Source organism: Salinivibrio sp. SS2, from assembly GCF_001722075.1.
GTDB classification, from domain to species: Bacteria; Pseudomonadota; Gammaproteobacteria; order Enterobacterales; family Vibrionaceae; genus Salinivibrio; species Salinivibrio proteolyticus.
Window position 1 is genome coordinate 1 of the sequence record NZ_MEBP01000082.1, and the last position, 57,671, is coordinate 57,671.

At 50.4% G+C, this 57,671-nt stretch carries 53 protein-coding genes and 1 riboswitch (1 of these 54 running past the window's edge); of the genes, 32 read left to right on the forward strand and 21 right to left on the reverse strand.

Translation table 11 applies throughout. The features are described from left to right. Positions 1-54 precede the first annotated feature (54 nt). Both znuB and znuC read right to left on the reverse strand, forming a co-directional pair. A complete protein-coding gene (znuB, locus tag BGK46_RS09305) occupies positions 55-843 on the reverse strand; it encodes a zinc ABC transporter permease subunit ZnuB (protein ID WP_069588753.1) in 789 nt (262 codons plus the stop codon). Then, entirely contained in the window at positions 836-1,603 is a 768-nt protein-coding gene (gene znuC / locus BGK46_RS09310) for a zinc ABC transporter ATP-binding protein ZnuC (RefSeq protein WP_069588755.1), read from the reverse strand. Before znuC ends, znuB begins: the two co-directional genes overlap by 8 nt. A gap of 81 nt (positions 1,604-1,684) precedes the next feature. Between znuC and znuA the strand changes: the two genes are divergently transcribed. The 3 genes from znuA to BGK46_RS09325 all read left to right on the forward strand — a co-directional run bounded on the left by znuA (position 1,685) and on the right by BGK46_RS09325 (position 6,730). Beyond that, entirely contained in the window at positions 1,685-2,584 is a 900-nt protein-coding gene (gene znuA / locus BGK46_RS09315; protein WP_217492732.1) for a zinc ABC transporter substrate-binding protein ZnuA, read from the forward strand. After that, complete coding sequence (gene mepM / locus BGK46_RS09320; RefSeq protein WP_069588758.1) at positions 2,568-3,905, forward strand: murein DD-endopeptidase MepM; 1,338 nt, start codon at positions 2,568-2,570, stop codon at positions 3,903-3,905. Before znuA ends, mepM begins: the two co-directional genes overlap by 17 nt. A gap of 116 nt (positions 3,906-4,021) precedes the next feature. Beyond that, a complete protein-coding gene (locus BGK46_RS09325) occupies positions 4,022-6,730 on the forward strand; it encodes an AraC family transcriptional regulator (RefSeq protein ID WP_069588759.1) in 2,709 nt (902 codons plus the stop codon). A 329-nt stretch (positions 6,731-7,059) separates the two neighbouring features. Here BGK46_RS09325 and BGK46_RS09330 read toward each other — a convergent pair whose 3' ends face one another. Continuing rightward, entirely contained in the window at positions 7,060-7,491 is a 432-nt protein-coding gene (locus BGK46_RS09330) for an HIT domain-containing protein (RefSeq protein ID WP_069588761.1), read from the reverse strand. Between the two features lie 180 nt (positions 7,492-7,671). Between BGK46_RS09330 and BGK46_RS09335 the strand changes: the two genes are divergently transcribed. Beyond that, positions 7,672-8,274, forward strand: a complete 603-nt coding sequence (locus BGK46_RS09335) for a DUF924 family protein (RefSeq protein ID WP_069588763.1) — start codon at positions 7,672-7,674, stop codon at positions 8,272-8,274. 63 nt (positions 8,275-8,337) lie between these two features. On the opposite strand, the gene argS is transcribed toward BGK46_RS09335, so the two are convergent. Continuing rightward, complete coding sequence (gene argS, locus BGK46_RS09340) at positions 8,338-10,068, reverse strand: arginine--tRNA ligase (RefSeq protein WP_069588765.1); 1,731 nt, start codon at positions 10,066-10,068, stop codon at positions 8,338-8,340. 281 nt (positions 10,069-10,349) lie between these two features. Here argS and BGK46_RS09345 point away from each other — a divergent pair, with 281 nt between their 5' ends. Continuing rightward, positions 10,350-10,925 carry a VOC family protein gene (locus BGK46_RS09345; RefSeq protein ID WP_069588767.1) on the forward strand — a complete coding sequence of 192 codons (576 nt, stop codon included), beginning with the start codon at positions 10,350-10,352 and terminating at the stop codon, positions 10,923-10,925. Positions 10,926-10,964: 39 nt separating this feature from the next. On the opposite strand, the gene purU is transcribed toward BGK46_RS09345, so the two are convergent. Beyond that, complete coding sequence (gene purU / locus BGK46_RS09350; protein WP_069588769.1) at positions 10,965-11,798, reverse strand: formyltetrahydrofolate deformylase; 834 nt, start codon at positions 11,796-11,798, stop codon at positions 10,965-10,967. Between the two features lie 156 nt (positions 11,799-11,954). Between purU and BGK46_RS09355 the strand changes: the two genes are divergently transcribed. The 7 genes from BGK46_RS09355 to rnd all read left to right on the forward strand — a co-directional run bounded on the left by BGK46_RS09355 (position 11,955) and on the right by rnd (position 19,510). Next, positions 11,955-13,919, forward strand: coding sequence for an ATP-dependent DNA helicase (locus tag BGK46_RS09355; protein WP_069588771.1), 1,965 nt, complete (start codon positions 11,955-11,957; stop codon positions 13,917-13,919). Continuing rightward, positions 13,920-14,615, forward strand: a complete 696-nt coding sequence (gene tsaB / locus BGK46_RS09360) for a tRNA (adenosine(37)-N6)-threonylcarbamoyltransferase complex dimerization subunit type 1 TsaB (RefSeq protein WP_069588773.1) — start codon at positions 13,920-13,922, stop codon at positions 14,613-14,615. 40 nt (positions 14,616-14,655) lie between these two features. Beyond that, positions 14,656-14,955, forward strand: coding sequence for a hypothetical protein (locus BGK46_RS17435; protein ID WP_069588775.1), 300 nt, complete (start codon positions 14,656-14,658; stop codon positions 14,953-14,955). Between the two features lie 22 nt (positions 14,956-14,977). Further along, positions 14,978-15,526, forward strand: coding sequence for a Slp family lipoprotein (locus BGK46_RS09370; RefSeq protein WP_069588779.1), 549 nt, complete (start codon positions 14,978-14,980; stop codon positions 15,524-15,526). 3 nt (positions 15,527-15,529) lie between these two features. Continuing rightward, complete coding sequence (locus tag BGK46_RS09375) at positions 15,530-16,474, forward strand: alpha/beta fold hydrolase (protein ID WP_254659679.1); 945 nt, start codon at positions 15,530-15,532, stop codon at positions 16,472-16,474. A gap of 121 nt (positions 16,475-16,595) precedes the next feature. Beyond that, a complete protein-coding gene (gene fadD, locus BGK46_RS09380; protein WP_069588781.1) occupies positions 16,596-18,287 on the forward strand; it encodes a long-chain-fatty-acid--CoA ligase FadD in 1,692 nt (563 codons plus the stop codon). A gap of 86 nt (positions 18,288-18,373) precedes the next feature. Beyond that, positions 18,374-19,510 carry a ribonuclease D gene (gene rnd / locus BGK46_RS09385; RefSeq protein ID WP_069588782.1) on the forward strand — a complete coding sequence of 379 codons (1,137 nt, stop codon included), beginning with the start codon at positions 18,374-18,376 and terminating at the stop codon, positions 19,508-19,510. 52 nt (positions 19,511-19,562) lie between these two features. Here the strand turns inward: rnd and minE are convergent, their stop codons facing one another. Genes minE through minC form a run of 3 tightly spaced genes read right to left on the reverse strand, consistent with a single transcriptional unit; the run spans position 19,563 to position 21,326 of the window. Beyond that, positions 19,563-19,832, reverse strand: a complete 270-nt coding sequence (gene minE, locus BGK46_RS09390) for a cell division topological specificity factor MinE (protein WP_069588784.1) — start codon at positions 19,830-19,832, stop codon at positions 19,563-19,565. Between the two features lies 1 nt (position 19,833). Continuing rightward, positions 19,834-20,646, reverse strand: a complete 813-nt coding sequence (gene minD / locus BGK46_RS09395) for a septum site-determining protein MinD (protein WP_069588785.1) — start codon at positions 20,644-20,646, stop codon at positions 19,834-19,836. 17 nt (positions 20,647-20,663) lie between these two features. Continuing rightward, positions 20,664-21,326 carry a septum site-determining protein MinC gene (minC, locus tag BGK46_RS09400; RefSeq protein WP_069588789.1) on the reverse strand — a complete coding sequence of 221 codons (663 nt, stop codon included), beginning with the start codon at positions 21,324-21,326 and terminating at the stop codon, positions 20,664-20,666. A 274-nt stretch (positions 21,327-21,600) separates the two neighbouring features. On the opposite strand from minC, the gene BGK46_RS09405 reads away from it, so the two are divergent. Both BGK46_RS09405 and BGK46_RS09410 read left to right on the forward strand, forming a co-directional pair. Next, positions 21,601-21,876, forward strand: coding sequence for a YcgL domain-containing protein (locus tag BGK46_RS09405; RefSeq protein WP_069588792.1), 276 nt, complete (start codon positions 21,601-21,603; stop codon positions 21,874-21,876). Positions 21,877-21,888: 12 nt separating this feature from the next. Further along, on the forward strand, positions 21,889-22,863 hold the full coding sequence (locus tag BGK46_RS09410; protein ID WP_069588794.1) for a lytic murein transglycosylase: 975 nt from the start codon (positions 21,889-21,891) through the stop codon (positions 22,861-22,863). Between the two features lie 78 nt (positions 22,864-22,941). Here BGK46_RS09410 and BGK46_RS09415 read toward each other — a convergent pair whose 3' ends face one another. Continuing rightward, positions 22,942-23,367 (reverse strand): H-NS family nucleoid-associated regulatory protein, encoded by a 426-nt coding sequence (locus BGK46_RS09415; RefSeq protein WP_069588796.1) that lies wholly within the window; start codon positions 23,365-23,367, stop codon positions 22,942-22,944. Between the two features lie 276 nt (positions 23,368-23,643). Continuing rightward, positions 23,644-23,824: riboswitch (Lysine riboswitch) on the forward strand. A gap of 85 nt (positions 23,825-23,909) precedes the next feature. On the opposite strand from BGK46_RS09415, the gene BGK46_RS09420 reads away from it, so the two are divergent. Together BGK46_RS09420 and BGK46_RS09425 are read left to right on the forward strand one after the other, a co-directional pair. Next, positions 23,910-25,493, forward strand: a complete 1,584-nt coding sequence (locus BGK46_RS09420) for a Na+/H+ antiporter NhaC family protein (RefSeq protein WP_069588798.1) — start codon at positions 23,910-23,912, stop codon at positions 25,491-25,493. Positions 25,494-25,622: 129 nt separating this feature from the next. Continuing rightward, complete coding sequence (locus BGK46_RS09425; protein WP_069588799.1) at positions 25,623-26,204, forward strand: thymidine kinase; 582 nt, start codon at positions 25,623-25,625, stop codon at positions 26,202-26,204. Between the two features lie 112 nt (positions 26,205-26,316). On the opposite strand, the gene cspD is transcribed toward BGK46_RS09425, so the two are convergent. Further along, on the reverse strand, positions 26,317-26,538 hold the full coding sequence (gene cspD / locus BGK46_RS09430; RefSeq protein ID WP_069588926.1) for a cold shock domain-containing protein CspD: 222 nt from the start codon (positions 26,536-26,538) through the stop codon (positions 26,317-26,319). An 822-nt stretch (positions 26,539-27,360) separates the two neighbouring features. Here cspD and clpS point away from each other — a divergent pair. Together clpS and clpA are read left to right on the forward strand one after the other, a co-directional pair. Next, positions 27,361-27,681, forward strand: coding sequence for an ATP-dependent Clp protease adapter ClpS (gene clpS, locus BGK46_RS09435; RefSeq protein ID WP_069588801.1), 321 nt, complete (start codon positions 27,361-27,363; stop codon positions 27,679-27,681). 43 nt (positions 27,682-27,724) lie between these two features. Continuing rightward, positions 27,725-29,980 (forward strand): ATP-dependent Clp protease ATP-binding subunit ClpA, encoded by a 2,256-nt coding sequence (clpA, locus tag BGK46_RS09440; RefSeq protein ID WP_069588802.1) that lies wholly within the window; start codon positions 27,725-27,727, stop codon positions 29,978-29,980. A 67-nt stretch (positions 29,981-30,047) separates the two neighbouring features. Here clpA and infA read toward each other — a convergent pair whose 3' ends face one another. From infA to ald, 7 genes are all read right to left on the reverse strand, one after another. Continuing rightward, positions 30,048-30,266, reverse strand: a complete 219-nt coding sequence (gene infA / locus BGK46_RS09445; protein ID WP_069588804.1) for a translation initiation factor IF-1 — start codon at positions 30,264-30,266, stop codon at positions 30,048-30,050. A gap of 129 nt (positions 30,267-30,395) precedes the next feature. Next, positions 30,396-31,121 (reverse strand): arginyltransferase, encoded by a 726-nt coding sequence (locus BGK46_RS09450; protein WP_069588806.1) that lies wholly within the window; start codon positions 31,119-31,121, stop codon positions 30,396-30,398. Then, entirely contained in the window at positions 31,118-31,837 is a 720-nt protein-coding gene (aat, locus tag BGK46_RS09455) for a leucyl/phenylalanyl-tRNA--protein transferase (protein ID WP_069588808.1), read from the reverse strand. Before aat ends, BGK46_RS09450 begins: the two co-directional genes overlap by 4 nt. Positions 31,838-31,857: 20 nt before the next feature. Beyond that, positions 31,858-33,576 (reverse strand): heme ABC transporter ATP-binding protein/permease CydC, encoded by a 1,719-nt coding sequence (gene cydC / locus BGK46_RS09460; RefSeq protein WP_069588810.1) that lies wholly within the window; start codon positions 33,574-33,576, stop codon positions 31,858-31,860. Continuing rightward, positions 33,569-35,338 (reverse strand): heme ABC transporter permease/ATP-binding protein CydD, encoded by a 1,770-nt coding sequence (cydD, locus tag BGK46_RS09465; protein WP_069588814.1) that lies wholly within the window; start codon positions 35,336-35,338, stop codon positions 33,569-33,571. The genes cydC and cydD overlap by 8 nt, the downstream gene beginning before the upstream one ends. Before the next feature lie 82 nt (positions 35,339-35,420). Further along, positions 35,421-36,380 (reverse strand): thioredoxin-disulfide reductase, encoded by a 960-nt coding sequence (trxB, locus tag BGK46_RS09470; protein ID WP_069588816.1) that lies wholly within the window; start codon positions 36,378-36,380, stop codon positions 35,421-35,423. Positions 36,381-36,496: 116 nt separating this feature from the next. Next, positions 36,497-37,621 (reverse strand): alanine dehydrogenase, encoded by a 1,125-nt coding sequence (ald, locus tag BGK46_RS09475; protein ID WP_069588818.1) that lies wholly within the window; start codon positions 37,619-37,621, stop codon positions 36,497-36,499. A gap of 166 nt (positions 37,622-37,787) precedes the next feature. Between ald and lrp the strand changes: the two genes are divergently transcribed. From lrp to serS, 5 genes are all read left to right on the forward strand, one after another. Further along, entirely contained in the window at positions 37,788-38,282 is a 495-nt protein-coding gene (gene lrp, locus BGK46_RS09480; protein ID WP_069588819.1) for a leucine-responsive transcriptional regulator Lrp, read from the forward strand. 240 nt (positions 38,283-38,522) lie between these two features. Then, entirely contained in the window at positions 38,523-41,261 is a 2,739-nt protein-coding gene (locus BGK46_RS09485; RefSeq protein ID WP_069588928.1) for a DNA translocase FtsK, read from the forward strand. Between the two features lie 15 nt (positions 41,262-41,276). After that, on the forward strand, positions 41,277-41,906 hold the full coding sequence (gene lolA, locus BGK46_RS09490; protein WP_096627795.1) for an outer membrane lipoprotein chaperone LolA: 630 nt from the start codon (positions 41,277-41,279) through the stop codon (positions 41,904-41,906). 69 nt (positions 41,907-41,975) lie between these two features. Next, positions 41,976-43,238, forward strand: a complete 1,263-nt coding sequence (locus BGK46_RS09495) for a replication-associated recombination protein A (RefSeq protein ID WP_305793907.1) — start codon at positions 41,976-41,978, stop codon at positions 43,236-43,238. Between the two features lie 188 nt (positions 43,239-43,426). After that, positions 43,427-44,713: a serine--tRNA ligase gene (gene serS / locus BGK46_RS09500; RefSeq protein ID WP_069588821.1), complete on the forward strand. Its 1,287-nt coding sequence runs from the start codon at positions 43,427-43,429 to the stop codon at positions 44,711-44,713. A gap of 85 nt (positions 44,714-44,798) precedes the next feature. On the opposite strand, the gene BGK46_RS09505 is transcribed toward serS, so the two are convergent. Further along, positions 44,799-45,581 carry a hypothetical protein gene (locus BGK46_RS09505; RefSeq protein ID WP_069588823.1) on the reverse strand — a complete coding sequence of 261 codons (783 nt, stop codon included), beginning with the start codon at positions 45,579-45,581 and terminating at the stop codon, positions 44,799-44,801. Between the two features lie 281 nt (positions 45,582-45,862). Next, the gene (metG, locus tag BGK46_RS09515; RefSeq protein ID WP_069588826.1) at positions 45,863-47,899 is read right to left on the reverse strand and encodes a methionine--tRNA ligase; all 2,037 of its coding nucleotides are present in this window, start codon (positions 47,897-47,899) and stop codon (positions 45,863-45,865) included. A gap of 157 nt (positions 47,900-48,056) precedes the next feature. Between metG and apbC the strand changes: the two genes are divergently transcribed. The 5 genes from apbC to BGK46_RS09540 all read left to right on the forward strand — a co-directional run bounded on the left by apbC (position 48,057) and on the right by BGK46_RS09540 (position 54,004). Next, positions 48,057-49,160, forward strand: a complete 1,104-nt coding sequence (gene apbC, locus BGK46_RS09520; protein ID WP_084781377.1) for an iron-sulfur cluster carrier protein ApbC — start codon at positions 48,057-48,059, stop codon at positions 49,158-49,160. 144 nt (positions 49,161-49,304) lie between these two features. After that, positions 49,305-49,949 (forward strand): uridine kinase, encoded by a 645-nt coding sequence (gene udk / locus BGK46_RS09525; RefSeq protein ID WP_069588827.1) that lies wholly within the window; start codon positions 49,305-49,307, stop codon positions 49,947-49,949. A gap of 83 nt (positions 49,950-50,032) precedes the next feature. After that, entirely contained in the window at positions 50,033-50,620 is a 588-nt protein-coding gene (gene dcd, locus BGK46_RS09530; RefSeq protein WP_069588830.1) for a dCTP deaminase, read from the forward strand. Between the two features lie 122 nt (positions 50,621-50,742). Then, positions 50,743-52,887, forward strand: a complete 2,145-nt coding sequence (locus BGK46_RS09535) for an AsmA family protein (protein ID WP_069588833.1) — start codon at positions 50,743-50,745, stop codon at positions 52,885-52,887. A gap of 58 nt (positions 52,888-52,945) precedes the next feature. Further along, the gene (locus BGK46_RS09540; RefSeq protein ID WP_069588835.1) at positions 52,946-54,004 is read left to right on the forward strand and encodes a metal-dependent hydrolase; all 1,059 of its coding nucleotides are present in this window, start codon (positions 52,946-52,948) and stop codon (positions 54,002-54,004) included. A 63-nt stretch (positions 54,005-54,067) separates the two neighbouring features. On the opposite strand, the gene cobO is transcribed toward BGK46_RS09540, so the two are convergent. Further along, positions 54,068-54,658 (reverse strand): cob(I)yrinic acid a,c-diamide adenosyltransferase, encoded by a 591-nt coding sequence (cobO, locus tag BGK46_RS09545; RefSeq protein ID WP_069588836.1) that lies wholly within the window; start codon positions 54,656-54,658, stop codon positions 54,068-54,070. Positions 54,659-54,745: 87 nt separating this feature from the next. On the opposite strand from cobO, the gene BGK46_RS09550 reads away from it, so the two are divergent. From BGK46_RS09550 to BGK46_RS09560, 3 genes are all read left to right on the forward strand, one after another. Further along, on the forward strand, positions 54,746-55,510 hold the full coding sequence (locus tag BGK46_RS09550) for a dienelactone hydrolase family protein (protein ID WP_240531869.1): 765 nt from the start codon (positions 54,746-54,748) through the stop codon (positions 55,508-55,510). A 10-nt stretch (positions 55,511-55,520) separates the two neighbouring features. Then, a complete protein-coding gene (locus BGK46_RS09555) occupies positions 55,521-55,826 on the forward strand; it encodes a Dabb family protein (RefSeq protein WP_069588837.1) in 306 nt (101 codons plus the stop codon). A 76-nt stretch (positions 55,827-55,902) separates the two neighbouring features. After that, positions 55,903-56,364, forward strand: coding sequence for a low molecular weight protein-tyrosine-phosphatase (locus tag BGK46_RS09560; RefSeq protein WP_139130763.1), 462 nt, complete (start codon positions 55,903-55,905; stop codon positions 56,362-56,364). Positions 56,365-56,442: 78 nt separating this feature from the next. Here BGK46_RS09560 and BGK46_RS09565 read toward each other — a convergent pair whose 3' ends face one another. Next, positions 56,443-57,201 (reverse strand): DNA repair protein, encoded by a 759-nt coding sequence (locus BGK46_RS09565; RefSeq protein ID WP_069588840.1) that lies wholly within the window; start codon positions 57,199-57,201, stop codon positions 56,443-56,445. Between the two features lie 387 nt (positions 57,202-57,588). On the opposite strand from BGK46_RS09565, the gene cysB reads away from it, so the two are divergent. Continuing rightward, on the forward strand, positions 57,589-57,671 hold the start of the coding sequence (gene cysB / locus BGK46_RS09570; RefSeq protein ID WP_069588842.1) for an HTH-type transcriptional regulator CysB. It continues 892 nt past the right edge of the window; only the first 83 of its 975 coding nucleotides appear in the window; it begins with the start codon at positions 57,589-57,591; the stop codon falls past the right edge of the window.

The window sequence follows — 57,671 nt, forward strand, 5'->3', positions numbered from 1 at the left end:
CTCACCCTACTCGATGTATTGTCTGAGCACAAGGCTAACAGAATGGATGAGTCGCTAGCGGCGCCGAGTCGGGATAAGTTGGCTAAGCATAAATACGCCTGCGGCCGCAACCACGACCGATGGACCAGCCGGCGTATCGTAAAACCAAGAGCCCGCCATACCGAGAAAAACGGCGCCCATACCAATTAAACTCGCCAATGATGCCATTTGCTCGGGCGTGGCGGAGAGACGTCGCGCTGTCGCTGCGGGAATGATTAGCATCGACGTAATGATCAAGGCGCCAACAAATTTCATCGCCAGTGCAATCACAAGCCCGATAAGCAGCATGAGCAGCAGCCGTAAGCGTTCTACATCAATACCCTCAACTTGAGCCAGCTCTTCGCTGACGGTCATCGAGAGTAAAGGTTCCCAGTAATAGGCCAACACCGCAAATGTGAAGCAAGCACCAATCGCTAACCAGGTTAAATCGGTATAGGTTACGGCCAATAAGTCCCCAAACAGATACGCCATTAAATCCACGCGCACCGTATCAAGAAAGCTGACTGCAACGAGCCCTAACGATAAAGCACTGTGCGCCAAAATACCGAGCAGAGTATCAGTGGCGACCAAATGCTGGCGCTGTAAACCAACCAACACAATGGCGAGTAACAGACAGGTTGCGATGAGCGCAAGATTAAGGTCAATTTGCAACAAAAAACCGACGGCGAGCCCAAGCAACGACGCATGGGCAAGTGTGTCACCAAAATAGGCCATTCGACGCCATACCACAAAAGAGCCCAGTGGACCTGCAATGGCGGCAATCAGCACCCCTCCTAGAATAGGAGCCATTAAAAACTCAATCATGTTGGTGTTCCTGATGTTGGCAGCCATTAACAGGCTGTCCAGATAAATCGTGATCGTGATTATGATGGTGGTGATACAAAGCAAGCTGTTCGCCGGTTTGGCGACCGAACATCGCGACATAAGAGGGATGTTGAGAAATCGCATCTGGCGCCCCTGAGCAACACACATGGTGCTGCAAACAGATCACCTCATCGGTTTTCGCCATCACTAAATGCAGGTCGTGTGAGACCATCAAAACGGCGCAGCTGAGTGTGTCACGCAGCGTCGCGATAAGGCTATACATTTCAAGCTGGCCACTGACATCCACACCTTGCACCGGTTCGTCCAGTACCAAAAGATCGGGGGATTTAAGTATCGCACGGGCAAGCAATACCCGCTGGGTTTCCCCGCCGGACAAGGTATGCATGTTAGAAAATTGCAGTGCGGCCGCATTGACGGTGCTTAGCGCTTGCGTAATTTGCGCGTTGGTGTAGCGCGTCCCCAAGCGGATAAATCGGTCTACCGTCAAGGGCAGTGTTTGGTTAAGCTGAAGCTTTTGTGGCACATAACCGATCTTTAATCCTTTTTTAAGCCTCACAGCGCCTTGGCTGGGTTTAACTAAGCCAATCAGTGTTTTTACAAGGGTGGATTTTCCCGCGCCATTAGGGCCAATCAATGTGGTGATATTGCCGCGTTTTAAGTCTAGCGACACATTATCCAGAACCTGGCGGCCGTTATAGGTCACCGTCACCGCATCGAGGGTGACTAGCGAGTCAGTCATAGTGAAAAAAGCATTGTGAATTGGAATTGTTATATTATAACATTTCGCATCGCTGATGAAACTGATTAATTGGGGTAAACCATGAGTGTGCGTGTTATTGGACTATTTTTTGCGCTGTTACTGGCCTTGCCAGTGCAGGCTGTCACTGTGATGACCACGATTAAGCCGGTGCAGCTGATTGCTAAAGGGTTAGTCGCAGACGACGATACGGTAGAGGTGTTACTCCCGCCCGGCGCATCACCACACGGTTATGCGCTAAAACCCTCTGATATTCGCAATTTGAAAGCGGCTGATTTGACAGTTTGGGTGGGACCGGAGCTTGAATTATTCTTGAGTAAACTCTTGCAAGAGCAGCCCAATGTATTAACCCTCACTCAAGTAGAGGGGATCCCGCTTCGTCATTATGACGGTGAAGCAGAAACCCACCATCATGGTCACGACCATGACCACCATGGTATCGACCCTCATATTTGGCTGGGCCCCGAGTCGGCACGTGTCGCAGCACAGGCGATTACCCAAGCTTTGATAAAAGCCGCGCCTGAAAAGGCTGACCAATATCGCGCTAAATTAGCCATTTTTAACGCCCAGCTGGATGAGACAGTAACCGATATTCATGCGGCATTGGCACAACGCCAGCAAAGTGGATATTTCGTATTTCATGATGCGTACGGTTACTTTGAACAAGCATTTGGTTTGAAGAAAACGGGCCACTTTACCGTCGATCCCAGCCAAAAACCGGGCGCAAAGACCTTAGTAACTATCCGGAGAGGATTGCTAAATCATGACGCGACCTGTATCTTCACCGAGCCGCAGTTTAATCCCTCACTGGTCGATGCTGTGACCCGAAACGATGACGTTACTGTGATTGCTTTGGATCCGTTGGCAACTGCTATTCGAGTTGCGCCTGATGGTTATCAGGTTTTTTTGAAAGATATGGGAAACCGCTTCGCACGTTGTTTAAAGCATGAAACTACTCACTAACTGGTTAGCCGCGACCGCTCGGCTACCTCGCCAGCACAAGCTGGCGCTCGCCTCATTATCGTTACTCGTTGCTGCCGCACTCATGTGGCAGCCACATCCTTTTACACATCACGATGAACGTCGCTCATTGCCGCTAATCGATGAGCAACAGGCATCGATGCCGCTAGAAAACAGTGAGCCGATTGAAGTTGGTTTAGACGCTGATGATCCAGCACTGACAGTGCCTGAAGATGCTCTCGAGCAAGATATCACTTCAGAAGCGGCCCGCATTCACACCCACACGGTTGCCTCTGGTGATACCTTGGGCGCGATTTTTTCACAGTACGGCCTACCGCTCCGTCAGATGTACCAGATCCTCGATGTGAATCAGAAGGCGGGCGATCTTCGGCTTGGACAAAAAATTGATTGGCAAATTGATGATGAGGGACAGCTTTCGTCACTCACTGTTTATCAATCGATTAAATATCGGGATCAGTATGTCTTTGGTGCGAATGGGGTGAGCTACGAGCAACTTGAAACGACCGGAGTCTACGAGCAAGTCACTCTGTCGGGCCGCGTCACAAGTAGTTTTTACCAGCAAGCGCGACAAGCAGGGTTGACGCCTAACCAAATTCAGAACTTGGTCTCAGCTCTACAATGGCGCTTTGATTTTGGTGCTGAGTCTCATCGTGGGGATCGCTTTTCAGTATTGGTCAACAAAGAGTTTATCGATAATAAAGCGGTATCGTCTGGCGAAGTGATGGCGATGCTTTATCAAGCGGGCGATCGAGATATCTTTGTCTATCGCCACACCGATGGTCGCTTCTATGATGAGCAGGGTCATAGTTTGGATCGTGCTTTACGTCGCTTCCCAACCGCCAAGCGTTACCGTATCAGCTCGTCATTTGACCCCCATCGTAAGCATCCGATCACCGGACGTATTTCACCGCATAACGGCACCGATTTCGCCACCCCGGTGGGGACGCCCGTCTTGGCAGCAGGCGATGGTGTAGTGGTCAAAGCGCGCAAGCATCCATTGGCAGGCAACTATGTCGTGATCAAACATGGTCGCGAATACTCGACCCGCTATTTGCACCTTCATCGTATTTTAGTGAAGCCGGGTGATCACGTTTCTATGGGGCAAAAAATCGCATTGAGTGGTAACACTGGACGCTCGACCGGCCCTCATTTGCATTTTGAGCTGATTAAATATGGCCATCCAGTGAATGCCATGAAGGTGCCTTTACCTGAAGCGCATCCGGTGCCGCGTAGCGAACAAGACGACTTCAAGCGTCAAGCAAGACGCGCTCATCAGCAGCTGTCTCAAGTTCTTAACAGCTAATAAATCTCAAGAATGTGAGGCCTAGCTCACATTGAGGGTCGCAGGGTTCCATTTTGTATGGTTACACAGGATGATACCCGTCTTAATTTTGCGACCCTTATTCCTCTCTTAGTTGCATGAAACGCCTATTGCTCTGCCTGATTTGGGTAATTAGCACCTTTTTCTGTCTGCCTTTGCAGGCACATCATGGGTTGGAAACCTCGTTCCAAGCCTATCCGGGCTTGCAGGCGGTCGCGAACGTGCGTGACATCGCCTACCAGCCGGGCGGTGGCGTCTGGTTGCTTAATCATCAAGGAGAGGTCGTTTTTTTTGACGGCCACCAAACCCATCCACTCAGTGATGTGCTCAGTCTGCCCGAAGAAAAAGTAACGGCGATTGCCTTTGCGCATGATGCCCTTTGGATGGCAGGGCAGAACTTTATTTATCGCTACCAATCGGGACAGCATATTGTCACACGTTATCGCCTGCCACAGACCGTGTTGGCGCGCCAAGCGGATGCACAATCCCGTCTTGCGACGATAGACGGTGAGCTTTGGCATATTAGTGATGGTCAACTCAGCCGCTATGTGGTGGAAGATAACAGCTTTTCAATTTGGCGCGCAGGACAATGGCGAGCAGAGCTGACTTGGATGACGAACGAGCATCGCTTGATTGCCATCGGCCAAGCGCTCTACCAAGTCAGTGAGCAAGGCATTCACCAGATACGCCGCTTCAACTCTCCGATAACTGCGATCACAGGGCAAGACTCGCGGGCTTGGGTGAGCACCCACAATGCGGTGTATTTACTTGCTCTCGATGAAGACTCAGTGACGGGACAGCACATACTGACGCAGCAGGGTGGGTTTCATTATCTTGCCTCAGGGGCGGGAGGCGTTTGGGCTGCTAATGAGCAAGGGCTTTTTCTCCTGTCACTCGATGGGAGTGCTTCGCCGGTATGGACGCCGGGTCAGAATGCAATAGATGGCACACGGGTGACCTTTTTACGCGCCGATGCCGAAGGGGGAATTTGGTTTTCCACCGACCAGTCATTACGTTATCGCGCAGCCGGACAGCGCTGGATTGCGCATCAGCATGGTCCCTTTCCACAAGCGATCACCCAAGGCTTTTCAAAGGCCAGTGACCCTTGGCTGCTAAGAGGTCGTCATTGGCGTGATTTGAATGGTCGTTGGTTGGCGCGTATGCCAGATCAAAACGGCGATAAGATCAAGAGTGCTGCACGACAAGCGACACAGTTGTGGTGGTCGACAGAAAATGGTGTGGCTGGCTTAGACACCCGAACAGGTTCGCGTTTAACGCTCCCAGAACCTGTTGCCAACTTCGCTGCTGAGCACTTGTATACCGATGCGGCAGGGACGCTTTGGTTGGCTAAAGGGCCTCAGCTAATCCGTTACTGGCCGGCTTCAGAAACGGTTGTTGACTACGGAACCGGATGGCAAGTGGACGAGGGTGACGTTGAAGGGTTTTATGATGATGGCCGCGGTAGCGTTTGGATCCGTCAGCAGCAAGGTTTGACACGTTATCGAGATGGGCAGTTTCAAGCGATTCGGTTACCTGTCTCTCTCTTGCCGTTGTCTGATTTGTATACCGATGAGCGGGGCCGCCTTTGGCTCGCCAGTGCGCAAGGCATTTATCAGTATGACCATACCACACCGGATACGGTGTCGGCGGCCTATCTGTCGTTAAACAATGAGCAGTTTCATTGTATTACCGGTAATAAGGACGGTGTTTGGGCGTACAGCAACCAAGCTATCGTCCATATAGCACCAAGAGGCGTTGTGCGTACGTTCCGACTACCTACGCCAATGGGACAGGTGGTATGTCGCGTATCCAATCCGCATCAGTTGACCATTTTTTCCGGCGCTGAGCGTTTTGTGATTAATACCGATCAACTTGCGTTCTCACTACGAAAACCGCCGAAGGTTGTGATTGGCGCTGTGTGGCAACAGGACAGACGTTGGCGTATTGCACCGCGCCAGCAAACGGCAATGACATTGCTAGAAAACAATCCGACTCAGCTTGAATGGGGAAGTTGGCCACCCGAGCGGCAGGTCAGTCGTGTCCACTATCAGCTGATCGCGAAGCGCCATCCGGGAAACCCAATGGCTGGCCAGCTTGCCGCATGGCAACAAACCAGCAGCGATACCATTACGCTGGCGAATATGGCAGGGGGAGAGTATCAGCTGCGCATTGCCATTCCTCGCGATGGTGCGTCGCACACGGTGTTGAATCTTGATATTTCTCTCCCCATGTTGCCACATATGCTGAGTGGGGCCATCCTTGCTGTCTTTGTGAGTATTGTGTTGTTAGCGGTTGGATTGGCGTTTAAACAGCGCTATCAGGCCCGACAACAAAGCAAGCGTCTTCAACAACATCGCACAACACAGCCAGTATTTGATCCCATCGCGGCTCAACCTGACGCTGTTGTCGTCGAGATGAAGGGGCATCACGCTAAACGCCGCGCTCAGTGTCAACAGCTGCGTTCCGCATGGATATCGCGTTTTATGCAAGCGGTGGAAAACGGCTTTACCAATCCTGACTTTTCTACCCATGAGCTGGCCGCCGCGTTAGCGATGTCGGAGCGGAACTTACAACGCAAATGTCGCCAATATTTTCATATCACGGTCACCAGCTATATCACCCAAAAGCGATTGACCTATGCGAGCGGGTTGTTAAAACAAGGAATGAGTATTACTGAGACCGCCGAAGCGTGCGGGTATCGTGATCCGGCGTATTTCAGTCAGCGATTTAAAGGATACTTTGGTGTGAGCCCCTCACAGTATCGTGATCGCATCCTCCCTCAAGTACTCACTAGCCCAACCGATTAAATCTGCTACGCCAACAAGGCATATGCATGCCTGTGCCTATCTGGCAGTGACCTGTATTGGAATTTATACCTAAAGGAAAAAGGAACGTGGTATGACCGGGGAGACCATACCACGGGTGTCAACGACACCTTCGCTTGCTGCCGGGGGCGGAGCGGACACTCCACCCGGTTGAAAAGGTTATGAAAGAGTCACTAATGTAGCCTGTGTGGATCAGGAAGGGTTAGGAGAATTCCGCCATCTTTCGTTAAAAGTGCAATACTTCTTAACCGGCTGAAATTATTGGTTTTTATCGCTATGATTTTCCATTTTGACGAAAATAACGAAGCGTTTTATGCCGGATTAACATGCAATCCATCTGGCATCAGCGTGGTTCGTAGGGTTTGAATCAAGGCAGTTTGTTTATCGTCAGCGCGAGGGCCCACATTAAGATGTCCCCAGATAGGGTTCGGCCACACACTATCGGTTTGGTAGCGTGCGACATGATGGACATGAAGTTGTGGAACGAGGTTGCCGATCGCCGCGATGTTGAGCTTATCGGGGTGGAAACCGTGTTCCAAACATTGCGAGACGGCAGCAGACTCTCGCCATAGCTGTTGCTGATCCTGATCACTGAGGTGATGTACTTCGTGGATATTGTTTTTACGTGGGATCAGGATTAGCCAAGGGCCAAAATCTGCATGGGCAAGACGTAATTGGCATAAATCAAAGTCGCCCACGTAGGCACTATCTGCGGCGAGGCGATCATGAAGAGAAAAAGACATGGTGGCTCCTTAATGAAATGTATTGCTCTAGCTTACATCACAACTTACTGATGGGTCACAAAGTACCGATGAGATTGTTTGATTTGAACCGGGGACAACCAAAACCAAGTACGCTTGAATAGAGAAGAATATTGAATGGCTTGATCGTGATAACGATTAAGGCTGCGGGTAGGAGGCAAGATGCACTATCAAGAAGTCCTTTCGTTTTGGTTTGGTCAAAGCGCTGAGCAAGCGCCAGCGCCAGAGTGCAATGCGTTGTGGTTTGGTGGCAATCCAGAAACTGATGAACAGATTCGAGCAATGTTTCAAACGTGGGTTAGCGCGGCGGGAGCGGGAGAATTAAATGCGTGGGCGCAGACCCCACAAGGCCGCCTTGCATTGATTATCTTGCTGGACCAATTCCCACGCAATTTATACCGAGGGCTAGCGGCGGCGTATCGTTATGATGCATTAGCATTAGCCATTTGTAAGGCGGGGTTAGCGAAAGGGGATGATCAGGCACTGACGCCTTTACAGCGTGTTTTCTTTTATATGCCGCTCGAGCACGCAGAGGGTGAAGACGATCAGCAAGAGGCTCTTTTTCGCTTTAATCAACTTCGACAAGCGGTTGAACCAGAGAATCAAGCTTGGTTTGAACAATGCTACGATTACGCGCGTCAGCATTATGACATCATCGAGGCCTTTGGCCGTTTTCCACATCGCAATGCCGTCATGGGGCGCTTATCCACCCCAGAGGAGCGGCTTTGGCTAAGCGAAACCGAACAGCGTTTCGGGCAAGGCTAACCATTAAAAAGCCCACCGGTTAAGGTGGGCTTTCATATCAGCTATCGGTTGAACAAGGTAAGGTTACATGCGCTCAAGGGTATTGATACCCAGTAGCGCAAGACCTTGTTTGATCGTTTTTGCTGTCAGTGCCGCCATACGCAGGCGACTTTGACGGGTTTGACCTTCAGCCAATAGAATTGGGCACGCTTCATAGAAGCTAGAGAAAAGTCCCGCCAAATCGAACAAGTAGCTACACATCAGGTGTGGTTGGCCTTCGCGAGCAACAGACTTAACCGCTTCTTCGAATTGCAATAGCTTGGCAACCAATGCTTTTTCTTTCTCATGCTCAATGACCATTTCACCCTCAAGTGCATCACGGTCAACGCCTGATTTTGCAAACACAGAAGCAACACGGGTGTAGGCGTACTGCATATAAGGCGCTGTATTGCCCTCAAATGCCAGCATATGATCCCAGTCGAAGATGTAGTCCGTGGTGCGGTGCTTAGACAGGTCCGCATATTTCACCGCCGCCATTGCTACGGTGGTGGCGATTTCACGCTGCTCAGCTTCATCCATGTCTGGATTTTTCTTGGCGATCAGTGCCTTGGCGCGGGTTTCAGCTTCGTCGAGTAAGTCAGCAAGACGAACGGTGCCACCTGCACGTGTTTTAAATGGCTTGCCATCTTTGCCAAGCATCATACCAAACGCATGGTGCTCTAGGCTGACAGAATCAGGCACGTAACCGGCTTTACGCACAATAGTCCACGCTTGCATCAGGTGTTGATGTTGGCGTGAGTCAATAAAATACAAGACGCGATCGGCATTGAAATGCTCATAGCGGTATTTGGCACAGGCAATATCGGTGGTGGTGTATAAAAAGCCACCATCACGTTTTTGAATGATCACACCCATAGGCTCGCCGTCTTTGTTCTTGTATTCATCCAAGAACACGACTTGAGCGCCGTCATCTTCAACAGCGATGCCTTTCGCTTTTAAGTCTTCGACAATGCCTGGCAGCATATCGTTGTAAAGACTTTCACCCATGACATCTTTGTCAGTCAATGACACATTGAGACGGTCGTAGTTACGTTGGTTTTGTTCCAACGTCACTTTCACTAATTTTTCCCATTTTTCTTTGCAGTATGCGTCACCACGCTGAAGACGCACTACATACTGGCGTGCTGTGGCAGCAAATTCTTCGTCTTCGTCGTAACGACGCTTGGACTCACGATAGAAGTTTTCGATATCGCCCAGTTCCATCGAGATGTCATCACCGCGAGATTCATGCAGTTCCAAGTTGGCAATCAACATACCAAACTGCGTGCCCCAGTCGCCGAGATGGTTGGCGCGGGTGACCTTATGGCCTAGAAATTCCAAGGTGCGGACAACGGCATCACCAATGATGGTTGAACGCAGATGACCCACGTGCATTTCTTTGGCAACGTTTGGTGCAGAGTAATCGACCACAATGTTTTGGGTCGCTTCAGTGGCGACACCTAACCGCGTATCCGCGAGCGCTTGGTCAGCTTGTGTCGCCAGCCATTGGTCGTTTAAGAAAATGTTAATAAAACCAGGGCCAGCGATTTCGGTTTTACTGACCATATCGCCAAGGTCGAGGGCATCTAGTACTTTTTGTGCGAACTCGCGAGGGTTACACCCTAATTTTTTTGCTGCGCCCATCACGCCGTTGGCCTGATAATCACCAAATTGAGGTTTAGCAGACTGACGTACCGCCGCCGGTGTGCCTTCAGGCGCACCCGCCGCAACCATGGCGGCAGAAACTTTCTCGTTAAGAAGACTTTGAATATTCACTTGCTTACCTTTACTACTAACCGGGCCGATTGTTAACTGCCCGTTGTGTGGGCTTCCAGCTTACAGATACAAGAATCCGCCAACACTGCACTGAGCCTTGGGCGTACAAGCACAGTGTTGGCGGGATGCTGTATTGTTGCGAACCGTGGCGTCAACTGACGCGGGTAAACCCTAATGATACCCATAAACTAGCAGGGGTTGGCAATAGTTATTCACCGTCAACACTGATATCTTTACGCGCTGAAATGAAACGGGCGACGTTTAACCTTCAAGAGGTCACCATGCATGATGCCACGAACCTAACTACCCTGATGCGAGATAAAGCAGCTTTTGCAGATAAAATCAATCAGTTGCTTGATTTGCTTGCGATCGATTGCGCGGAGCTGACACTGGATCATGTCGCGATACGCACCCACGATATCGCGGTAACCGAATCTTTGGCCAGTGAGCTCGCGTCGCAAGGTAAGTTGTGCTCTGAGGCGATCGTCAACGGTCGGCCAATCCACATTTATGCACTGGACCGGGCATTAACCATTGGTCAATGGCAAACGCATTGGGTTGAGCTTCCGTTTCCTAACCACAAACGGTATCCGCGGCAAAGCTGGGAGCACGTTGAGTTTGTGCTGCCCTGTACCACCGCTGACATGGCAGGACTAAAGCAAGCATTGCAGCGCGCGTTTCCAGGCATATTTGCGCGTGCAGAACAGCGACATACCATCACGGTGAAGTGCAGCGAACCTTGTGTGAAAGGCGAGCGGTTACCTAATCCGACCATTGCTTTTAAGTATCAAGATGTTTGCGTGAAGTTTCACCCTTTTCCGCTGGCTGAGATTATTGCAAGCGAAGCCAGTGACTAAGCACTGGCTTCATGGGGCTGTCGGGAGTGCGATATGTGATTATAGGATCACGGTTTTATTGCCGTGAACAAATACCTTGTCATCCACCACTCGGGCAATCGCTTGGCTCAGCACGCTTTTTTCCACATCACGTCCGGCTTTGGCCATATCTTGCGCATTAAAACTGTGGTCAACATGAATCACGTTTTGACCAATAATCGGGCCTTCATCCAAGTCGTTGGTAACAAAGTGAGCGGTCGCACCAATGATTTTGACACCACGCTCAAAGGCTTGATGATAGGGGCGTGCGCCAATAAATGCGGGCAAGAAGCTATGGTGAATATTAATGATTCTGTGTGGGTATTGCGCGACAAAGTCGGGTGTGAGCACGCGCATGTATTTGGCCAGTATGATGTAGTCGGGCTGGTACGGCTGGATTGCCTTTAACATTGCCTGCTCGTGTGCCTCACGCGATAAATCTTGATGGCAAATATGGTGGAACGGAATATCGAAGCGCTCAGTCAGCGTCTGTAGCTTGTCATAGTTTCCCACCACGGCAGCAATCTCGATATCCAAAGAGCCATCGTAGGCTTTCATTAAAATGTCGCCCAAACAGTGTGACTCTTTGGTCACCATGATCACAACGCGCTTTCGTCGTGAGTTGATAAGCTGACGGTGACTTCCAGCAGGAAGCGCTTGGTCGAGATCTAACAACAGCGTGTGGTCATTAAAAATCCCTTCCAATTCGGTGCGCATGTAAAATCGACCCGTGGCATTGTCGACATATTCGCGATTATGGACGATGTTGAGTTGGTGCTTATAACAAATATTGGTGATCTTGGCGATCAGGCCTTGGGCATCGGGACAATCCGTGAGTAATGTTTTTCGTTCCATGTTGATGTTATGTTGCTTAATAGTCCTTCGGTTTTACCCTGTCTACACCCCAAGGTCAAAGTGAATTTACCCTGATCGCCGAACATCCGAGGGGAAGTGGTTTCATCCTCTTGGGGGCTTTGGCATAATGCCCGCTTTCCCCTGTGTATTTATCCAATGATCCGAAAGGTTTTCTCTGATGCCGGTGCGCTGGCAAAAGCAATTGATGGCTTTGTGCCTCGACAGCCGCAAACCGATATGGCGATGGCGGTCGATGCCGCGATCCGCGAGCAAGGACAGTTGGTGGTCGAGGCCGGGACAGGAACAGGGAAAACGTATGCCTATCTTGCCCCTGTATTGTTGAGTGGTAAAAAAGCCATCATCAGCACGGGCTCAAAGAACCTGCAAGAGCAGCTTTATCATCGCGATTTACCCTTGATGAAATCGGCGTTGGGGTTCACTGGTACCACGGCGCTGTTGAAAGGGCGAGTGAACTACCTTTGTCCAGAGCGCTTGAGTCGTCAGATCAGTGAGTGTCATCGCCCAGATAGTGATCCGAGCCAATTAAGCCAACTGGTCAAAATCCGCGAATGGTCTTCGTATACAGAGTCGGGGGATTTGAGTGAGTGTGACGCGTTGGCGGAAGACAGTCCGCTCATTCCCGTGATCACGTCGACCAACGACAATTGCCTTGGTAAAGACTGTCCAAGCTATGAAGACTGCTATGTCGTCAAGGCGCGCCGTCGCGCGATGGAGGCGGATGTAGTGGTCGTGAACCACCATTTGTTCTTGGCTGATGTGGCGATCAAAGAAACTGGGTTTGGGGAATTGATCCCAGATGCGGATATCATGGTGTTCGATGAAGCGCATCAATTACCTGATATTGCTAGCCAATATTTCGGTCAGTCGCTGTCTAGTCGTCAGTTACAAGACGCCGCGAAAGACATCCACATTGCTTATCGTACGGAATTGCGTGATACCCGACAGTTGGAAAAAGTCGCCGATCGTTTATCGCAAGCGGCGATGGATATGCGTTTAGTGATGGGAGAGCCCGGCTTTCGTGGCAATTGGCGAGAGCTTCAAGCTTCACCGGCTGTCGAGAAAGAATTAGTACGCTTAACCGATGCACTGGAGTTGGCCCATGACGTGGTCAAACTGTCACTGGGTCGCAGCCAACTATTGGATGCGGCGTTTGATCGCATCACCTTATTTAAGGCACGTTTATCGCGACTGCGTGATACGTCGATCACAGGCTATTCGTACTGGTATGAATGTACGCGCCATCACTTCAGCCTCAATATTACGCCGCTCTCGGTGGCCGATCGTTTCCACGAACAAATGGATGAACAAGGTGGGGCATGGATTTTTACCTCGGCGACACTCGCCGTGGAAGGTGATTTTAGCCACTTTAGTCATCGACTTGGCATTTCAGCACAACAGCAGATGACGTTAGAAAGCCCCTTTGACTACCCCTCACAAGCGCGACTGTGTGTGCCACGCCATGTGCCTGAAACCAATAGCTATCGGCGAGCCGATAAGCTGGCAACCTTGTTAGGGCCTGTGATTGAGCGTAATCAAGGGCGCTGTTTCTTTTTGTGTACGTCGCATCAAATGGTGCGAGACTTAACAGCATTGTTTCGCGACCAACTCGCGATTCCCGTGTTGATGCAAGGCGAAATGCCGAAACAGCGCCTGTTGGCAGAATACTTATCACTGGGGAATGCGTTGCTAGTGGCAACCGGCGCGTTTTGGGAAGGGATCGATGTGCGTGGACAGGCACTCAGTTGCGTGATCATCGACAAACTGCCGTTTGCGTCGCCCGATGACCCCTTGCTCAAAGCGCGTATTGAAGATTGTAAGTTGCAAGGCGGCGACCCCTTCTCGCAAGTGCAAATTCCAGAAGCGGTGATCACGCTCAAGCAAGGGGTAGGGCGTTTGATTCGCGATAAGCGTGACCAAGGCGCGTTGATCATTTGTGATAACCGCTTAGTGACGCGCCCTTATGGCGCCACCTTTTTACGCAGCTTACCGCCCATACCGCGTACGCGCGATCTAAATAATATTGACGACTTTTTATCAGCCATAAATGCTGACCATACCGATGCAGAGGTGCCTGCATTGCAATCACCGATTGAGGGTTAAATGACGCTAAAAATGCTTGCCGTGGATACGGCCACGGAAAACTGCTCTGTTGCGCTGTGTATCGGCGATCAGATGATGGTGCGCAGTGACATTGCGCCGCGTGAACACACCAATAAAATCTTACCCATGGTCGATGAGGTACTCGCGGAGGCGGGCGTATCACTCACGCAACTCGATGCACTCGCCTTCGGCCGGGGGCCAGGGAGTTTTACTGGTGTGCGAATTGGCATTGGGATTGCACAAGGTTTAGCGTTTGGTGCTGATTTACCCGTGCTGGGCGTATCGACGCTCGCGGCGATGGCCGAGCAAGCGCACCGTACTCATGGCGCAACGCAAGTACTCACGGCGATTGATGCGCGAATGGGAGAGCTATACTTTGCCCAGTATGAACGTCAAGAAAATGGCGATTGGCATGCGTTGGCTGATGAAGCGGTTGTGGCCCCTGACGCATTGTGCCTTGAATCGACCGACGGTACGTGGGCACTGGCAGGAACCGGCTGGCCTGCCTATCCTGAATTAGCGAAAGGGTTGGATCTGACCACCACAGAATCAGGCGTGTTGTATCCACAAGCACAAGACATGCTGGCTATTGCCAAATACGCCTACCAGCGTGGTGAGGCTGTCGCCGCTGAGCTCGCGACGCCCACCTACTTGCGTGACAAGGTCACGTGGAAGAAGCTCCCCGGACGCGAGTAATAGTCTGTTTGGGTCGGTTTGCCTCGCATAGGAAGCAAGTATGGTATCGATTAACGGAATTCCTTCTTCACCGCCTAACCGGCCGAATCAAACGCGGCGCCTTTCATCGTCGGAGAAAGCGTCGCGTAAACAAACCCCGCAAGCGAGCCAAGTTGCCAAGGCAGTGCGGCAAAAGGTGCAACATGTCTCTGTCTCAGAGGCAGAGCAAGCTAAACAACATATTCAGTATGATTTACCCGATGGCCGCGGTCGTCAGGCAATGTCGTCTTACTTAGCGGTGCTTAACCATGCGCGGCGAGAGGAACTGCTTAACCTCGTCGGGGTCGATATCTATGTATGACGTCGAGAGAGGAGTACGTGTGATGAAGCTAATATCAACCGGATTGCTGATGATCGGGGCGCTATTGTTAACCGGTTGCAGCACCTTGCCTGATAGCTTAAAAGGTCGTATGGATCAGCCGGTAACTGAGTACCCGGTCGTAGCCAGTATGACCGCAGCCAATCAGGGTGAAGAAGTGCGCATGGGCGGCATGATCGCCAGTGTTGAAAACCGCGAAGCGGACTCGGTAGTCGAAATCGTCGCGTTGCCCACCTCCAGTGCGGGGCGCCCCGATATTGGTGCATCATCACTGGGTCGATTTAAAGCGGTTTTTAGCGGTTTTGTCGATCCTGCAGACTATGCGAAAGGGCGTCCTATTACGGTGCTGGGTGAGTTTGTTGAACAGCAAATGGGTAAAGTCGGGGGCTATGAATATGCTTACCCTGTATTGTCAGTCAAAGGACACCAGCTGTGGAACATTGAGCAAAAGGTTATCGATGACGACCGCCCTTATTGTTATGGGCTATATTGCTCGCGCGTTCGGGTAGGCGTCGGGACTGGGCGAGTACAAAGCGTGATCACTTTACCCTAACCAATGATGCATTCTCCACTGTCGGCGCAACTTGATGAGGCACTTCAGGCAAATCCAGCGATGATCGGCCTGTCGAGCGGATTGGAACCACTCATACTCTCACTGGCCTCAACGCGTGTCGCGGGAGCTGCCCGTCCGGCGGCAAGCGGTGCGCCTACTTTGGTCATGCTTCACGGCTGGCAAGATAACCTAGCCAGTTTTCATGCTCTGGTGCCTTATTTACCCAGCGAGTGGGGATTATTATTGTTTGATTGGCCCGGACACGGTCTGTCAGAACATAAACCGGGCGACTACTACTACCCCTTCTACGACTACTTGGATGATTTACACCAAGTGCTCTATCAACAGCACTTCTCCGGCCCACTGATCTTGGTTGGCCACTCACTCGGTGGGCTGGTGGCGAGTTGCTATGCCGCTGCTTTTCCAGACCGCATTGCTGCACTGGTAATGATAGAAGCGCTCGGCCCGATGGCTGAACCTGCTCAACAGATAACCAACCGATTGGCGAAAAGTCTTGATCAACGCTTAAAGCAGCGTCAAAAGCGTCAACGCTACTTTGATTCTGCATTTCAGGCGCTACAATTACGCGCATCCATCAATAAAGTGGCGGCTGAACCGCTTTTGCCATTAGTCGCTCGCGGATTGATGGAGACTCCTCAAGGTATCACTTGGCGACACGATCCTCATTTGCGCGGGGATGCGCTTTACCGGATGTCGCCCGCGCATTGTGAATCGATTATCCGGGCAATTCACTGTCCTGCTCTCGCCATTCGAGGAACGGATGGCTATCCTGCATTGCGTTCGCAGGATGCTCAGCAACGGATGCATGGGTTTCGCCAATTACAGGTGGTGGACCTGCCGGGTACGCATCACTGTCACCTTCAACAACCGCAACAGGCTGCATCGTGGGTAACAGATTTTGTGACCAAAATTCAAACGCGCACTTAAAATGCTCGTGTAAAAATAATGTTAACGCTATGGTGGACGGGTTAAACACCTGTTTGAATAGAATCTCGCGTCGATCGAAGCGGGCAGTATAGCCTGCAAGCTAAAACATAGGAGAAAGCCAGTGGAAAAGGTTTGGCTTAATCGTTACCCGTCGGATGTGCCGGCGGAAATAGATCCAGATGCCCATCGCTCTTTGATTGAGATGTTTGAACACTCAGTGCAAAAGTTCGCTGACCAAACAGCCTTTATTAACATGGGCCAGGTCATGACCTTCCGTAAGCTCGAAGAGCGTAGCCGCGCATTTGCGGCGTACCTGCAAAACGAGCTGAAATTACAAAAAGGCGATCGTGTGGCGATCATGATGCCGAATTTGCTGCAGTATCCGATTGCGTTGTTCGGTATTTTGCGAGCGGGCTGTGTGGCGGTTAACGTCAACCCTTTATATACGCCACGAGAGTTGGAGCATCAGTTGACTGACTCAGGTGCGAAAGCGATTGTGATCGTCAGCAACTTTGCTCACACCTTGGAAAAGGTGGTGGAGAATACACCCGTTAAGCACGTGATCCTTACGAGCTTAGGGGACCAGCTCCCTCGAGCGAAAGGCACATTAGTGAACTTTGTGGTCAAGTACGTCAAGAAAATGGTACCGAAATACCATTTGCCGGACGCAACGTCGATGCGTAATGCGCTCCGTCGTGGCCGCCGTATGCAGTATGTAAAACCTTTCTTAAAAGGTGATGATGTCGCTTTCCTCCAGTACACGGGTGGTACCACTGGATTGGCGAAAGGCGCTATCTTGACGCACCGCAACATGTTGGCCAACGTCTACCAAGCGAAAGGCACTTATCAACCGGTGCTAAACGTGGGCGAAGAGTTGGTAGTGACCGCGCTACCGCTTTATCACGTGTTTGCCCTAACCGTAAACTGCCTACTGTTTATTGAAATGGGTGGACAGAACCTGTTGATCACCAACCCGCGTGATATTCCGGGCTTTATCAAAGAGCTACAAAAATATCCATTTACGGCGATTACAGGGGTGAATACCCTCTTTAACGCTTTGCTACACAACGAAGATTTTCATGAGTTAGATTTCTCCAACTTACGCCTTACTGTTGGTGGCGGCATGGCGGTACAACGCGCTGTCGCAGAAAGCTGGAAAAAACTGACCGGTAAGCACCTCCTAGAAGGCTATGGCTTAACCGAGTGCTCACCGCTTGTGGCGGCGTATCCTTATGATTTGCGTGATTACAACGGGTCGATCGGTTTGCCCGTCCCATCTACGGAAGTCCGTATTGTGGATGAAAATCGTGAAGATGTCGCCGATAACCAACCGGGCGAATTGTTGGTGCGTGGTCCGCAAGTGATGCAAGGTTATTGGAACCGACCAGAGGCGACGCGTGAAAGTATCGATGAAGACGGTTGGTTGGCAACCGGTGATGTGGTGCAGTTTGATGACGATGGCTTCTTACACATCGTCGATCGTAAAAAAGACATGATCCTTGTATCAGGCTTTAACGTCTATCCCAATGAAGTGGAAGATGTGGTCGCCCTGCATGATAAGGTATTGGAAGTGGCCGCGATTGGTCAGCCAGACGAAAACTCAGGCGAAGTCGTTAAGATTTGTGTGGTGAAAAAGGATCCGTCGCTGACCCGTGATGATCTGATAGCGCACTGCCGTAAGCACCTGACCGGTTATAAAGTGCCTCGCGTGGTTGAATTCCGCGATGAGCTACCGAAAACCAATGTAGGTAAAATCTTGCGCCGAGAGTTACGCGATGAAGCCCCTAAGGCGCCGCAAAAAGCGTCTGCTTGATGCGTGCTGCCCGCGAAAAGGGTAAACTGGAGCGTAACGAATCACGAAATGCCGGCATTGCCGGCATTTTCTTTATAGGCTAACTTGTGAATTATCAACTAATCACATCACATCAACAACTTGTCGACGTATGCGCAAAAATGCGCCAGAAACCTGCTGTGATGGTCGATACCGAATTTGTGCGTACCCGTACGTTTTACGCGCAACTAGGGTTGGTGCAATTGTATGATGGTGAGCAACTTGTACTCATCGATCCGATTGAAATCGAAGATCTTTCCCCATTGTGGGCATTGCTGGCTGACACCAATGTCACCAAAGTATTGCATGCCAGTAGTGAAGACTTGGATGTGTTCCAACACTATGCCGGTACCTTACCCACCCCTATGGTTGATACCCAGCTGATGGCTGCTTTTTTAGGGCACGGTGTATCAGAAGGATTTGCGAGTTTGGTGAATACTTATGTGGGAGTGGCGCTTGATAAAGGCGAATCACGCACTGATTGGTGTGCGCGCCCACTAACAGATAAGCAAAAGCATTATGCGGCGGCGGATGTGTATTATCTGATGCCTCTGTACCAAGCGCTTGAGAAAGCCTTGGCAAAAACACAGTGGCAAGCGGCGTTGCAAGAAGAATGTACCCGCTTATGTGACAAAAAGCGCCAACCCAAAGAGGATTCGCTGGCATATCTTGATATTAAATACGCGTGGCAGCTGCAGCCGAATCAATTGGCGGTACTCCAGTCGCTTGCAAAGTGGCGCGCGAAAGAGGCACGACGTCGCGATATTGCGCTTAATTTCATAGTGAAAGAGCTTCACCTTTGGAAAATGGCGCGATTTGGAATTCGTAGCGTTGAGCAAATGCAAGCGCATGATTTTGATAAATTTGAGATTCGCTATCATGCCAAAACCTTGATCACGCTGGCGAAGCAAGCTGAGAAGCTTCCTAAAGCGAAGTGGCCACAACCCATCACGCGTTTAGTCGATGAGCCGGGTTACAAAGCCGTGATTAAGACGCTCAAAGAAAGCGTTCAACAGTGTGCGGATGAGCTGGGTTTTGTACCGGAGTTTATTGGCTCAAAGAAGCAATTGAATCAGTTGATCAGTTGGGTATGGCGAGAGCATAAAGCGGAGGATAAACGCCCAGACCTCGCACAAGGGTGGCGATATACTCTGATTGGCAAGCGCCTGATAGCGATGATTCCCAGTACGCCAGTGACGCATTAAAAAAGCGGTGCTTGGCACCGCTTTTCTACAACCAGCGAACGAGGCTCACGCTTTAGCTCTCTTTCCCTTCTTCCGGCAAAGTCACATTTAACTCTAAGACGGAAAGATCGTCGTCCCCTTGCTCGAGGCTCACGGAGACTTGCTCGGGACCGATATCCACATATTTACGGATCACATCTAAGATATCCTGCTTGAGCTGTGGCAAATAGGTTGGGGCAGGGCTATCTGCACTGCGTCGCTCCGCAACAATGATTTGCAGGCGCTCTTTTGCAATGTTGGCGGATTTTTTCTTGGCTGGCCGAAAGAACTCTAGCAATGCCACATTAGCCTCCAAATAAGCGTTTTAGAAAACCTTTGCGCTCTTCCTCAATAAAGCGGAATGGGCGCTCTTCGCCAAGCAATCTTGCAATGGCATCTTCATACGCTTGTCCCGCATCCGATTCTTGATCGAGAACCACGGGCTCGCCTTTGTTTGAGGCATGCAGTACTGACTGGCTTTCTGGGATGACCCCTAACAGTGGGATACGTAAGATTTCCTCAACATCCGACACACTGAGCATCTCGCCGTTGCTCACGCGGCTTGGGTTATAACGGGTTAAGAGCAAGTGGTGCTTAACCGGTTCCTCACCGTTTTCGGCGCGGCGAGATTTTGAATCGAGAATGCCCAGAATGCGATCAGAGTCGCGCACCGAAGAGACTTCAGGGTTGGTCGTGACGATGGCTTCGTCGGCAAAATAAAGGGCCATGAGGGCGCCAGCTTCGATACCCGCGGGCGAATCGCAGATGATGTATTCAAACCCAAGCTCATCCATCTCTTTTAACACCCGCTCGACGCCCTCTTTGGTGAGCGCATCTTTATCACGAGTTTGTGAGGCTGGAAGAATAAATAGATTTTCAACCCGTTTGTCTTTGATCAGCGCTTGATTAAGGTTGGCTTCGCCGTTGATCACGTTGACAAAGTCATACACCACGCGGCGCTCACATCCCATAATTAAATCGAGATTACGAAGACCAATATCAAAATCAATCACTGCGGTTTTTTTGCCAGCCATGGCGAGTCCCGTCGCGAGTGCTGCACTCGACGTGGTTTTACCAACACCGCCTTTACCGGAGGTAATTACAATAATTCGTGCCATTCCTCGTCCTTATTCTGTTATAGCGTGAGGGGGTCTATTTGTAAGCTTTCTTGATTGAGCGAGACCATGACGGGGCGCTCAATAAACTCAGATGGAATTTTGTCGCTTAGCCAGTAGCTACCGGCTACTGACAATAATTCTGATTGTAAATTCTGGCAATAAATACGCGCTTGCTGCTGGCCGCTGGCGCCGGCAATGGCTCTGCCGCGCAGCACGCCGTAAATATGAATACTGCCATCAGCAATGACTTCCGCCCCGGCACTGACATGATTCAATACCACCAAGTCAGCATTTTTGGCATAGATTTGCTGTCCCGAGCGCACGGGATTCGTGACCACTTTAGTGGGGGTTTGAATCGGATCGGCAACACGAGATTGCTTGCTCGATTTGAGTACCGCAAGCCCCACCGATTTGGCTTGCTGGCGGGTATCGTTATGCGTGACGCCAGTAAGGCCGACTAAAATCATCCCAGTTTCACTTAAACAGTGCTTTAAAGCGGTGAGATCTGGGCATAGCTTTAAACGGCTGACATCCGCCACCACAGGCGCGCCTTCAAAAAATGCGGGGGCTTGGGAAACCTTATCAGCCAAAATGGCGGCCGCTTCAGTAAAATTGTCATCCACAAGATGAAGAACAGACAAAGTAAAAGTTGAGCCTTTCAACTCCGGGTGTTTGTGCATGTTGTTTGATTCCGGTTATATCGTTGAAACGCGAGTCAGACGCGCATTATCAGACGTTGGATAGCATGGTATATTCACAGCATCGATGCGGCAAGCAGGGTTTGATATTCGGCGGACATTGCCCCCTAATTTTGGCGATTTCTTGTCATGGTGCGCGATGTGAGCCGCGTTTAGTGAGCATTGTGTGACACATTTTGCGGCAAAGCCTAACAAACCTTAACTCGTCGATGACACTATTTCGCCATCGTTATGGCATGCTGATGAGGACATTGAGATGTATTGCGCAATTTATCGTAGCAAAAAGAAAGAAGGCACCTATCTTTATGTACCGGGGAGAGATAAATTCGATGATGTGCCAGAAGCATTAATGAACAGTTTTGGACAACCAGAGTTTGCCATGATGATTGATCTCGGTAAGCGAGAAAAACTTGCGGTTGTTGATATTGAGAAAGTGAAACAAAGTCTGCAAAACGAAGGGTTCTTTCTACAATTACCACCGCCACCGGATGCGGCGTTGCAGGCTATCCGAAACAAGAATGAAAAATTGTAATTAGGGAAGCGTATGCGCAAAGGTTTGATTTCAGCATTGGTTGCAGCCTCAGTTTTTACCTCGGGGCCGCTATTTGCAAAAGAAGGGTTTGATCAGTACGTCGAATCATTGAAAGAGGAAGCGCGTCAAGCAGGGATTGATGACGATATACTGGCACGCGCGTTTGCTGGCATTGAGTATCATGAACGGGCGGTCAGTGCCGATCGAAATCAACCTGAGCGGCGTTTAACCTTGGATGAATACATTCCCCGCGCCGTACCGGATTGGAAAGTCGATCAGGCGAAAGCGCTGTATAAAAAACATTATGCGGCGCTAAAAAAAGTCGGTGAGGAATATCAGGTTCAGCCTCGTTTCATTGTAGCCTTGTGGGGCGTGGAAAGTAATTTTGGCAAACTGCAAGGCAACTACAATGTTATCGAAGCACTGGCCACATTGGCTTATGATGGGCGTCGAGAAGCCTTTTTCCGCCAACAAACAATGGCAGCACTGACCATATTGCAAGAAGGGCATATTGCGCCTGAAAACATGAAAGGTTCATGGGCCGGTGCAATGGGGCAAAGCCAGTTTATGCCGACGTCTTTCCTTCATTATGCGGTTGATGGGAACCAAGATGGTAAAAAAGATATTTGGCAAACGGAAGCTGATGTCTTTGCTTCTGCGGCGAACTATCTAAAACAAGCTGGCTGGGACGATACGTACACATGGGGACGCCAAGTTAAATTACCAAAGCATATAGATAGGAATAAACTTGGTGTCGAAAGTAATAAGGCGCTGTCATTGAATCAATGGCAAGCATTAGGTGTAACGCGTCTTAATGGCCAAGCGTTGCCGAATGTCGATATTCAAGCTTGGTTGATTCAGCCTGATGATGAACTTGGACGAGCTTATTTGGTTTATAACAATTATCAAAGCTTGTTGAAATGGAACCGTTCGCACTACTTTGCGTTAGCAGTCAGTCATTTGGCAGACCGGATAAAGTTTGGTTAATGGATGATGACAGAGTTTTACGAATCAGATAAAAAAAAGAGGCCGTCCGGCCTCTTTTTTTATCTTTATGTGCAACACTTAGGCTTGTTGGCCAGGGATCAAGAAGTCTTCTAATTTCGCGCTACCATTTTCGGTTGCTTCACGGATCACTTTCGGCATACGACCTTGACCGGTCCATGTTTTTACCGAGCCGTCGCTATCAGTGTATTGATATTTAGCAGGGCGTGCCGCGCGCTTGCCTGTTGATTTAGACTTGCTTGCACCACCTAATAATTTCATGAGTTCATCAGGTTCAATACCATCGGCGATTAACATCTCACGGTATTTTTCTAGTTTCGCTAGGCGTGCTTTTTCTTCTTCTTGCGCTTGACGCTCAATCTCTTCACGTTCTTCAACGACGGTTTGCAGCTTTTCTAACGCTTCTTTAAGTTGCTCGGCGGTCATTTCTTTCGCGACAGCACGTAAGCTGCGTAGGTTAAGTAACGCTTTCATTGCATCAGACATTATTGGGTTCCTATTTGATTTATATGTTAATTGAACGGATGGTAACAGTATAAGTGAAATATACAATATTACATAAAATAATTAGTGCCTATTTTTCATTATTTATTTTCTGTTCGCAATATTTGTTACCCATATTTAAGGGTGTTTTTTTAAATATGCCCAAATTTTGAGTGGTTGCGACTGATTTCATCGACACTTGATAGTGTGACGTTTTAAGTGGTGGCTTTTTGTGCGTGAACAGTTGCGATAGTGAACATCTTGTGTAGAATGCTCCACTCTTAACGTAGAGGTGCGTTGTTTATAAGTAATGTGCACGAGGGTGATGCCAGTGACCGCACATGAAAGGAGCCAACGCCGAAGCCAGTAAGGCCATCATGCCGACTGTGCTGGGGCTGTTACCGAATAGGGGCAGCACTGCCATAGTAATTAGGACACACTATGGAGCGCTACTGTAGGAGGCAAGTTGTTTGCTGTGTGTTACCACGCCTTACCAGTCTTCGTTTCTGCAGTAGATCTCCAACCAATTGGTTGATATTGAGATCATGAACTTAACAGACTTTTCTTCATCCGCTTTATCGTTACTTCCACCCTTGCTGGCTTTGGGCCTTGCCATTGCAACACGTCGCGTGCTGTTGTCGCTAGGCATGGGGATTGTACTCGGTACCTTGCTACTGGCTGACTTTTCCCTCGGGACATCGGCGCAATACCTTTTTGATGTGGTTGCCGGCCTATTTGTGGCTGACGGCAGCATTAATAGCTGGAATATGAGTATTCTTGCTTTCCTAGTATTGCTGGGAATGATCACCGCTTTATTGTCGCTCTCTGGAGGAACACGAGCGTTTGCAAATTGGGCACAGAGCCGAATTAAAAGCAAACGAGGAGCAAAATTACTGGCGGCTTTCTTGGGCGTATTTATTTTCGTAGATGACTATTTTAATAGCTTGGCAGTGGGGGCTGTTTCGCGCCCTGTGACCGATCGCTTCCATGTGTCTCGAGCCAAGCTGGCGTATATTCTCGATTCGACTGCCGCACCTATGTGTGTTATCACTCCCGCTTCGAGCTGGGGCGCTTATATCATTACCGTCATCGGCTCGATTTTAGTCGCACATGGGGTGACTGATTACACGCCGCTCGGCGCCTTTGTCACCATGATCCCGATGAACTTCTATGCAATCTTTGCGCTTCTGCTGGTTTTTGCAGTGATTTGGTTTCAGCTTGATATTGGTCCCATGCGTCAATTTGAATACCAAGCAAAAAAAGGCAGTCGCTTAGGGGATGAAAGCGACAATTGTGCCGATCTTTGTGACGATCTTGGGATTGAAGAAAGCGAGCACGGCACGGTTTCTGATCTGGTGTTACCGATTGTGGTCCTCGTTGTGGCGACCATCAGTGCGATGCTCTACACCGGTGCACAAGCGTTAGCGGGTGACGATGTATCTTTCTCAGTACTCGGCGCGTTTGAGAATACTGATGTAGGCATGTCCCTTCTGATGGGAGGCGCAGCGGGACTTATCGTTGCTTTAGCCATGACGATCAAACAAGGGATTGGTGCGCCTGCGATCAGCAAAACCTTATGGGTCGGGGCGAAATCCATGTTTGGGGCCATTCTTATTCTGCTGTTTGCATGGTCTATTGGCCATATCATCGGCGACTTGCAAACGGGTAAATATCTGTCTTCATTGGTGCAGGGCAATATGCCATCTGAGCTACTCCCTGTTGTGCTCTTTTCACTCGCGGCAGTGATGGCATTTGCGACCGGCACCTCATGGGGAACCTTTGGTATCATGCTACCGATCGCGGGCGATCTGGCTGCGGCGACGGAAATTTCCTTGATGTTACCTATGCTGTCGGCGGTATTAGCTGGTGCGGTGTTTGGTGACCATTGCTCACCGATCTCAGATACCACTATCTTGTCATCTACAGGAGCACGCTGTGGGCATATTGATCATGTCTCGACACAGTTGCCTTATGCGATTGGTGGCGCTCTGGTGTCCGCGGTTGGCTTTTTGGTCCTTGGCTTTACCGCATCATTATGGTTGGCATTTGCCGCCACGACACTGGCCTTTGTCGCGCTTTGTTTTGCGCTACTGTGGCTGAAAAAGCGCCCGTGCAAAGCCATGGCCTAATCTCGCTCGTAACTACCTCATAATAGGATTGAGCGCAAAGCCCCGCTGGTCGGGGCTTTCCTTTTTGATGAGATCCGGTAGCATGCTGGATTGATTTTAAGCCTGATGACCGAATAATCCGAGATAACAATGGCGCAGCTTTATTTTTATTACTCCGCAATGAATGCCGGTAAGTCGACAACACTTTTGCAATCAGCCTTTAATTATCAAGAGCGAGGCATGCAGCCCCTGTTATATACAGCGGCAATCGATGACCGATATGGTCAGGGAAAAATTAGCTCACGAATTGGTTTAGAGACAGAGGCGCACCTATACCACAATGAAACCAATTTATTCGAACATGTTTCAGCCATTCAAGAACACGAAAAAGTAGACTGCTTGTTACTGGATGAAAGCCAGTTTCTCACCAAGCAGCAAGTGCTTGAGTTAACTGATGTGGTCGATAAATTGCGTATTCCTGTGTTGTGTTATGGATTACGCACAGACTTTCGAGGAGAGCTATTTGAAGGCTCTCAATACTTACTCGCTTGGGCGGATAAGTTAGTAGAACTAAAAACGGTTTGTCATTGTGGTCGTAAAGCCAATCGAGTGATCCGCCAAGATGCAAATGGCAATGCGATCGCTGATGGCGATCAAGTTGTGATCGGTGGCAACGAGCGTTATGTGTCGGTGTGCCGGTTGCACTATAAGGAAGCTCTTGGCTTACTATGAGTATGCCCTGCGATGGGCGAGTGTCTCGATAAGGTAGAGCGCGCCGAGTACGAAAAAAAGCGAACGCATTGCGCTCGCTTTTTCCTTTGCAACCGTCGCGAATAACGCGTTGTTATTTCGCTGCTTCTTGTTCAACGGGGACGATTTGGCTCGCATGGTAGCCTTTCGGTCCTTCTTGAACCTCGTAGCTGACGGTCTGACCCGCTTTCAACGTCCTGTATCCATCCATTTGGATTGTTGAGTAATGCGCAAAAACGTCGCCTTCTCCTTCTTCAGGACAAATAAAGCCGAATCCCTTGGCATTGTTAAACCATTTTACTGTACCAGTTTCCATGCGAAACATCCCTCTTGCATCAAACTTTTGCATACCTTGCAATAAACTAAGTGCCCACTCATGACCTCTGCGCTAGCACGCATCAGACAGCATTTGCTCAAGATGGTGAGCGTGCGATCAAAAAGTGGTTAGTTTATCTACCACAATTCCCACTGTAGTAGATACTTTTAGGCAGTCAAGTATCGATAATAACTTATAACAACATTTTCATAGTAATCCGGAAAAGTGTGAGAGCCTGACAATAAATGCATAAAAAACAATAATGTCATTTTCATGAATCTATCGAGTCACCTCTCACTATGGATGCTCGGTACGTCGCTATTTGTTATAGGTGGAATGTCACTTAATTGTTATAAATTCAGCTAGTTATGTGTTGTATCTAGAGTTATTTATCTCACTATACAAGATGAGATAACCTAGTAGCGTGAATGAAATCGCAATCATTGGGTGTAATAAACTTTGTTGTTTTATGAATAATTTCTTACGTCTAAATACTGAGATAGATTTAGCGCAAATCCCTTTTTCAATCCCATCAACACAGTTGTTTCCACTTTACAGCCGTGGAATGTCTTTATTTTTGTACATTCTTTATGGTGGGGGCTGAGATGTTTTTGTTGAACAGTGAACGTTTTAGCACTTTTACCCCTAGATATATCAGTAAGTGACTAACAATTGTGCAGACACACTTTGTTCGCATTGAAAGGGTTGCTGGAATACAATCTGTGGCTTAACTTTAAAGATAGGTGGACGGGATCAGTGGATGGCAGCAACGCCCCGCCACAACGACAGCCTAGACACCCAAACAATGCATTGTAAGTGGTTATGAGTAATTGGAACGAGTGGGCGCTCCCTGATGCTGACATCGCAGCGTCAGAGAAGACGAAGCTACAACCGCCATCTATGTACAAGGTGGTGCTGAATAACGATGACTACACGCCGATGGAGTTTGTCATTGAAGTGCTCCAGACGTTTTTTGCCATGGACGTGGACAAAGCGACGCAAGTCATGCTGACGGTGCACTACGAAGGAAAAGCCGTTTGCGGTGTATTCACCGCAGAGGTAGCGGAAACAAAAGTGGCACAAGTGATGATGTACGCCAAAGAGCATGGTCATCCATTGCTGTGCACCATGGAGAAAGCATGATTTCTCCGGCACGCTTTAGCGCGGTTATTGAGGGAGGTGCCTTATGCTGAACAAAGAACTTGAAGCGAGTCTCAACGGAGCCTTTGCACGTGCGCGTGAAAAGCGCCACGAATTCATGACGGTGGAGCACCTGCTTCTCGCGTTAATTGACAACGCCGCCGCTCAAGAAGCCTTGACAGCTTGCCGCGCAGACCTAGATGGCCTGCGTAAAGAGCTCGATGCGTTTATTGAGCAAACGACCCCTCTTATCCCTGTTGATGATGAATCACGCGAAACGCAACCGACATTGAGTTTCCAGCGCGTACTGCAACGTGCGGTGTTCCATGTGCAATCGTCAGGGCGCAGTGAAGTGAGTGGTGCGAACGTATTGGTCGCGATATTTAGCGAGCAAGAGTCTCACGCGGCTTACCTATTGAAAAAGAACGACGTGAGTCGCTTGGATGTGGTGAATTTCATCTCTCACGGCACCACGAAAGATGACAACGACGATTTGCCGAGTAGCGACATGGGCGCTGAAGAGGCGAGTGGCGAGCCCGGTGAAGATAAACTGGAAAACTTTGCCACCAACCTGAATCAGCTCGCGCGGGTCGGGGGCATTGACCCGTTGATTGGTCGTGATAAGGAACTGGAACGCACCATTCAGGTGCTGTGCCGCCGTCGTAAGAACAATCCGCTGTTAGTCGGCGAAGCCGGCGTGGGTAAAACCGCTATCGCTGAAGGCCTCGCATGGAGAATCGTAGAAGGGCAAGTCCCTGATGTCATCAAAGATTGCGTGATTTACTCGCTGGATATTGGCTCGCTTCTTGCGGGTACCAAATATCGTGGCGATTTTGAGAAGCGCTTTAAGTCCATCTTGAAGCAGCTTGAGAAAGAAGATCATGCCGTACTCTTTATCGACGAAATCCACACCATTATCGGTGCAGGGGCGGCGAGTGGTGGACAAGTTGATGCCGCAAACTTGATTAAGCCATTGCTAAGCAGCGGGAAGTTACGTTGTATTGGCTCAACAACCTATCAAGAATATGGCTCCATCTTTGAGAAGGAGCGTGCCTTGGCACGTCGTTTCCAGAAAATCGATGTCATTGAACCGTCTATCGATGACACCACGAAGATTTTGATGGGCTTGAAGCCGAAATATGAAGCGCACCACGAAGTTCGCTATACCAACAAGGCGATCCGTGCGGCGGTTGAACTGTCGGCTAAATACATCAATGAACGTCATTTGCCAGATAAAGCGATTGATGTGATTGATGAGGCTGGGGCGCGTTGTCGGATGGCGCCAGCGAGCAAGCGTAAGAAAACCGTGAATGTTGCGGACGTCGAGTCGATGATTGCCAAGATGGCGCGTATCCCAGAAAAATCAGTATCTTCCTCGGACAAAGATGTGCTTCAGTCGTTGGAAGATAAGCTGAAGATGCTGGTGTTCGGTCAAGACAAGGCGATTACGGCGCTGTCGGAAGCGATTAAGCTGAGCCGAGCGGGGCTAGGCGAGGAGAACAAGCCTGTGGGTTCGTTCTTATTCGCAGGGCCAACCGGTGTGGGTAAAACCGAAGTCACGGTGCAACTGGCACGTGCCATGGGAATTGAGCTACAGCGCTTTGATATGTCCGAATATATGGAGCGCCACACTGTGAGTCGACTGATTGGTGCGCCTCCAGGTTACGTGGGTTACGACCAAGGTGGTTTGTTAACTGATGCAGTGATCAAGCATCCACACTCGGTAGTGCTACTGGACGAAATCGAGAAAGCGCATCCGGACGTGTTCAACTTGTTGCTACAAGTGATGGATAACGGGACGTTGACCGATAACAACGGCCGTAAAGCGGATTTCCGTAACGTTATTTTGGTCATGACAACCAACGCTGGTGTGGCAGAGACGGTCCGTAAGTCTATTGGCTTGATTCAACAAGATCACAGTCACGATGCGATGTCGGAAATCAAAAAGGTGTTCTCACCGGAATTCCGTAACCGTTTAGATAACATCATTTGGTTTAATCACCTTGATGAAACGGTCATTCTGCAAGTGGTTGATAAGTTTATTGTTGAGTTACAAGCTCAGCTGGATGCGAAAGGGGTCTCTCTGGAAGTGACCTCCGAAGCGAAGCGCTGGCTTGCCGATGAGGGCTATGACAAAGCCATGGGCGCGCGTCCAATGGGCCGGGTGATTCAAGACAACCTGAAAAAGCCGTTGGCAAACGAGCTGTTGTTTGGCTGCCTAGTGAACGGTGGGACAGTGCGTGTTGTGCTTAAAAACAACCGCTTGGATTTCCAATTCAGCGACCAGATGGAACCTGCATAAAGCGTAGGATAAGTCTGATAAGCAAAACCCGGCGCATGCGCCGGGTTTTTTGATCGCGTTATGAGGATTAACGCGAACGGAAAACGATGCGACCTTTCGACAAATCGTAAGGGGTCATTTCAACAGTGACTTTGTCGCCGGTCAGGATGCGGATATAGTTTTTGCGCATCTTGCCTGAAATGTGGGCAGTCACCACGTGACCGTTCTCTAGCTCAACGCGGAACATAGTGTTAGGTAGCGTGTCTAGCACGGTACCTTGCATTTCAATTACGTCTTCTTTTGCCATTGAATCCTCTTAGGCTTACTGTTTTAGCCAATTTTTTGACCGACAGATAATGCCTCTATTCTGAAAGTCTGTAAAGTTCGGGTGCGAATTTTACCCTGTTGACGCCAAGCTTGCTAGAAAAAATAGCCACTAAGCGGTGGATATAGGCAAGCTAAAGGGTCGCCATTGGTGATTTATAAAGCGTTGGTGCGGGAAGTAATCCGCTTTATAACGCATGGCTGGACAATCATCAATTTGATAGCCCAGATAAAGCCACGATTTTTTCTCGGCGCTGGCATATTCAAGTTGAGCTTGAATGCAGACGCGTCCTAATGAAAAACGATGGAACGGATCAAAAAAGCTGTATAAGGCGCTTAAACCGTCACTCAGCACATCAGTAACGGCAATCGCAACCAAGGTCTCTTCACCGTTATTAGGCTCATACAAATGAATAAAGCAGGGTTGAAGCCAGTCGCTATGGGTGAAGGCAATAAAGTCCTCCGCTTTAGCTGGGTACATATTGCCATCAGCATGGCGCGCGGTGATGTATTGATCGTAAAGTGAAAACCAGTTTGGGTCGAGCTGGTCGCTAACCTTTACCCGCAGCCGTTTTAGTTGGCTGCGATGGCGCTTTTGGCTTTTACTTGGTTGATACGCGCCAACATCAATGCGCAAGGATTGGCACGCATTACAGTGAGGACAATGCGGGCGATACATCATGTTACCACTGCGGCGAAAACCGGCGTTGATCAGTTGCTGGTAACCCGCAGGGTGGTGCATGTCGGGGGATAACACGACCGCGAGCTGTTCGTTCTCTGTCGATATATATTGGCAGCGAGAGGCTGGAGTAAGGCCGACCTTTAGCGCGACGCTCATGACTGCCTCTCACGAAAGTCCGCGATGACGTGCGGCACATATGCGGTTTTTAAGCGCGTGTCTCGCGCCGCGTATAGGGCGTGAATAAACTCATCCCGCGGCCATGCCTTGGCGCCGAGAGAAGCAAGGTGGGGCGTCATCATTTGGCAATCGATGTACTGACCACCTTGAGCTTGAAAGTGACGACAAAACTGCCAAAGCGCGAATTTTGAGCCATTATCGATAAGCGAAAACATGGATTCACCGCAGAAAAACTGTCCTACGGCGACACCATACAATCCCCCTACGAGTTGATCCTCTTGCCACACTTCGACACTGTGCGCATCGTGCTGCTGGTGAAGGGCGAGGTAGGCCTCACGCATCTGGTCGGTGATCCAAGTTTGCTCAGGGCCCCTGATGGCGGCACATTGATGAATCACTGCCTCGAAGGCATGATTGATGGTCACAGTCACTTGGCTTTTGCGCGCCGCTTTGCGCAAGCTGCGGCTGACGTGAAAGTCAGAGGGACGAATGATGGCCCGTTCACTTGGCGACCACCACAGTAACGGGTCTTCTTCACCAAACCAAGGGAAAATACCGCTACGATAGGCAGACATCAGCCGTGCAGCCGAGAGATCGCCGCCAATAGCTAACAGGCCATCTGGATGAGCGAGTGCATCGCTCACCGGAGGAAAGCGAAAATCATCTGCCGCTAATGGCGGCAAAAAGAGGGTCATACCCGCAGTCTCTCCATGTGTTACAAGCGTTGTCGCAGTTGTGCATAGCGTCCGTTTGCCGCCATGAGTGCAGCATGATCGCCTTGTTCGACAATCTCACCGGCATCCATGAGACAAATGGTGTCCATTTGCTCAAGCCCGACCAAGCGGTGAGTGATAAACACCACGGTTTTGTTTGCACAATGTTGCTGTAGTAAGGATAGGATCTGCGCCTCCGTTTGCACATCTAACCCTTCGGTTGGCTCATCTAATAAAACGATAGGTGCGTCATGCAAAAGGGCACGCGCAATACCAATCCGTCGTCGCTCGCCACCAGAAAGCTGTCGGCCTCCATCTCCCATCCATGCATTGAGTCCTGGCTCGGCCAGCAAGGTCTGCAAGCCTACTTGGGTTAACACTTGCGTCAGCGTCTCGTCGCTGGCCTGCGGGCATGCCAAGATCAGGTTATCGCGCAAGGTGCCATTAAACATGTCGACCCGTTGCGTGACGACGGAAATCGCTTGGCGTAACGCCGGCTCTGACCATTGACGTAACGGCTTGCCATCAAGATGGATCTCGCCGTTGCTTGGATCCCATGCGCGCGTTAACAAGCTCAGCAGGGTTGATTTTCCACATCCGGTCCGACCGAGTAGCGCCACTTTTTGCCCCGCATGTACGTGCAAAGAAATGCGGTTTAAGGCAGGGTTTGCAGTTTCTGGGTATTGATAACTGACGTTATCCAGCTTGAGCTCACCTTGCACCGCATCGGCATGTCCTTGCGGCGGAAAATAGACACTGGGTGTACGCTCGGTAATCCGGTTGAGCCGCTTAGCCGCGGTCAGGGTTTTCCCCAAATATTGGAAAGCCGCGGTGATGGGCATCATCAACTCAAAGCTTGCCATAGTGGTAAACGCGACCATTGCAATAAGCGGATCGGGCAAGCGACCACCCACACCATCGGCAGCTAACCAAATCATCAAAACTAAGGTTAAACCGGTTGCCGCCATCAGCACCGCATTCGCCCAGCCGGTGACGTTTGCCATGTTCGCTTGCGCGGCTAGCATGGCTTTTTCACTGTCATCAACCCGTGCACGATAACGGGATTCTGCGCCAAAAAGGGCGAGTTCGGCATGGCCTTGCAGCCAATCGAGTAGGGCGATTCGGGTAGCGGCATTTTGTTCTAATTGCTGGCGTCCATGTTGCTTACCAAGATGGTAAAAAATAACGGGTAACCCCAGCAGTAACGCCAATAAACAGCCGCCCAACGCTAGCCCTAAGGTTGGGTCGAACCAACCCAAAAACAGACCCACGGCAAGGACACCGAGGGCGCCAACAACCATGGGACTGACCAAGCGCAGATAGACGTGATCCATCGCATCAACATCGGCCACCATGCGATTGAGCAGGTCGCCATCACGCACATTCAGGGTTTGATCCGGCACCAAAGGCGCAAGCTTACGGAAAAACGCTACCCGCAGGTCGGCAAGCAATTTAAACGTGGCATTGTGGCTGACGACGCGCTCTGCCCAGCGTCCAAAGGTACGGCCGATAGAAAAACCACGCACGCCAGCAGCGGGCAACATGTAATTGAAGGTGGCCATGCCAGTGAGTCCAGCCACGGCCGCCGCAGCGATAAACCAGCCCGATAAGGTCAATAGGCCAATCGCGGCAAACAAGGTGGCAAACGCCAACACCATGCCCAAGCTAAGACCAAACCAGTGACGCTTATACAGGCGTAAGTAGGGGAGTAGTTCACGCATCGAGATTTCTCCTGTCTGCTGAGGCCAGCATGTCAGCAAGCTGCCCTTGAGCGGCGATATCTTTGAATTTGCCTTGCTGAGTGATGGCGCCATCAGTCATGACCCAAACCTGATCGCAGTTTTCGAGCGCATCGAGGCGATGTGACACCTGAATACAGGTTTTTCCTTGGGTCGCTGTGTGTAAGCTCAAATTGACCAGTTGTTCGCTGTGGGCATCGAGGCTTGCCGTCGGCTCATCCAATACCCATAGTGCACCGTCTTGCAATAAAGCACGTGCAACTGCGATACGCTGTGCTTGGCCGACTGACAGTCCGCCGTTGCGGTCGCCAACGGGATGAGCCAGTCCGTCGGTCAGGCGCATGACAAACTCATCGACATAGGCTTGTGTCATTACATGATTAATTGACTCTGGCGTGGCATCAGGGTTGGCGAGCGCAATGTTGTCACGAATAGAGCCATGGAATAGCTGTGGATTTTGGCCTACCCAACTGATCGCTTGGCGCCAATGGGTGAGTGAGAGCGCTCGGCGCTCACAACCGTTAATGACCAGACTGCCGCGATAGGGTAAAAAGCCGAGCAGTGCATTCAACAGGCTCGACTTGCCTGCGCCACTGACGCCGACAAGTGCAATATGCTCACCGGCTTTGACGTCAAAGTTGAGCGGCCCAGCCAAGACATGGCCATCAGGGCTGAGTACTTCGAGATCGCGCGCGGTGATGGTCACAGCCTCGAGATCGGGTGTCTCTTGGCCTTGTGTGCCGGTATCGGGTTGCGCATCGAGAAACTCGACGATGGATTCGGCAGCCCCAATCGCTTGGGCTTTGGCGTGATAAAACGTGCCAAGATCACGCAATGGCTGGTAAAACTCAGGCGCGAGCACCAGCACAAATAGGCCGGTAAATAGCGATATCGGGGCACCATAGTGGCCAAAGTTAAGTTCACCAATGAAACTGAAACCGAAATAGACGGCCACGACTGCAATGGAAATGGCCGTAAAAAACTCGAGTACGGCGGACGACAAGAAAGCCAGTCGTAGCACTTCCATGGTTCGTTTGCGGAAGGTGTGTGACGCTAGATGCAGTTGTTCGGCTTCTGCATCAGTGCGATTGAACAGTCGCAGTGTCGGTAAGCCACGCAAACGGTCATAAAAATAGCCTGACAGTCGTTGCAGTGCTTTGAAATTCTTGCGATTTGCGTCGGCGGCTTTGATCCCCACCAAGGCCATAAAAAAGGGCACCAGCGGCGCGGTAATCAAGAATATCAAGCCGGAGGCCCAATTGATGGGGAACACGGTGACGAGAATCATCACGGGGATCAATACGGCAATCGCCATTTGCGGTAAATAGCGGGCAAAGAAGTCCTGTAATTCTTCGACTTGCTCGAGGAGCAAGCTAGCCCAACTGCCCGCCGGACGACCTTGAATACTCACGGGGCCGAGTTCATGAAGACGATTCAAGATCAACTGGCGAATATGGTGGCGAATGGTTTGGCCACAGCGATAGCCCGTTCGCTCTTTGGCCCAACTACAGGCCGCACGCAGTAATACTACGGCCCCCAGACCAATGAAACTGGGCAGTAAACTGTATTTATCGGCTTGTTCGATAATGAGCTGATAAAGCAAATGGGCGAGGAGCGCTGCTTGAGCAATGAGTAGCAGTCCAGATGTAAAGGCTATGCCAATCGTCGCAACTAACCAGGGTTTGGCTAACACGCTCTGCGACTTGAGCCATTTCGTTAGCGCCCGCTGTTTAGATTTATCCATATCGTCTTATTATTTTATGAAAGGCCTGCGAGTGAGGCAGAGCAGGCTGCTCAGGGGCAGCCTGCGTGGGATCGCGCGAGGGTTACTTCTCAGCTAACCCGTCAAGGTAGCGCTCAGCATCGAGCGCTGCCATACAGCCGGTGCCGGCTGACGTGATCGCTTGGCGGTAGACATGATCCATCACATCGCCAGCGGCAAAAACGCCTTCAATGCTGGTTTGTGTGGCGTTACCGTTCAGGCCGGAAGCCACTTTGATGTATCCGTTTTCCATCTCTAATTGACCGGCAAAAATGTCAGTGTTTGGCTTATGGCCGATAGCGACGAAGACGCCCATTACATCCAGCGTTTCTGTCGCATCACTTTGGGTGTCTTTTAAGCGCACAGCAGTGACGCCCATTTCATCGCCAAGCACCTCGTCCAGCACACGGTCAGTGTGTAAAACGATGTTACCGTTCTCAACTTTGTCCATCATGCGATCCACAAGGATTTTTTCCGCACGGAAGCTATCACGGCGGTGTACAACATGGACTTCAGAGGCGATGTTAGACAAATACAAGGCTTCTTCGACCGCGGTATTACCCCCGCCAATCACAGCCACTTTTTGGTTGCGATAGAAAAAGCCATCGCAGGTTGCACAGGCGGAGACCCCACGGCCTTTAAAGGCTTCTTCTGATGGCAAACCAAGATATTGTGCGGATGCACCTGTCGAAATAATTAAGGCATCGCAGGTGTATTCACCACTGTCGCCTTTTAAACGAAATGGGCGCTGAGACAGATCAACGTCGTTGACGTGATCAAAAATAATCTCGGTGTCGAATTTCTCCGCATGGTCTTTCATGCGGTCCATCAAGGCTGGACCCGTGAGGCCTTCTGGATCGCCAGGCCAGTTCTCTACATCTGTGGTGGTGGTTAGCTGGCCACCTTGTTGCATACCCGTGATCATAACTGGATTCAGGTTGGCACGCGCCGCATAAACAGCGGCGGTATAGCCAGCCGGGCCTGAACCAAGGATCAATAGGTTAGCATGCTTAATGTTACTCATTCACGTCTCCGGGCAGGATAGAGGTTCGTTTTGAATGGCCTGATTGTAGGTAAATTGGACGGGTAAAGAAAGGGCACCGTGACGGTGCCCTTTGATTGTAGGGTACAAAACGCACATTAATGTGCGGCTTTTAATGCGTCCATGGCATCCACATAAGGAAGTTCAAAGCCTTCAGCCACTTCTTTGATGGTGACTTGACCATGAATAACGTTCAAACCATTGCGCAGGTGTTGATCTTCTACCAAGGCATCGCGATAGCCTTTGTTGGCCAACTTCACGATATAAGGCAGGGTCGCGTTGTTGAGAGCAACGGTAGAGGTGCGAGCAACCGCGCCTGGCATGTTAGCGACACAGTAGTGAACCACATCATCAACAATGTAGGTTGGATCCGCATGGGTGGTCGCGTGTGACGTCGCGAAACAGCCACCTTGGTCAATGGCAACATCGACGACCGCCGCACCTGGTTTCATGCGCTTAATGTGGTCTTCGTTAACCAGTTTTGGCGCGGCTGCACCTGGGATCAGTACCGCACCGATAACCAGATCAGCATTGAGAACGTGTTGCTCCAGTGTTTCTTCTGTGGAGTAGACCACTTTTGCACGACCTTGGAATTCTTCATCCAAACGACGCAGTGTGTCGACATTTTTGTCTAAAATAGTCACATCAGCACGTAGGCCAACGGCCATGCGCGCTGCGTTTGAACCGACAACACCACCGCCGAGTACCACAATTTTCGCCGGTTCAACGCCTGGAACACCACTTAGTAGCATGCCTGAACCGCCGTGTGATTTCTCCAGTGCTTGTGCACCTGCTTGAATAGACATACGGCCCGCTACCTCAGACATAGGCGCAAGGAGTGGCAATCGACCTTTAGAATCTGTTACGGTTTCATAGGCGATACAGACGGCTTTACTCTTAATTAAGTCTTCTGTTTGTGGAAAATCTGGTGCAAGATGCAGATAGGTGAATAAAATCTGTCCTTCACGGAGCATGGCACGCTCAACCGCTTGCGGCTCTTTGACTTTAACAATCATCTCGGCCTTGGCGAACACGTCAGCCGCGGTAGGAAGGATAGATGCGCCGGCGGCTTTATAGTCGTCGTCAGAGAAGCCAATACCGTTACCAGCGTTGGTCTCTACGTAAACGGAGTGGCCGTGAGAAATAAGTTCGCGGACACTTGCTGGAACCATACCAACGCGGTATTCATGGTTTTTGATCTCTTTTGGAACGCCAATGATCATGCTGTCACCTCTTGTTTATTCAGTGTTATCGGCTGGCTAGTTGTTGATATTGTCAATTTTCAGGCTAGTATAAAGGGAAAAAATCAGCATTTGATGCTAAAATTTATAAAGATGTTATTTAATTCGGTATATCTTTTTGCAAGGAAGTAACAAGGTGGAATAAAAAATGGTAGATACCAAAAAAAAGCCCTCCAAGGAATTGGACCGCATTGACCGCAACATCCTGAATGAGCTCCAAAAGGATGGGCGTGTTTCAAACGTTGAGTTATCTAAACGAGTCGGTCTTTCTCCTACCCCCTGTCTCGAACGTGTCCGTCGCTTGGAGCGCCAAGGCTATATCACTGGTTATACGGCGCTGCTCAATCCCCAGTTTCTCGACGCATCATTGCTGGTGTTTGTCGAAATCACCTTGAACCGTGGCGCACCAGATGTGTTTGAGCAATTCAATAAAGCGGTTCAAACACTGGAAGACATTCAAGAATGTCATCTTGTCTCCGGTGATTTTGACTACCTACTTAAAACACGAGTAGCTGATATGTCGGCATATCGCAAGTTATTGGGTGAAACCTTGCTGCGTTTGCCCGGTGTGAATGACACACGCACTTACGTGGTAATGGAAGAGGTGAAGCAGAGCAATCATTTGGTGATTCGCACCCGCTAAACCTGTTTGCCAATCGCCATATTGGTGTCGATCCCCCAAACGATGAAACCGAGCCACCGTGCTCGGTTTCTTTTTTGTCTTAATCAGCAACAATTATGTGATATCTCGGTAAAGATTCATCGCTGACTCGCATCATGCCTGCTGTTCAGGCACGAATGTGGTAAAGTCAGTGCAGTGGCGAATGCAAACCTCAAACCATGGTGGGGAATGCGAATAACGAAAAGTATTAAACAGGTGATGATGGAGTTTTCTTTGCGTCGTGAGCCCAAATCGGCTCAGCCCAAGGTGCGATTGGATGGCGCTCAGCGTTTGAAAGAGTGTGGCTTTATCTTGGTGCTGGCAGCGGCCGTCTTTGTGATGGTTGCGCTACTGTCTTTTAATCCGGCTGATCCCTCTTGGTCACAAACTGCTTGGCACGGTGATGTGCACAACGCGGCAGGTTCATTAGGGGCATGGGTCGCCGACAGCCTCTTTTTCTCATTCGGTATTTTGGCCTACCCATTACCGCCAGCTGCCATGCTGGGGGGGTGGGTTTTCTTGCGCCGCCGTGGCGACGACGAGCCACTCAACTACACGATTTTAGCCGCGAGGATCTTAGGGCTTTTCGTTCTATTCCTAACCAGTTGTTCGCTAGCCGATCTCAATTTTGATGATTTTTGGCATTTCTCCTCTGGGGGGGTGATGGGCGATGTCACCAACAGTTTGGCATTGCCACTGCTTAACGTACTAGGCACCACATTGGTGATGCTGTTTTGTTGGGCAGCAGGGTTTACATTGTTTACTGGGATCTCTTGGCTAAGCATTGTGGATAACCTAGGGTCGGTGACCTTAAAGGCCACTACTTGGTTGGTTAACCGCCTCCGTGGCGATAAGGTGACTGAGCTTGGCAAGCCTGCTGCACAAACCGTCACTGAGTCAGACAAGGTGCCTGACGCGGCAGAGCCGATGGAATTAAGTGATTTGCGCCGCTTCACCCCGTCTCCGAGCGTGAAAGAAGTCCCAGAGGATAGGGCATCAGCCGCACCAAGCACGCCGATTATCTTTGGGGGACAAGCCTTACCCGCCGATGACGATGGCAAAACACTGGATGACCCTGAGCCTAACTTGGGACAGTGGCAAGGGGTTGTCGAGCCAGAAGACGAACCAACCCAACCGAACGCACCGCTGTCGGATGACGCGCCGGAGGATGAAACATTACCGCCGTGGCAAGAGACCGATGCTTCCAGCGATGGAAGTGTTGGAAGTGAAGGAAGTGACGAAAGTGAAGAGGTGGCGAGTGAGCCTGTATCTCATGAAACCACCTATGGCAATCAAGACGGTTTGTCTGAGCTAGAGCGTGCCGAGCAAGCCGCTGGGGCGGCTGAGGACGATGAGGATCCGTTCCAAGAAACGATTCGTAAAGCGCAGCAAGCCCAGCAACAGGCTGCTGGGCTTGATCATCCTTTCTTAGTCAAAGATGAGCCAAACTTGCCAAAACCTGCGGAGCCTTTCCCGACCTTAGATTTGCTCGATCCTGCGCGAAAAACCGCTTCACAGGCGACACGGGAAGAGCTTGAACAAATCGCGCGTTTAGTCGAAGCACGACTCGAGGATTATAAAATCCAAGCGCGTGTTGTGGGGGTTTATCCCGGACCCGTGATTACGCGTTTTGAGCTGGACTTAGCGCCGGGTGTCAAAGTGTCGCGCATTTCTGGATTGTCGAAAGACTTAGCGCGTTCTTTGTCGACCACCGCGGTGCGGGTAGTGGAAGTGATCCCAGGTAAACCTTATATCGGACTCGAGCTACCCAATGAAAACCGCGAGACCGTCTTTATGTCGGAAGTGGTTGGCAGCGAGCGCTTTAAGAACAGCAAGTCGCCGATTTCTGTGGTGTTAGGAAAAGACATTGCTGGTGAAGCGATTGTGACCGATTTAGGCAAAGCCCCTCACTTACTGGTCGCCGGTACTACTGGCTCGGGTAAGTCGGTGGGTGTGAACGTTATGATCGTCAGTATGCTCTATAAAGCGGCGCCGGAAGATGTCCGCTTTATCATGATCGACCCGAAAATGCTCGAGCTTTCTGTGTATGAGGGGATCCCGCATTTGCTCACCGAAGTGGTCACCGACATGAAGGATGCGGGCAATGCATTGCGCTGGTGTGTTGGTGAGATGGAGCGACGCTACAAGCTAATGTCGGCGTTAGGTGTTCGTAACCTCAAAGGCTTTAACGAGAAAGTCAAAGCCGCTGAGACGGCGAATAACCCGATTCCAGACCCACTCTGGAAACCGAGTGACAGCATGGATGAAACGGCTCCTACGCTAGAAAAGCTGCCTTATATCGTCGTGGTCGTTGATGAGTTCTCTGATCTGATGATGGTGGTGGGCAAAAAGGTGGAAGAGCTGATCGCCCGTTTGGCGCAAAAGGCCCGAGCAGCGGGTATTCACCTAGTGCTTGCCACCCAGCGCCCATCCGTTGATGTGATCACCGGCCTTATCAAAGCGAACATTCCGACCCGGATGGCTTTTACCGTTTCCACGAAAACTGACTCGCGCACCATCTTGGACCAAGGGGGAGCAGAGTCGCTGCTAGGCATGGGGGATATGCTGTTCATGCCCAACGGCTCTAACCATCCTATCCGTGTGCACGGCGCGTTTGTCAGTGACGAAGAAGTGCACCGTGTGGTGAACAACTGGAAAGCGCGCGGTAAGCCGCAGTATCTCGAAGAGATCACTCATGGCGATCAGGGTTCCGATAGCTTATTGCCGGGAGAAACCCCGACAGGCGCGGATGGCGAAGAGCTGGATCAGCTGTTTGACCAAGTGGTTGAGTTTGTCACCGAAAGCCGCCGCGGCTCTGTATCAGGGGTGCAACGCCGCTTTAAAATTGGTTATAACCGTGCGGCTCGAATTGTGGAACAACTCGAAGCACACGGTGTCGTAAGTTCTCCGGGCCATAACGGTAACCGAGAAGTGTTGGCGCCACCGCCACCGAAAGCGTAATCAGATGGACGTTGTATGAAAATGAAAGCCTTTTATCGCCACCTAATCGCGATGCTGACGCTGATGTTTGCGGTTGCTGTTCAAGCGCAATCCACTGCCCAGCAGCAGCTGATGGACCGATTGAGTAAAGTGGATGCCTTTAGCGCCAATTTTGAACAGGCTGTGATCAGCCCTGAAGGGGAGCAGATCCACGCTGCAAAAGGACGACTATCTATTGAACGTCCCAACTTGTTCAATTGGACCACGACCACACCCGATGAAAATATCATGATCTCTGATGGGGAAACATTGTGGTACTACAGCCCGTTTGTCGAGCAAGTCACTGCCATGTGGTTAGACGATGCGACCGCACAAACCCCGTTCGTGTTGTTGACCCGCAATCAGCCAGACGATTGGCAGATGTACACTATTACCCAGCAAGGTGACACCTTTACCTTGACCCCCAAAACGGTAGGGAGCATTGGCACGTTTGCCGTGACGGTAAAACCGGATGGCACCTTGACCCATTTTCGGGTGACCGAGCAAGATGGGCAGCAAAGCCAGTTCACGCTCAGCCAGTTTAGTCGTCAGGCACCGGATGCGTCCTTGTTTGAATTTACGCCACCGGACTCGGTGCTGGTGGATGATCAACGTCAGCCGCGTTAATCACGGGAGAGAAGATTGTCGACACTACCGCTAGATTTTGCTGACGACTTTCGGCCGCTTGCTGCCCGCATGCGGCCGGTTTCGTTAAATCAGTACATTGGCCAGCAGCATTTATTGGCCGAGGGCAAGCCTCTTCGCCGCGCCATCGAATCTGGCAGCCTGCATTCAATGATTTTTTGGGGCCCACCGGGCACCGGCAAAACCACCTTGGCAGATATCGCTGCTCGTCAAGCCAATGCGGAAATCGAGCGACTGTCTGCGGTGACCTCGGGCGTGAAAGAAATTCGCGATGCGATTGTGCGTGCAGAGCAGAATAAACAGGCCGGAGTACGTACTGTCCTGTTTGTTGATGAGGTTCACCGTTTCAACAAAAGCCAACAAGACGCGTTTTTACCGCATGTTGAAGCGGGGACAGTCACCTTTATTGGTGCCACGACTGAAAACCCCTCTTTTGAGCTAAACAACGCCTTGCTATCTCGTGCGCGGGTGTACCGGCTGAGTGCGCTTGAGCGTGATGATTTGATTGCGGTGATTGACCAAGCATTGGCGGATAAAAACCGTGGACTCGGTGAGCGAGAGCTACGTTTTGATACGGGGGTGAAAGACGCTCTGGCGGACACCTGTAGTGGCGATGCGCGCATGGCTTTGAACCTGCTGGAAATGTTAGCCGATATGGCTGATGGTGCGGTGACTATGACGATGCTGAAAGACGTCGCTGGGGAGAAGGTGGCACAGTTCGATAAGCAAGGCGACGCATGGTATGACCTCATTTCAGCATTTCATAAGTCCGTGCGCGGCTCTAACCCAGATGCAGCCTTGTACTGGTATGCCCGTATCGTGTCCGCGGGAGGGGATCCCTTGTACGTGGCGCGTCGATTGTTAGCGATTGCCTCTGAAGACGTGGGTAATGCCGATCCGCGTGCCATGCAGGTTGCATTGAACGCATGGGATTGCTTTACCCGCGTCGGGCCAGCGGAAGGTGAGCGCGCGATCGCACAAGCTGCGGTGTATCTTGCCTGTGCTCCTAAAAGCAATGCAGTCTACACCGCGTGGAAACAAGCGCTGCGCGATGCAAAAGCGACGGCGAATGCACCTGTCCCTATGCACCTTCGTAATGCACCGACGGCCCTGATGGAAAGCTTGGGACATGGCGACGGGTATCGTTATGCCCATGATGAACCGAATGCCTACGCCGCCGGTGAGCGTTATTTGCCCGATGAAGTCAGTGATGTGCGTTATTACCAGCCCGTTAATCGCGGGCTAGAAATTAAAATCGCTGAAAAGCTCGCCTTTCTGGACGAGCTTGACGCAAAAAGCCCGCAAAAGCGCTAGGCAACTTCACCCTTTTTGGGTAAGGTTTAAAGTGCGGCTGCACCATCAAGGCGCAGTCGCCTAGTAGTGGTGACATCCACGGTCACCCTCGGCCAATCGCGTTATACAATACGCACGATCGCAGCTTGTCTTCAAATCGTGATGACAAGTGATAATCAACTAATCAACCCGAAAAGCACAGGATTAGCATGCTGGATTCCAAATTACTTCGAACTGAGCTGGAAGAAACGGCTCAAAAACTCGCTCGTCGTGGCTTTACGCTCGATGTTGACGCTATACGTGAACTCGAGGAACAACGTAAATCCCTGCAGATTCGCACCGAACAATTGCAAGCAGAGCGTAACTCCCGATCGAAGTCCATTGGCCAGGCTAAAGCGAAGGGTGAGGACATTGCGCCACTACTAGCAGAAGTCGCGAACTTGGGTGACGAGCTGGACGCTGCAAAAGCCGAGTTGGCTGAACTGCAACAGAAAGTGAACGACGTGGTAATGGCGGTGCCAAACTTGCCAGCCGATGAAGTCCCAACGGGTAAAGACGAGTCTGAAAACCTCGAGGTGTCTCGTTGGGGTGAGCCGCGTCAGTTTGATTTTGAAATCAAAGATCACGTTGATTTGGGCGAGCTTTCTGGCGGGCTTGATTTCGCCAGTGCGGTGAAACTGTCGGGCTCACGCTTTATCGTGATGAAAGGGCAGATGGCGCGTATGCATCGTGCCTTGACCCAGTTTATGCTCGACTTACATACCAACGAGCACGGTTATACTGAGATGTACGTGCCTTATTTGGTGAATGCAGACAGTCTTTATGGCACCGGTCAGTTACCAAAATTTGGTGAAGATTTGTTTAACACCAAACCGGCCACCGAAGAAGGGGTAGGGATGTCCTTGATCCCAACCGCGGAAGTACCGCTGACTAACATGGTGCGTGATGAAATTGTCGATGAGGCGGATTTGCCGCTGTGCATGACGGCACACACACCGTGTTTCCGTTCAGAAGCAGGCTCCTATGGTCGCGATACCCGTGGTCTGATTCGTATGCACCAGTTTGATAAAGTTGAACTGGTCAAAGTCGTTAAGCCAGAAGATTCTATGCAAGCGCTTGAATCACTCACTGCGGATGCAGAGAAGGTGTTGCAACTGCTTAACCTGCCATATCGTAAAGTATTACTGTGTACGGGCGATATGGGCTTTGGCGCAGCGAAAACCTATGATCTTGAAGTCTGGTTACCTGCACAAAACACCTACCGTGAGATTTCTTCATGCTCAAACATGCAAGACTTCCAAGCACGCCGTATGCAGGCGCGTTTCCGCCGCAAAGGTGAGAAAAAACCTGAGTTACTGCATACCTTGAACGGTTCTGGCTTGGCCGTTGGTCGTACTCTGGTAGCTATTTTAGAAAACTACCAACAAGCAGATGGCCGCATTGAAATTCCTGAGGTATTGCGTCCATACATGGGCGGTCAAACGCACATTGGCTAATGAAGTGAGTCAGGGTTAAAGAACGAAGGGTCGGCATGATTGCCGGCCCTTTTTTATTGGGGTGACGACACGCTGTTGAGGCAGGTCATTGCCCTGAACCTGACTGAGGAAACGGCGCGATGGGGCTAAGTGCATCATCGTGTTGGCAGGGATAGCGTGTCAGCACACGTGCGATAAAGCTGTCGAGCACGTGAAGCATAATTCGGTTTACGCGCTGCGATAGCGCAACTTTATGCTCAAAGGGCAGTTGTTCTGACTGTGCGAGCTGGTTTAACACCTCGGTGATTTCTTTTTGGATGTCGTCCGCCAATGACAAGGCGTGGAGTTGACGTAAGCGCTTCGCGAGTATTTGCTGGTGCAAGGTGAGAGATTGCTGGGCGTTGCGCGCGGATTGTTGCTCTTGGTATACCGCATGGCTGTAACGCTGCCTTGCTTGTAATAGTTCTAAAATCGCATACCAGATTTGCTGATAGCTCTCCAAACGGGTGTCGTCGCGTTGCGCAATCAATGCTGGCGGGACAGCTTCATCCACCAAGTAGACGATATGTTGCAGAGCCCGATTTTTCATACGGGTTTGGGTGTCGTTGTCGTAAGACGGTAAGGCATGAAGGTGGTGAAAAAAGAGTCGATACATCGGCTTTTGCGCTTGAGGAGCCAGTTGGTGAAGGTGACGCGTTTGGCTTAACAGCACTTGGTAGTCGTCTGAGCTAATATTGGGTTGGGTGGCTAGGTGCTGAGCATGCTGTAACAGCACACGTAGTTCATGCAGTTGGTGTAAATGCAAATCTGGGCGCTGACGGAAAAGCTGTACCGCTACCACCACCGCGATGCTTAATGCTAATGTTCCTATCATTAATAGCCATTCCATAGTCGCTCCCTGCGTTTCAGTCTCTGATATGGCCTATCCAGCAGGAATCGTGCCTAAAATGAGAGATTTATCACGCCCTGTGCAAGGGGCTAGGCAGCCGATAATGAAAGAAAACTGCGCCGTTTTCGCACTGTGCTGGTGAAGTGATGCACTGTTTTGACGCATTGGCGAATGTTTCACTGATACCTGATAAAAAGCGCGCATAAAAAAGAGAGCCATCAAGGCTCTCTTTTACGCTCATCTCAGCACCGCAAGGTGGCGCGGTGCCAGTGAGTCTTGGCTTACATCACACGCATGCCGGCTTGGGCGCCTTCGTGTGGTTCAAGGATCCACAACTCTTTGCCACCCGGTCCCGCAGCGAGGATCATGCCTTCTGACATGCCAAATTTCATTTTGCGTGGCTTCAAGTTTGCGACCATCACCGTGTGTTTACCGACTAAATCCTCAGGCTTGTAAGCCGATTTAATCCCAGAGAACACTTGGCGAGTTTCACCACCAATATCGAGCTTAAACTTGAGCAGCTTGTCCGCTTTAGGCACGGATTCACATTCCAAAATTTTAGCCACACGCAGATCGACTTTTGCAAAATCGCCAAACTCAATTTCCTCAGCGATAGGATCATCCGCTAAAGGACCTTGCGCTTTCGCTTTTTCTGCCTCTTCCGCCGCGACATCTTCTTTGCTGTCGGCAATCATGGCATCCACCGCTTTCGGATCGATACGGCTAAACAGCGCTTTGAACTTGCTAATGGCGTGGCCTGTCAGTGGCTGAGCAATGCTTTCCCAAGTCAGGGTGTCATTCAAGAATCCTTCGGCACGCTCTGCAAGCTGAGGCATCACAGGTTTCAGATACGTCATGAGCACACGGAATAGGTTAATGCCGACGGAACAAATAGCTTGAAGCTCGGCGTCTTTGCCTTCTTCTTTAGCAACCACCCAAGGGGCTTTCTCATCGACATACTGGTTTGCTTTGTCTGCCAAGGCGATGATCTCGCGAATAGCGCGATTGTATTCGCGTGCTTCGTAGAGCTCACCAATGTGCTCGGCTTTGTCGACAAATGACTGATAAAGCTCAGGCTCAGCACAGGTATCGGCTAATTGGCCATCGAAACGCTTGCTAATAAAACCAGCGTTGCGCGAAGCAAGGTTGACCACTTTATTGACGATGTCTGAGTTTACGCGTTGGATGAAATCATCCAAGCTCAGGTCAAGGTCATCGATACGGCTGTTTAGCTTCGCGGCGTAATAGTAACGCAAACACTCAGGGTCGAGATGTTTTAGATAAGTGCTGGCTTTGATAAATGTCCCTTTCGATTTGGACATTTTCGCGCCGTTTACGGTTACATAGCCATGCACAAAGACGTTGTTTGGCTTACGGAATCCAGCGCCATCCAGCATCGCTGGCCAGAACAAGCTGTGGAAATAGACGATGTCTTTACCGATAAAGTGATAAAGCTCGGCTTCGCTATTTTCTTTCCAGTATTCGTCAAAGTCGATGTCGTTGTGCTTGTTGCAATAGTTTTTGAACGAGCCCATATAACCAATTGGGGCGTCGAGCCAAACGTAGAAGAACTTACCGGGTTGGTCTGGGATCTCAAAACCAAAATAGGGCGCATCACGCGAGATATCCCACTGTTGCAGACCGGTTTCGAACCACTCGTTCATTTTGTTGGCAATTTCGCTTTGTAGCGCACCTGATTTGGTCCAGGTATTCAGCATTTGCTCAAACTGCGGCAAATCAAAGAAAAAGTGCTCAGAGTCGCGCATCACAGGGGTGGCACCGCTGACCGCCGAGCGAGGATTAATGAGCTCCGTCGGTGCATAGGTTTCGCCACAGTTGTCACAGTTATCGCCATATTGGTCGTCAGCGTGACATTTCGGGCACTCACCTTTGACGAAACGATCCGGTAAGAACATTTCTTTTTCAGGATCGAACAGCTGTGAAATCGTACGGCTGGTGATATAGCCTTTATCGCGCAATTGGGTGTAAATGAATGACGCCAACTCGCGGTTTTCTTCGCTGTGTGTGCTGTGATAGTTATCAAAGCTGATGTTAAAGCCATCAAAGTCGGCTTTATGCTCTTTTTGCACATCGGCGATCATGGCTTCGGGCTCCACGCCCATTTGCTGCGCTTTCAACATAATAGGCGTGCCGTGAGCATCGTCGGCACAAATAAAGTGAGTGGTATTGCCGCGCAGGCGCTGATAGCGGACCCATACATCTGCCTGAATATGCTCGAGCATGTGGCCCAAATGGATTGAGCCGTTCGCATAAGGCAGCGCACAGGTCACCAAAATTTTACGTGGGTTTGCAGCCATAATCTTGTTTGTTCGCTCTTATGATATGAATGGAATGATTGCAGAAATCTTACCTGATACGATATGCCTTGCCTAGAGCAAGGCCGTGTCATAAGGCGTTTACGTATAATTGGTTAGGGACGCGGACCCAAATAATGAATAAATTGGACGGTGAAGCATGTTTTTTGGCGGCAAAAAGAACAAATCAACGAAAAAAGCGGCATCAGTGATGAGCCAAGACGCAGCGGTGACGTTACTTAATCAATTCTCTCATCCGGGGTTGATCGACCAATGGGCCAGCCAGCCACATTGGGTCAAGGGTCATGAAAACAGTATTGAGGTGGTGTTTCCTTTTGCTGCGGGGTCGATCATCCAAGCGCTCTCTGATTGGCTCGCCGTGCAGGTACCGGAGAACGCAAGCCAGTTTTCATTGACCCAGCGCGTCGCTCCGCTGAAAGCCGGTGACAAAACGCCGGTAAAAGGGGTGAAAAACCTGATTGTGGTCAGTTCGGCAAAAGGGGGCGTTGGTAAGTCCACCACAGCGGTGAACTTAGCGCTCGCCTTGCACGCGGAAGGGGCAAGTGTGGGGCTGTTGGATGCAGATATCTATGGACCATCTGTGCCTCTCATGCTCGGTGCACAGCATAGCGAACCGCAAACCCACGATGGCAAACTGATGGAGCCTGTGTCGCGCTATGGCATTGTCTCGAATTCGATTGGTTATCTTGTCCCGGCCGACAACGCGACAGTCTGGCGTGGTCCGATGGCGTCGAAAGCGTTCGCTCAATTAATCAATGAAACCCGCTGGCCTGACGTGGATTATTTGGTGGTAGATATGCCACCGGGGACGGGCGACATTCAATTAAGTTTGGCGCAACAGTTTCCGGTAAACGGCGCGGTGGTCGTGACGACGCCGCAAGACCTTGCACTCGCCGATGCGATAAAAGGCGTGGCGATGTTTGAGAAAGTCTCGGTCCCTGTGTTAGGGGTGGTTGAAAACATGAGTTATCACATTTGTTCTCACTGTGGGCATCATGAGGCAATTTTTGGCACGGGCGGCGCGGAAAAAATGTCGAAGCAGCAAGGCACGCCAGTTTTGGCGCAGGTACCATTGCATGTATCCATTCGTGAAGACATTGATAGCGGAAAGCCAAGCGTGGTGGCACGTCCTGAGAGCGAGCATACCCATGCGTATCGTGATATGGCGAGCACGGTGGCGAGTAAACTGTATTGGCAAGGTGAAACGCGACCTGAACAGATAGCTGTACAAACCTTGTCCTAGAGGTTGAGCACGGACCGCTGTTGAGACGCGAATGCCGGCTGATGTGGCGATCAAGCAAGATTTTCGCTGGCGCCAGCCGGCTCAACTCCCTATAATCAGGCGGTTTATGTTGATTCCGCCAAGTTTCCTCTGGGTATTCATATTATGAGTGATAACAACCACCACTGCGTTATTATCGGCATCGCAGGCGCCTCTGCATCCGGTAAAAGCCTTATCGCCAGCACCATTTATAAGGAATTAAAGGAAAAAGTCGGCGATCATCAAATCGGCGTGATCACGGAAGATAGATACTACCGCGATCAAAGCCACCTCAGCATGGAAGAGCGCGTAAAAACGAATTATGACCACCCACAGGCACTGGATCACGATCTGTTGTGTGAGCATTTGGAAGCATTGGTCGCCGGTCAGTCGGTTGATGTGCCGGTTTATAGTTATTCTGAGCACACCCGAATGGCGGAAACCACGACGATGACTCCGAAAAAAGTCATTATCCTCGAAGGTATTCTGCTGCTCACCGATCCTCGTCTTCGCAATTTGATCCACGCTAGCGTCTTTATGGACACCCCACTTGATATCTGTTTGCTACGCCGCATGAAACGTGATGTTGCCGAGCGTGGCCGCACCATGGATTCTGTCATGGAGCAATATCAAAAGACGGTCCGCCCTATGTTTATGCAGTTTATTGAGCCGTCAAAACAATATGCAGACATCATTGTGCCTCGCGGGGGTAAAAACCGGATTGCCATTGATGTGCTAAAAGCGCATATTGCCCGTTTGCTAAAAGCGTAAACCAATCGATAATCTAGCGAATAGCGGCACATGCGACCTTGCGTGATGCCGTGTTCTAAAACCATCTACAGTGAGGAACCCCGATGCGACTGTGCGACAGACATATCAAAGAGCACCTCGATGATGGCCGCATCAAAATTGATCCGCGTCCGGCTGATGCATCGATTTCAGGTGTCACGGCTGATGTGACTCTAGGTAACCAATTTCGTGTCTTTAATGATCATGGCGCCCCCTACATCGACTTGTCTGGCCCAAAAGAAGAGGTCAATGCGCAACTCGAAAAGGTGATGAGTGATGAAATCGAGGTCGCTGAAGGAGAGGCGTTTTATTTGCACCCCGGGCAGCTGGCTCTGGCAGTCACTCATGAATCCGTGACGTTACCCGATGATATTGTTGGCTGGCTTGATGGCCGTTCATCATTGGCGCGTTTGGGACTGATGGTGCATGTGACCGCGCATCGTATCGATCCAGGTTGGTCGGGCCGCATTGTGTTAGAGTTTTATAATAATGGCCGCTTGCCGCTTGCACTGCGCCCAGGCATGCCCATTGGCGCGCTTAGTTTTGAGCCCATGTCAGGGCCGGCAGAGCAACCCTACAATAAGCGTGATAACGCCAAATATAAGAACCAACAAGGGGCGGTCGCCTCGCGAATTAGCCAAGATAAGGCTTAACTATCAAAATGCGCCTACGGGCGCATTTTTTGATGAAATGGAACCAGATTGTCGAACTGTGGTCGATAACGCTATCAAATATAACGCGTTATTTTCGCCACGCGAACAAGGAGCATACAGTGATGGTAAAGAAAATTGCGGCGATAGTGGCTGGGTTACTGGTCATCCTTATCGGCGGTCTGGCCGCCGTTGTCGCCACCATTAACCCGAATCAATTTAAGCCGATGTTAGTTGAGCAAGTGAAGCAGCAAACTGGCTTTGATTTGGTCATTGATGGTGATATCGATTGGCAGTTTTGGCCGAGCTTGGGCTTCTCAGTGGCGGATGTGGCAGTGAAAAACCGCCCCGGATTTGATGAGCCAAATTTGCTCGCGCTGTCCCGCGCGCAAATGTCTATTGATGTGTTGCCTTTACTGTCTCAGCAGCTCCATGTGGGTGAAATCTTACTGCAAGATCCGCGTATTTTTGTCCAAACGCTTGCCAATGGTGAAACTAACCTTACCCCACAGCAAGCCGAGTCTGAAACCACCACGGAAAGCACACCTGTGACACCGAGCAACTCAGCATCACCAGCCGAAACACAGGCTGCTGGCTGGGATATAACGCTACAAGGGTTGCGTGTCAGTAATGCCAGTGTGCTGCTCAAAGATGATCAAGCGAGTACACAGACACGTCTTGATGAGGTGAATGTAGAGATTGGCAATTTGGCACCGGCGGTGTGGACGCCGGTAAGCGTTTCGCTGGTGGGAAGCCAAAATGCAGAAACCTTTTCCCTGCAAGGCCAAGGTGATGTGAAATTGATGACGGATCCCATGCAAAGTCAGTTACGTCAGTTTGCGATGACATTATCTGCGCAATCGGGAGACGTGACACTGCGCGAAGCAAATCTTACCTTAGAAAGCTTTGCGCTGGGTGAGGCTTCAGCGCTTGGGTTTAACGCCAAGTTAAAGACCGCAGATATGGACGTGGAAACGTCGGGTAAAGCGCAAGTCACAGTTGCGTCGTCTTTGAGGCAGTTTGCGATTCAAGGGCTGGATATGTTGACTACGGTCTCGGGTGAGGCGGTGCCTAACCAGTCAATCACGCAGCAGCTGTCAGCGGATATTGATTATGATATGGACGCGAATGTGGTCACGGTGACGGATCTTGTTGGTCGTTTAAACACCGACCAAGTGATCGTGGATGGCAAAGTGGCCGTCAAGCTCACTGATATTCCCCAAGTTCGTTTTGCGCTGAACACCAACCGCATTGATGTGGATGCATTACTGCCCACCACGACAGAGGCGCCCCAACAAGATAAAGGCAATGCCGCTTCGGCGTCTTCATCATCGGCTGCCCCACAAGCGCAAACCACGCTAGCATTGAGTCGAGAAGAGCCTGATCTATCCGCGCTACAACAATTGGATGTAGCGGGAACCCTTGCCCTTCAAGGACTCAAAGTCGCTAACGTCGAACTCGGTCAAACTGAAGCCGAAGTGGCCATTAACCGGGGTAAAGTCACCTTATCGCGCTTTGTGACAGAGGCCTATCAAGGTACGGTATCGGCAAGTGCGGTATTGGATGCGTCAGTCACGCCGGCACGGTATGAGGTCAGCAAGCGCGCGCGAGGTATCGAGGTGCTGCCGCTGCTTCAAGACGCTGCCGAAGTTGATCTATTGGCAGGCAAAGGAAACGTTGACGTCAATGTACAAGGTAAGGGGCTATCTCCTTATGCATTGCGTGAAGCCATCAATGGCCGTGTTGCGATCTTCTTTGAAGACGGTGCAATCAATGGGATCAATCTGGCCCAGATGCTGCGTGAAGCCAAGGCAACGCTCAAAGGTGAGAAGTCGGAATATGTTGACGAAGTCCGTAAAACAGACTTCAGTGCGCTGACCGCAAGCTTTGTGCTTGGAAATGGGATGGCGCGGACCAACGATTTATTGCTGGAAGCACCTGCGTTGCGCGTACGCAGTGAAGGGCAGACAGATTTATTGAAAGAGACGCTCGATTTTGCGGTGTATACCTCTGTGGTCGAGACCAGCAAAGGCCAAGGCGGCAAAGACATCGATGAGTTGCGAGATGTGACCATTCCCGTTGATGTTGCGGGAACATGGCAGGCGCCTAGCTATAAACTCGACATTAAAAAGCTACTGAGTAGCAATAAAGTGCTGGAAGAGAAAGCGCGTAAAGAAGCGCAACGCGGCATTAAAAAATTGCTCGGGGATAAAGCCGATGACGAGAAAGTGAAAGAGGCGGCTGACAAGCTACTCAACCTGTTCCAATGATCGCTTTATGCGGCACCAAGCTATCTAATACAAACAGGATAAAGGACAGATATCGGATATGGATTCTGTAACACAAGCTGCCTTGGGCGCGGCTGTCGCGGGTATGGTCGCAGGCCGACGCTGTAGCCCTAAGGTGCTCTTGGCGGGGGCACTATTAGGAACCTTACCGGATCTCGACGTCGTCATTGATTATGGCGATCCGGTTGCGAATACCGTCAACCACCGGGGCTTTAGCCATTCACTGTTTGTGTTACCACCCTTGGGTGTCGCGATAGCGGCACTCTGGTGGCGCTTAAGTGATAAAACATGGCCTTTGTGGCAGCTGATGTTGCTGGTGGTCAGTGTGTTGGTTACCCATCCATTGCTTGATTCTATGACGGCGTATGGCACGCAACTCTTTTGGCCGCTGGATAAGCCGCCTGTTGCGGTCGCCAGTATCTTTATCATTGACCCCTTGTATACGCTGCCACTGCTGATCGGTGTGCTTGCGGCGCTAGTTTGGAGAGCCAACGCAGCAAGGCTCTGCGTGATTGGACTGATCGTCTCGAGTCTTTATTTATTGAGCTCTGTGTATCAGCTTGAGCAAATAAAAGCGCGCGTGGCACAACAAACCCAAGGTACTGAGCTGGCAGGAAAGCCTATGTTTATTACCCCTACGCCCTTTAATACGGTGCTCTGGCGTATTGTGGTAAGAGGGGAGCAGACCTATTGGGAAGGGCTTGCCTCGCGATTGGATAAAACACCAGATATCGATTGGATGGCGTTTGAGCAGCAAGGATGGCCACTGGCGGAGTCAGAATCATTGACCGCCTTGCGCTTTTTTGCACGGGACTTTTTACGCTATGAAAATCGTGGGGGGCAGCAAGTTGTCACAGACTTGCGATTAGGTATGGCGAACTATCGGCCGTTCCAGTTTTTGCTTGCCGAGCAAAGTGACCAAGGAGAATGGCGCCCTGTTCCCCCGCGTCAGCTAGAGCCAGGGCCGGTCTTGCCACGCACTATCCCTGCCCTCTGGCGGCGCTTACTCGGCGACCAGTCGATTGATGCTTTGTTGTGTAATCAAAAAGATTGCTACCCGAATGAGGAACAACAGGCAAAGGTCCGTTCAGCCTCCTGAGGTTGGGCAGCAGCATCACTAAAAATGGGCGTATTCGCCCATTTTTTATGGTTAAAACCAGTACTACCAGTCGATACCTTGGCGCGCTTTGATCCCAGCATCAAACGCATGCTTCACGTTACGGACTTCTGAGACCGTATCGGCCATATCTACCAACTGGCGGTGGGCACCTCGGCCGGTGATAATCACTGATTGGTCGGCGGGCCTTGCCTGTAATGCGGCGACCACGCTGTCTAGTTCAATATAACCGTAGGTGATCATATAGGTGATCTCATCAAGAACGACCAAGTCGTAGTTTGGATCAGCCAGCATGGCTTGGCAGTGTTGCCAGATTTGCTGCGCGGCTTCCGTATCCGCGGTTTTGTCTTGGGTATCCCATGTAAATCCGGTGCCCATCACGTGAAAGTCAACGCCATGCTGCGATAGCAGATCGCGCTCGCCACATGCCCACGTTCCCTTTATAAACTGCGCCACCCCGCATTTGAGCCCGTGGCCCGTTGCTCGTGCTACTGTACCAAAGGCAGAGGTTGATTTGCCTTTTCCATTCCCCGTCATTATCAGCAGTAATCCTTTTTCTTGCTGAGCCGCTTCTACGCGGGCATCAACCATCTCTTTGAGCTTTTGTTGGCGTTTTTTATGACCCTGTTCAGACATTTGATTTCCAATAAACGATGAACCTGTGTCTATAGTAAAGAGACCATGCACTGAACACCACCCATACATAGACCAACCAAGGATGAAATGATGAAACAAACAATGCGACGTCTAGCGGCAGTAACATGTCTTTTCTCACTTCCGGTATTGGCGGGAGAGCAGATCGATTATCAATGGGACAATGAGATGTTTTCCGGATATTTAGCGACTCCTAGCTCGGTTGAAAAGGGCAGTGTGGTGATCATCCATGACTGGGATGGGCTGACTGAGTATGAGCAGCAACGAGCGGACATGTTGGCGGGAATGGGGTATCGTGTTTTTGCGCTTGATATGTTCGGTAAAGGGAACCGGCCTCAAACGCTAGAGGCGAAGCGGGCGGCGACAGGCGCGCTGTATAAAGATAGAGCACGGATGCAAACCTTAATTCAAGCGGGCATGGAAGCGGCAAAGTCGCAAGGGATTGAGGCGCCTGTGGTGGCAGGATATTGCTTTGGTGGGACAGTGACACTCGAACTGGCACGCAATCCGCAGCAGATGCCAGTCAGTGGTTATGCCAGTTTTCACGGTGGCTTGGAAACCCCAAGTGGACAGGCGTATTCACAAGATATTGCACCACTTTTTATTGCTCACGGTGGTGCGGATAAAGCCGTTCCCATGAGTGAATTTGCGCAGTTGATTAATGAACTCGAAGCTGCCAATCTTGATTACTGGTCGCAAGTGTATGCTGGGGCGCCTCATGCCTTTACTGTCTTTGGTTCGGAGCGTTATCGCGAACAAGCCGACAAACAGTCTTGGCAAGCATTCAATCAGTTCCTTTCCGAACAATTGAGCGTCGATTTGGCAAATCAATAAGGAATTTAAAATGATACGTCATGTACTGGTAGTACGGTTTGTGCCCAATGCTCGCGATGCGCAGATTCAGGCTGTCCGTGATGCGTTCGAGGCGATGCCCTCAACCATTGAAGGTGTAGAGTCTGTGGAGTGGGGCGAAAACAATAGCCCAGAGGGGAAAAACCAAGGTTACAGCCATGTGATTTTAATGACCTTTCGTGATGAGACGGCGCGACAAACCTACTTGCCCCATCCTGCACACGAAGCGTTAAAGGAAGTGTTTCGTCCCGTGATTGAGGATTTAATTGTGATTGATTATACGGTGGCACTAAGCTAGTCGCGCAAATAGACGGCCTGATACACTGTGAGCTCGCAGGCAAAAGGAGTAATAGTGAATGAAGGAAGCGGCAACGATACCCAGTGTGTTGGTGGTATGTTTAGGCAATATCTGTCGCTCACCGACAGCTGAAGCCGTGCTAAGAGCACGTGCTGAGGCTAGAGGACTGGCGGTTCGTATCGACTCGGCAGGGACGGCGGGATACCACCAAGGTAATCCGCCCGACCCACGTAGTCAAAAAGCGGGAGAAGCGAGAGGGTATTCCTTCGCAGGTATTCGTGCTCGACAGATCCAGCCCGATGATTTTGCAAAACACGATATGATATTGGCGGCGGATCAGAGCAACTTATCCGACTTACAAATGATGTGTCCGGACGCGCATCAATCCAAGCTCTCTTTGTTTTTAAGTTGGAGTGAGGGAGAAGAACAGGAAATCCCCGATCCCTACTACGGTGGCGCGCAGGGGTTTGAAAAAGTCTTGGATTTGCTGGAAGAAGCGTCGGATGGGGTGCTTGACCATATCAAAATTAGCGCTTAAGCCGGAGATGTCGGCGTTAAGCCAATAAAAAAGGCGCGATAAGCGCCTTTTTTGAGTCTATTATTCGCTTTGAGCCCATCACCATTTTTTCTTTGGTGCGAAGAGTTCGTCGAGTTCGCTTTTCTCTTGCTCTTGATCGGACTTGCTCTTTTCGTGACCAGTGTTGAGTGTTTGTGTCACTTCAGTGTGCATTTGCTGAAGGCGTTCTTTCATTTGCGCCGAGTAATTGTCGTTTTTGGTACTCAATACATCGATCGCTTTCTTCAACAATTGTTGTGCCGTTCCTAACTGGCCTTTGCGCTTCGCTTCGTTAGCGCGTTTCACCACGTTCTCAATATTGATTTTGAGCTGCATCTGCTCAAGGCGCGCATTTTCAGCCACAAAGGCTTGGGTTTGTAAACGGCCTTTTGAGTGCTCTGCCTTAATCACCGAGCGAAGGCGCTTTACCAGTTTCAGCATGGAAATGGCTTGGCGGTCGCTATCTGGGACACGAAAAGATGTCGATTCTTTGTTCGAGAAACTCTGTTTAATTTGGTCAATTTGCGCTTGCGTGGCGCTGATACGCTGCGGAATAGATTTATCTGAGTTATCGATCTCATGCATCGCTTTAAGTGAATCAAGGATCTTCTTGTTCAAGCAAACCAGCAAAGTCCCGCTATAAGGCAGGTTGTGAGCGTTACCAATTAGCTCTTCGGTAGCGTCGATTACCGCAATGTGTTTGGCCATTTCTTGACGCTTATGCGATTCAATCTGTTTGCGCTGTTGAGCCAAAATGTTGTAGCCGACAATCAGGCCGAGCAATATGACACAAAGGCCAGCTATCAAGGCAATATTCATAATTCAGCGTCGATGTTCCTTGTAATAAACTCAACTGATTAAGATACACGATCTCTAAGGTCAGAGATAGCATGAATACAGGTGTTAACACGGTTCAGTGATCCGTCTCTAACCTGAGTTTCAACCTCACTTACGTTCGATCTCGCGTCAGTTTGTTTGAGTGTGGCCCATGTTGGTGGAATTCGCGACTCTAATTGCTTGATTCTGGGTTTTCCTCGCAGGAATATTCCATCCTTCTCACACCATAGGCACAGGATCGATTAGTGAATGTGCAATCACTAACGTTTATATAACCAAAGCCTATTAAATAATCGAATTTGGGTATATAAATGAAGAAGAGAAATCCCAAGGCGGTCACTTTTATTACGAGGCTCATGCGTCTGCACTATGAAACTACAACAGCTTAGATACATCGTTGAAGTCGTCAATCATAACTTGAATGTGTCTGCGACGGCAGAGAGTTTATATAC

What these genes read in the sequence shown, in the direction of transcription:
- purU (WP_069588769.1), bottom strand. Translation starts at nt 11,798, where the DNA reads ATGGAACGAAAAACATTACTCACGGATTGTCCCGATGCCCAAGGCCTG.
- BGK46_RS09505 (WP_069588823.1), bottom strand. Translation starts at nt 45,581, where the DNA reads ATGGAATGGCTATTAATGATAGGAACATTAGCATTAAGCATCGCGGTG.
- trxB (WP_069588816.1), bottom strand. Translation starts at nt 36,380, where the DNA reads ATGAGTAACATTAAGCATGCTAACCTATTGATCCTTGGTTCAGGCCCG.
- lolA (WP_096627795.1), top strand. Translation starts at nt 41,277, where the DNA reads ATGAAAATGAAAGCCTTTTATCGCCACCTAATCGCGATGCTGACGCTG.
- BGK46_RS09345 (WP_069588767.1), top strand. Translation starts at nt 10,350, where the DNA reads ATGCATGATGCCACGAACCTAACTACCCTGATGCGAGATAAAGCAGCT.
- serS (WP_069588821.1), top strand. Translation starts at nt 43,427, where the DNA reads ATGCTGGATTCCAAATTACTTCGAACTGAGCTGGAAGAAACGGCTCAA.
- minC (WP_069588789.1), bottom strand. Translation starts at nt 21,326, where the DNA reads ATGCACAAACACCCGGAGTTGAAAGGCTCAACTTTTACTTTGTCTGTT.
- BGK46_RS09415 (WP_069588796.1), bottom strand. Translation starts at nt 23,367, where the DNA reads ATGTCTGATGCAATGAAAGCGTTACTTAACCTACGCAGCTTACGTGCT.
- udk (WP_069588827.1), top strand. Translation starts at nt 49,305, where the DNA reads ATGAGTGATAACAACCACCACTGCGTTATTATCGGCATCGCAGGCGCC.
- BGK46_RS09420 (WP_069588798.1), top strand. Translation starts at nt 23,910, where the DNA reads ATGAACTTAACAGACTTTTCTTCATCCGCTTTATCGTTACTTCCACCC.
- infA (WP_069588804.1), bottom strand. Translation starts at nt 30,266, where the DNA reads ATGGCAAAAGAAGACGTAATTGAAATGCAAGGTACCGTGCTAGACACG.
- cobO (WP_069588836.1), bottom strand. Translation starts at nt 54,658, where the DNA reads ATGTCTGAACAGGGTCATAAAAAACGCCAACAAAAGCTCAAAGAGATG.
- BGK46_RS09335 (WP_069588763.1), top strand. Translation starts at nt 7,672, where the DNA reads ATGCACTATCAAGAAGTCCTTTCGTTTTGGTTTGGTCAAAGCGCTGAG.
- BGK46_RS09550 (WP_240531869.1), top strand. Translation starts at nt 54,746, where the DNA reads ATGATGAAACAAACAATGCGACGTCTAGCGGCAGTAACATGTCTTTTC.
- BGK46_RS09325 (WP_069588759.1), top strand. Translation starts at nt 4,022, where the DNA reads ATGAAACGCCTATTGCTCTGCCTGATTTGGGTAATTAGCACCTTTTTC.
- mepM (WP_069588758.1), top strand. Translation starts at nt 2,568, where the DNA reads ATGAAACTACTCACTAACTGGTTAGCCGCGACCGCTCGGCTACCTCGC.
- ald (WP_069588818.1), bottom strand. Translation starts at nt 37,621, where the DNA reads ATGATCATTGGCGTTCCAAAAGAGATCAAAAACCATGAATACCGCGTT.
- znuB (WP_069588753.1), bottom strand. Translation starts at nt 843, where the DNA reads ATGATTGAGTTTTTAATGGCTCCTATTCTAGGAGGGGTGCTGATTGCC.
- BGK46_RS09375 (WP_254659679.1), top strand. Translation starts at nt 15,530, where the DNA reads ATGATGCATTCTCCACTGTCGGCGCAACTTGATGAGGCACTTCAGGCA.
- BGK46_RS09565 (WP_069588840.1), bottom strand. Translation starts at nt 57,201, where the DNA reads ATGAATATTGCCTTGATAGCTGGCCTTTGTGTCATATTGCTCGGCCTG.
- minD (WP_069588785.1), bottom strand. Translation starts at nt 20,646, where the DNA reads ATGGCACGAATTATTGTAATTACCTCCGGTAAAGGCGGTGTTGGTAAA.
- BGK46_RS09450 (WP_069588806.1), bottom strand. Translation starts at nt 31,121, where the DNA reads ATGAGCGTCGCGCTAAAGGTCGGCCTTACTCCAGCCTCTCGCTGCCAA.
- BGK46_RS17435 (WP_069588775.1), top strand. Translation starts at nt 14,656, where the DNA reads ATGGTATCGATTAACGGAATTCCTTCTTCACCGCCTAACCGGCCGAAT.
- dcd (WP_069588830.1), top strand. Translation starts at nt 50,033, where the DNA reads ATGCGACTGTGCGACAGACATATCAAAGAGCACCTCGATGATGGCCGC.
- aat (WP_069588808.1), bottom strand. Translation starts at nt 31,837, where the DNA reads ATGACCCTCTTTTTGCCGCCATTAGCGGCAGATGATTTTCGCTTTCCT.
- BGK46_RS09370 (WP_069588779.1), top strand. Translation starts at nt 14,978, where the DNA reads ATGAAGCTAATATCAACCGGATTGCTGATGATCGGGGCGCTATTGTTA.
- znuC (WP_069588755.1), bottom strand. Translation starts at nt 1,603, where the DNA reads ATGACTGACTCGCTAGTCACCCTCGATGCGGTGACGGTGACCTATAAC.
- BGK46_RS09405 (WP_069588792.1), top strand. Translation starts at nt 21,601, where the DNA reads ATGTATTGCGCAATTTATCGTAGCAAAAAGAAAGAAGGCACCTATCTT.
- BGK46_RS09555 (WP_069588837.1), top strand. Translation starts at nt 55,521, where the DNA reads ATGATACGTCATGTACTGGTAGTACGGTTTGTGCCCAATGCTCGCGAT.
- cydD (WP_069588814.1), bottom strand. Translation starts at nt 35,338, where the DNA reads ATGGATAAATCTAAACAGCGGGCGCTAACGAAATGGCTCAAGTCGCAG.
- BGK46_RS09495 (WP_305793907.1), top strand. Translation starts at nt 41,976, where the DNA reads ATGCGGCCGGTTTCGTTAAATCAGTACATTGGCCAGCAGCATTTATTG.
- lrp (WP_069588819.1), top strand. Translation starts at nt 37,788, where the DNA reads ATGGTAGATACCAAAAAAAAGCCCTCCAAGGAATTGGACCGCATTGAC.
- BGK46_RS09485 (WP_069588928.1), top strand. Translation starts at nt 38,523, where the DNA reads ATGGAGTTTTCTTTGCGTCGTGAGCCCAAATCGGCTCAGCCCAAGGTG.
- clpS (WP_069588801.1), top strand. Translation starts at nt 27,361, where the DNA reads ATGAGTAATTGGAACGAGTGGGCGCTCCCTGATGCTGACATCGCAGCG.
- BGK46_RS09330 (WP_069588761.1), bottom strand. Translation starts at nt 7,491, where the DNA reads ATGTCTTTTTCTCTTCATGATCGCCTCGCCGCAGATAGTGCCTACGTG.
- znuA (WP_217492732.1), top strand. Translation starts at nt 1,685, where the DNA reads ATGAGTGTGCGTGTTATTGGACTATTTTTTGCGCTGTTACTGGCCTTG.
- BGK46_RS09425 (WP_069588799.1), top strand. Translation starts at nt 25,623, where the DNA reads ATGGCGCAGCTTTATTTTTATTACTCCGCAATGAATGCCGGTAAGTCG.
- BGK46_RS09410 (WP_069588794.1), top strand. Translation starts at nt 21,889, where the DNA reads ATGCGCAAAGGTTTGATTTCAGCATTGGTTGCAGCCTCAGTTTTTACC.
- metG (WP_069588826.1), bottom strand. Translation starts at nt 47,899, where the DNA reads ATGGCTGCAAACCCACGTAAAATTTTGGTGACCTGTGCGCTGCCTTAT.
- BGK46_RS09540 (WP_069588835.1), top strand. Translation starts at nt 52,946, where the DNA reads ATGGATTCTGTAACACAAGCTGCCTTGGGCGCGGCTGTCGCGGGTATG.
- BGK46_RS09355 (WP_069588771.1), top strand. Translation starts at nt 11,955, where the DNA reads ATGATCCGAAAGGTTTTCTCTGATGCCGGTGCGCTGGCAAAAGCAATT.
- clpA (WP_069588802.1), top strand. Translation starts at nt 27,725, where the DNA reads ATGCTGAACAAAGAACTTGAAGCGAGTCTCAACGGAGCCTTTGCACGT.
- tsaB (WP_069588773.1), top strand. Translation starts at nt 13,920, where the DNA reads ATGACGCTAAAAATGCTTGCCGTGGATACGGCCACGGAAAACTGCTCT.
- cspD (WP_069588926.1), bottom strand. Translation starts at nt 26,538, where the DNA reads ATGGAAACTGGTACAGTAAAATGGTTTAACAATGCCAAGGGATTCGGC.
- cydC (WP_069588810.1), bottom strand. Translation starts at nt 33,576, where the DNA reads ATGCGTGAACTACTCCCCTACTTACGCCTGTATAAGCGTCACTGGTTT.
- BGK46_RS09535 (WP_069588833.1), top strand. Translation starts at nt 50,743, where the DNA reads ATGGTAAAGAAAATTGCGGCGATAGTGGCTGGGTTACTGGTCATCCTT.
- apbC (WP_084781377.1), top strand. Translation starts at nt 48,057, where the DNA reads ATGTTTTTTGGCGGCAAAAAGAACAAATCAACGAAAAAAGCGGCATCA.